General features: G+C 59.7%; 55 protein-coding genes, 4 tRNA genes and 1 pseudogene (2 of these 60 cut by a window edge). 27 read left to right on the top strand and 33 right to left on the bottom strand.

The window, feature by feature from the left end:
- Positions 1–1,091, bottom strand: partial view of an NADPH-dependent 2,4-dienoyl-CoA reductase gene (locus tag BLU71_RS04680; RefSeq protein ID WP_083352426.1) — the 5' portion only. Its footprint begins 949 nt before the window's first position; 1,091 of the gene's 2,040 nt are visible here — the first part of the coding sequence; it begins with the start codon at positions 1,089–1,091; its stop codon lies off the left edge, out of view.
- A 207-nt stretch (positions 1,092–1,298) separates the two neighbouring features.
- On the opposite strand from BLU71_RS04680, the gene BLU71_RS04675 reads away from it, so the two are divergent.
- Entirely contained in the window at positions 1,299–2,429 is a 1,131-nt protein-coding gene (locus BLU71_RS04675) for a nitrilase-related carbon-nitrogen hydrolase (RefSeq protein WP_064363664.1), read from the top strand.
- 3 nt (positions 2,430–2,432) lie between these two features.
- Positions 2,433–3,473 (top strand): AraC family transcriptional regulator, encoded by a 1,041-nt coding sequence (locus BLU71_RS04670; RefSeq protein ID WP_065615997.1) that lies wholly within the window; start codon positions 2,433–2,435, stop codon positions 3,471–3,473.
- Between the two features lie 382 nt (positions 3,474–3,855).
- Here BLU71_RS04670 and BLU71_RS04665 read toward each other — a convergent pair whose 3' ends face one another.
- The 11 genes from BLU71_RS04665 to BLU71_RS04615 all read right to left on the bottom strand — a co-directional run bounded on the left by BLU71_RS04665 (position 3,856) and on the right by BLU71_RS04615 (position 14,501).
- Positions 3,856–4,722 (bottom strand): DUF2242 domain-containing protein, encoded by an 867-nt coding sequence (locus tag BLU71_RS04665; protein WP_083352425.1) that lies wholly within the window; start codon positions 4,720–4,722, stop codon positions 3,856–3,858.
- 383 nt (positions 4,723–5,105) lie between these two features.
- Positions 5,106–6,977, bottom strand: coding sequence for a SurA N-terminal domain-containing protein (locus BLU71_RS04660; RefSeq protein ID WP_065615995.1), 1,872 nt, complete (start codon positions 6,975–6,977; stop codon positions 5,106–5,108).
- Between the two features lie 227 nt (positions 6,978–7,204).
- Positions 7,205–7,477: an HU family DNA-binding protein gene (locus tag BLU71_RS04655; protein WP_003183171.1), complete on the bottom strand. Its 273-nt coding sequence runs from the start codon at positions 7,475–7,477 to the stop codon at positions 7,205–7,207.
- 149 nt (positions 7,478–7,626) lie between these two features.
- Positions 7,627–10,023 (bottom strand): endopeptidase La, encoded by a 2,397-nt coding sequence (gene lon, locus BLU71_RS04650; RefSeq protein WP_016775334.1) that lies wholly within the window; start codon positions 10,021–10,023, stop codon positions 7,627–7,629.
- Between the two features lie 163 nt (positions 10,024–10,186).
- Positions 10,187–11,470: an ATP-dependent Clp protease ATP-binding subunit ClpX gene (gene clpX, locus BLU71_RS04645; RefSeq protein WP_007951558.1), complete on the bottom strand. Its 1,284-nt coding sequence runs from the start codon at positions 11,468–11,470 to the stop codon at positions 10,187–10,189.
- A gap of 112 nt (positions 11,471–11,582) precedes the next feature.
- Positions 11,583–12,218 (bottom strand): ATP-dependent Clp endopeptidase proteolytic subunit ClpP, encoded by a 636-nt coding sequence (gene clpP, locus BLU71_RS04640; protein ID WP_016775336.1) that lies wholly within the window; start codon positions 12,216–12,218, stop codon positions 11,583–11,585.
- Between the two features lie 92 nt (positions 12,219–12,310).
- Complete coding sequence (gene tig / locus BLU71_RS04635; protein WP_083352424.1) at positions 12,311–13,621, bottom strand: trigger factor; 1,311 nt, start codon at positions 13,619–13,621, stop codon at positions 12,311–12,313.
- Positions 13,622–14,021: 400 nt separating this feature from the next.
- Positions 14,022–14,097 (bottom strand) — tRNA-His (locus BLU71_RS04630).
- 77 nt (positions 14,098–14,174) lie between these two features.
- Positions 14,175–14,259, bottom strand: a tRNA-Leu gene (locus tag BLU71_RS04625).
- Between the two features lie 57 nt (positions 14,260–14,316).
- Positions 14,317–14,392, bottom strand: a tRNA-His gene (locus tag BLU71_RS04620).
- 32 nt (positions 14,393–14,424) lie between these two features.
- A tRNA-Arg gene (locus BLU71_RS04615) sits at positions 14,425–14,501 on the bottom strand.
- A 275-nt stretch (positions 14,502–14,776) separates the two neighbouring features.
- On the opposite strand from BLU71_RS04615, the gene folD reads away from it, so the two are divergent.
- Both folD and pbpG read left to right on the top strand, forming a co-directional pair.
- Positions 14,777–15,631, top strand: a complete 855-nt coding sequence (folD, locus tag BLU71_RS04610; protein WP_039763375.1) for a bifunctional methylenetetrahydrofolate dehydrogenase/methenyltetrahydrofolate cyclohydrolase FolD — start codon at positions 14,777–14,779, stop codon at positions 15,629–15,631.
- Between the two features lie 231 nt (positions 15,632–15,862).
- On the top strand, positions 15,863–16,801 hold the full coding sequence (pbpG, locus tag BLU71_RS04605) for a D-alanyl-D-alanine endopeptidase (RefSeq protein ID WP_064363669.1): 939 nt from the start codon (positions 15,863–15,865) through the stop codon (positions 16,799–16,801).
- Positions 16,802–16,859: 58 nt separating this feature from the next.
- Here pbpG and BLU71_RS04600 read toward each other — a convergent pair whose 3' ends face one another.
- The 3 genes from BLU71_RS04600 to BLU71_RS04590 form a co-directional block, all read right to left on the bottom strand.
- Positions 16,860–17,066: a hypothetical protein gene (locus tag BLU71_RS04600; protein ID WP_042609164.1), complete on the bottom strand. Its 207-nt coding sequence runs from the start codon at positions 17,064–17,066 to the stop codon at positions 16,860–16,862.
- A 12-nt stretch (positions 17,067–17,078) separates the two neighbouring features.
- Complete coding sequence (locus BLU71_RS04595) at positions 17,079–17,285, bottom strand: DUF6021 family protein (RefSeq protein WP_042609163.1); 207 nt, start codon at positions 17,283–17,285, stop codon at positions 17,079–17,081.
- Positions 17,286–17,375: 90 nt separating this feature from the next.
- Positions 17,376–18,047 (bottom strand): peptidase C39 family protein, encoded by a 672-nt coding sequence (locus BLU71_RS04590; RefSeq protein WP_083352423.1) that lies wholly within the window; start codon positions 18,045–18,047, stop codon positions 17,376–17,378.
- Positions 18,048–18,281: 234 nt separating this feature from the next.
- Here BLU71_RS04590 and BLU71_RS27445 point away from each other — a divergent pair, with 234 nt between their 5' ends.
- Entirely contained in the window at positions 18,282–18,449 is a 168-nt protein-coding gene (locus tag BLU71_RS27445) for a hypothetical protein (RefSeq protein ID WP_165839200.1), read from the top strand.
- 245 nt (positions 18,450–18,694) lie between these two features.
- Here BLU71_RS27445 and BLU71_RS04585 read toward each other — a convergent pair whose 3' ends face one another.
- Together BLU71_RS04585 and BLU71_RS04580 are read right to left on the bottom strand one after the other, a co-directional pair.
- Complete coding sequence (locus tag BLU71_RS04585; protein ID WP_042609161.1) at positions 18,695–19,444, bottom strand: TerC family protein; 750 nt, start codon at positions 19,442–19,444, stop codon at positions 18,695–18,697.
- 29 nt (positions 19,445–19,473) lie between these two features.
- The gene (locus tag BLU71_RS04580) at positions 19,474–19,716 is read right to left on the bottom strand and encodes a hypothetical protein (protein ID WP_064363671.1); all 243 of its coding nucleotides are present in this window, start codon (positions 19,714–19,716) and stop codon (positions 19,474–19,476) included.
- 133 nt (positions 19,717–19,849) lie between these two features.
- Between BLU71_RS04580 and nhaR the strand changes: the two genes are divergently transcribed.
- A complete protein-coding gene (gene nhaR / locus BLU71_RS04575) occupies positions 19,850–20,749 on the top strand; it encodes a transcriptional activator NhaR (RefSeq protein ID WP_042609159.1) in 900 nt (299 codons plus the stop codon).
- Here nhaR and BLU71_RS04570 read toward each other — a convergent pair.
- Positions 20,744–21,901, bottom strand: coding sequence for an MFS transporter (locus BLU71_RS04570; protein WP_042609158.1), 1,158 nt, complete (start codon positions 21,899–21,901; stop codon positions 20,744–20,746). The two genes, nhaR and BLU71_RS04570, sit on opposite strands and share 6 nt — an antisense overlap.
- Positions 21,902–22,207: 306 nt before the next feature.
- Between BLU71_RS04570 and sstT the strand changes: the two genes are divergently transcribed.
- Entirely contained in the window at positions 22,208–23,440 is a 1,233-nt protein-coding gene (sstT, locus tag BLU71_RS04565; protein WP_083352422.1) for a serine/threonine transporter SstT, read from the top strand.
- A 238-nt stretch (positions 23,441–23,678) separates the two neighbouring features.
- On the opposite strand, the gene BLU71_RS04560 is transcribed toward sstT, so the two are convergent.
- A complete protein-coding gene (locus BLU71_RS04560) occupies positions 23,679–24,188 on the bottom strand; it encodes a DUF1993 domain-containing protein (protein ID WP_016775348.1) in 510 nt (169 codons plus the stop codon).
- A 125-nt stretch (positions 24,189–24,313) separates the two neighbouring features.
- On the opposite strand from BLU71_RS04560, the gene BLU71_RS04555 reads away from it, so the two are divergent.
- On the top strand, positions 24,314–24,958 hold the full coding sequence (locus BLU71_RS04555; protein WP_042609156.1) for a YceH family protein: 645 nt from the start codon (positions 24,314–24,316) through the stop codon (positions 24,956–24,958).
- Positions 24,959–25,087: 129 nt separating this feature from the next.
- Here the strand turns inward: BLU71_RS04555 and BLU71_RS04550 are convergent, their stop codons facing one another.
- Positions 25,088–25,606, bottom strand: a complete 519-nt coding sequence (locus BLU71_RS04550) for a cupin domain-containing protein (protein WP_083352421.1) — start codon at positions 25,604–25,606, stop codon at positions 25,088–25,090.
- Between the two features lie 178 nt (positions 25,607–25,784).
- Complete coding sequence (locus BLU71_RS04545; RefSeq protein ID WP_083352420.1) at positions 25,785–26,603, bottom strand: shikimate 5-dehydrogenase; 819 nt, start codon at positions 26,601–26,603, stop codon at positions 25,785–25,787.
- A gap of 243 nt (positions 26,604–26,846) precedes the next feature.
- Here BLU71_RS04545 and BLU71_RS04540 point away from each other — a divergent pair, with 243 nt between their 5' ends.
- From BLU71_RS04540 to BLU71_RS04530, 3 genes are all read left to right on the top strand, one after another.
- A complete protein-coding gene (locus BLU71_RS04540; protein ID WP_024013471.1) occupies positions 26,847–27,227 on the top strand; it encodes a hypothetical protein in 381 nt (126 codons plus the stop codon).
- Between the two features lie 231 nt (positions 27,228–27,458).
- Positions 27,459–27,653, top strand: a complete 195-nt coding sequence (locus BLU71_RS04535) for a hypothetical protein (protein ID WP_016770691.1) — start codon at positions 27,459–27,461, stop codon at positions 27,651–27,653.
- Between the two features lie 103 nt (positions 27,654–27,756).
- Complete coding sequence (locus BLU71_RS04530; protein WP_042609153.1) at positions 27,757–27,939, top strand: hypothetical protein; 183 nt, start codon at positions 27,757–27,759, stop codon at positions 27,937–27,939.
- Here BLU71_RS04530 and BLU71_RS04525 read toward each other — a convergent pair.
- Complete coding sequence (locus BLU71_RS04525) at positions 27,936–28,997, bottom strand: AI-2E family transporter (protein ID WP_039763392.1); 1,062 nt, start codon at positions 28,995–28,997, stop codon at positions 27,936–27,938. The two genes, BLU71_RS04530 and BLU71_RS04525, sit on opposite strands and share 4 nt — an antisense overlap.
- A 230-nt stretch (positions 28,998–29,227) precedes the next feature.
- Between BLU71_RS04525 and BLU71_RS27675 the strand changes: the two are divergent.
- Positions 29,228–29,458: pseudogene (locus BLU71_RS27675) on the top strand (U32 family peptidase C-terminal domain-containing protein); the annotation flags it as partial.
- A gap of 116 nt (positions 29,459–29,574) precedes the next feature.
- On the opposite strand, the gene BLU71_RS04515 reads toward BLU71_RS27675, so the two are convergent.
- Both BLU71_RS04515 and BLU71_RS04510 read right to left on the bottom strand, forming a co-directional pair.
- Complete coding sequence (locus BLU71_RS04515; RefSeq protein WP_064363677.1) at positions 29,575–29,805, bottom strand: hypothetical protein; 231 nt, start codon at positions 29,803–29,805, stop codon at positions 29,575–29,577.
- 91 nt (positions 29,806–29,896) lie between these two features.
- Positions 29,897–30,610: a FadR/GntR family transcriptional regulator gene (locus tag BLU71_RS04510; protein WP_042609150.1), complete on the bottom strand. Its 714-nt coding sequence runs from the start codon at positions 30,608–30,610 to the stop codon at positions 29,897–29,899.
- A 355-nt stretch (positions 30,611–30,965) separates the two neighbouring features.
- On the opposite strand from BLU71_RS04510, the gene BLU71_RS04505 reads away from it, so the two are divergent.
- Positions 30,966–32,312, top strand: a complete 1,347-nt coding sequence (locus BLU71_RS04505) for an MFS transporter (RefSeq protein WP_065615983.1) — start codon at positions 30,966–30,968, stop codon at positions 32,310–32,312.
- Positions 32,313–32,337: 25 nt separating this feature from the next.
- Positions 32,338–33,681 (top strand): glucarate dehydratase, encoded by a 1,344-nt coding sequence (gene gudD / locus BLU71_RS04500; RefSeq protein ID WP_083352418.1) that lies wholly within the window; start codon positions 32,338–32,340, stop codon positions 33,679–33,681.
- Between the two features lie 128 nt (positions 33,682–33,809).
- On the opposite strand, the gene BLU71_RS04495 is transcribed toward gudD, so the two are convergent.
- Entirely contained in the window at positions 33,810–34,682 is an 873-nt protein-coding gene (locus BLU71_RS04495; RefSeq protein WP_083352417.1) for a LysR family transcriptional regulator, read from the bottom strand.
- 160 nt (positions 34,683–34,842) lie between these two features.
- On the opposite strand from BLU71_RS04495, the gene ampC reads away from it, so the two are divergent.
- Positions 34,843–36,009: a class C beta-lactamase gene (gene ampC / locus BLU71_RS04490; protein WP_083352416.1), complete on the top strand. Its 1,167-nt coding sequence runs from the start codon at positions 34,843–34,845 to the stop codon at positions 36,007–36,009.
- Positions 36,010–36,104: 95 nt separating this feature from the next.
- Here ampC and BLU71_RS04485 read toward each other — a convergent pair whose 3' ends face one another.
- Together BLU71_RS04485 and BLU71_RS04480 are read right to left on the bottom strand one after the other, a co-directional pair.
- A complete protein-coding gene (locus BLU71_RS04485) occupies positions 36,105–36,371 on the bottom strand; it encodes a hypothetical protein (protein WP_083352415.1) in 267 nt (88 codons plus the stop codon).
- 15 nt (positions 36,372–36,386) lie between these two features.
- Entirely contained in the window at positions 36,387–36,716 is a 330-nt protein-coding gene (locus tag BLU71_RS04480) for a DUF6124 family protein (protein ID WP_065615978.1), read from the bottom strand.
- A gap of 454 nt (positions 36,717–37,170) precedes the next feature.
- On the opposite strand from BLU71_RS04480, the gene BLU71_RS04475 reads away from it, so the two are divergent.
- Positions 37,171–38,292, top strand: a complete 1,122-nt coding sequence (locus tag BLU71_RS04475) for an AAA family ATPase (RefSeq protein WP_083352414.1) — start codon at positions 37,171–37,173, stop codon at positions 38,290–38,292.
- 233 nt (positions 38,293–38,525) lie between these two features.
- On the opposite strand, the gene BLU71_RS04470 is transcribed toward BLU71_RS04475, so the two are convergent.
- Entirely contained in the window at positions 38,526–39,089 is a 564-nt protein-coding gene (locus tag BLU71_RS04470; RefSeq protein ID WP_083352413.1) for a DUF4174 domain-containing protein, read from the bottom strand.
- Between the two features lie 208 nt (positions 39,090–39,297).
- Between BLU71_RS04470 and BLU71_RS04465 the strand changes: the two genes are divergently transcribed.
- Positions 39,298–39,531 (top strand): hypothetical protein, encoded by a 234-nt coding sequence (locus BLU71_RS04465; protein WP_083352412.1) that lies wholly within the window; start codon positions 39,298–39,300, stop codon positions 39,529–39,531.
- A 158-nt stretch (positions 39,532–39,689) separates the two neighbouring features.
- On the opposite strand, the gene BLU71_RS04460 is transcribed toward BLU71_RS04465, so the two are convergent.
- Both BLU71_RS04460 and BLU71_RS04455 read right to left on the bottom strand, forming a co-directional pair.
- Positions 39,690–40,475 (bottom strand): sulfite exporter TauE/SafE family protein, encoded by a 786-nt coding sequence (locus BLU71_RS04460; RefSeq protein WP_042609141.1) that lies wholly within the window; start codon positions 40,473–40,475, stop codon positions 39,690–39,692.
- 238 nt (positions 40,476–40,713) lie between these two features.
- Positions 40,714–41,463 (bottom strand): hypothetical protein, encoded by a 750-nt coding sequence (locus BLU71_RS04455; protein ID WP_042609140.1) that lies wholly within the window; start codon positions 41,461–41,463, stop codon positions 40,714–40,716.
- Positions 41,464–41,796: 333 nt separating this feature from the next.
- Between BLU71_RS04455 and BLU71_RS04450 the strand changes: the two genes are divergently transcribed.
- The 3 genes from BLU71_RS04450 (at position 41,797) to BLU71_RS04440 (ending at position 44,421) form a co-directional block, all read left to right on the top strand.
- Positions 41,797–42,945, top strand: a complete 1,149-nt coding sequence (locus BLU71_RS04450; protein WP_083352411.1) for an aldose epimerase family protein — start codon at positions 41,797–41,799, stop codon at positions 42,943–42,945.
- Between the two features lie 159 nt (positions 42,946–43,104).
- Complete coding sequence (locus tag BLU71_RS04445; protein WP_083352410.1) at positions 43,105–43,926, top strand: aldo/keto reductase; 822 nt, start codon at positions 43,105–43,107, stop codon at positions 43,924–43,926.
- Positions 43,927–43,950: 24 nt separating this feature from the next.
- Positions 43,951–44,421, top strand: coding sequence for a DUF1810 domain-containing protein (locus BLU71_RS04440; RefSeq protein WP_083352409.1), 471 nt, complete (start codon positions 43,951–43,953; stop codon positions 44,419–44,421).
- Here BLU71_RS04440 and BLU71_RS04435 read toward each other — a convergent pair.
- Entirely contained in the window at positions 44,386–46,746 is a 2,361-nt protein-coding gene (locus BLU71_RS04435; protein ID WP_162276422.1) for a DNA polymerase II, read from the bottom strand. The genes BLU71_RS04440 and BLU71_RS04435 overlap by 36 nt on opposite strands.
- Positions 46,747–46,944: 198 nt before the next feature.
- Between BLU71_RS04435 and BLU71_RS04430 the strand changes: the two genes are divergently transcribed.
- A complete protein-coding gene (locus tag BLU71_RS04430; RefSeq protein ID WP_016775372.1) occupies positions 46,945–47,385 on the top strand; it encodes a CBS domain-containing protein in 441 nt (146 codons plus the stop codon).
- 118 nt (positions 47,386–47,503) lie between these two features.
- On the opposite strand, the gene BLU71_RS04425 is transcribed toward BLU71_RS04430, so the two are convergent.
- Positions 47,504–48,133 (bottom strand): glutathione S-transferase N-terminal domain-containing protein, encoded by a 630-nt coding sequence (locus BLU71_RS04425; RefSeq protein WP_042609135.1) that lies wholly within the window; start codon positions 48,131–48,133, stop codon positions 47,504–47,506.
- A 289-nt stretch (positions 48,134–48,422) separates the two neighbouring features.
- On the opposite strand from BLU71_RS04425, the gene BLU71_RS04420 reads away from it, so the two are divergent.
- From BLU71_RS04420 to BLU71_RS04405, 4 genes are all read left to right on the top strand, one after another.
- Positions 48,423–48,944, top strand: a complete 522-nt coding sequence (locus BLU71_RS04420; RefSeq protein WP_065615973.1) for a DUF3455 domain-containing protein — start codon at positions 48,423–48,425, stop codon at positions 48,942–48,944.
- Between the two features lie 158 nt (positions 48,945–49,102).
- Positions 49,103–49,630: a sigma-70 family RNA polymerase sigma factor gene (locus tag BLU71_RS04415; protein ID WP_083352407.1), complete on the top strand. Its 528-nt coding sequence runs from the start codon at positions 49,103–49,105 to the stop codon at positions 49,628–49,630.
- On the top strand, positions 49,627–50,319 hold the full coding sequence (locus BLU71_RS04410; protein ID WP_083352406.1) for an anti-sigma factor: 693 nt from the start codon (positions 49,627–49,629) through the stop codon (positions 50,317–50,319). Before BLU71_RS04415 ends, BLU71_RS04410 begins: the two co-directional genes overlap by 4 nt.
- Positions 50,320–50,508: 189 nt before the next feature.
- On the top strand, positions 50,509–50,871 hold the full coding sequence (locus BLU71_RS04405) for a hypothetical protein (protein ID WP_083352405.1): 363 nt from the start codon (positions 50,509–50,511) through the stop codon (positions 50,869–50,871).
- A gap of 70 nt (positions 50,872–50,941) precedes the next feature.
- Here the strand turns inward: BLU71_RS04405 and BLU71_RS04400 are convergent, their stop codons facing one another.
- On the bottom strand, positions 50,942–52,033 hold the full coding sequence (locus BLU71_RS04400) for a DUF1615 domain-containing protein (protein WP_042609122.1): 1,092 nt from the start codon (positions 52,031–52,033) through the stop codon (positions 50,942–50,944).
- A gap of 332 nt (positions 52,034–52,365) precedes the next feature.
- Between BLU71_RS04400 and BLU71_RS04395 the strand changes: the two genes are divergently transcribed.
- On the top strand, positions 52,366–54,570 hold the full coding sequence (locus BLU71_RS04395) for a TonB-dependent receptor (RefSeq protein WP_065615970.1): 2,205 nt from the start codon (positions 52,366–52,368) through the stop codon (positions 54,568–54,570).
- A 291-nt stretch (positions 54,571–54,861) separates the two neighbouring features.
- Positions 54,862–55,727 carry the 5' portion of an FAD-dependent oxidoreductase gene (locus BLU71_RS04390; RefSeq protein ID WP_083352404.1) on the top strand. It continues 664 nt past the right edge of the window, so 866 of the gene's 1,530 nt are visible here — the first part of the coding sequence; the start codon lies at positions 54,862–54,864; its stop codon lies beyond the right edge, outside the window.

Genomic DNA, 55,727 nt, shown 5'->3' with positions numbered 1-55,727 from the left:
CAGGCGCGCGGGTTGACCAGGCAACTGGTGAGCTTGCCGCCAAAGGTGTGGTCCAGGCACGCCTGGTTGCAGCCGATGCAGGTGTTGATTTCGTCGGCGCGGCCTTCGGCAGCCTTGTTGACGAACTCCGGGTCGGCGAGGAACGGCCGCGCCATCGAGACCATATCGGCATCGCCTTCGGCAAGAATCTGCTCGGCGATTTCCGGGGTATTGATGCGGTTGGTGGTAATCAGCGGAATGCTCACCGAGCCGCGCAACTTGGCCGTGACTTTGCTGAATGCCGCGCGTGGGACTTTGGTGGCGATGGTCGGAATCCGCGCTTCGTGCCAGCCGATGCCAGTGTTGATGATGGTCGCACCGGCCTGCTCGATGGCTTTGGCCAAGGTGACGATCTCGTCCCAGGTGCTGCCGCCCTCGACCAGATCGAGCATCGACAGACGGAAAATAATGATGAAGTTCGGTCCCACCGCTTCGCGCACACGGCGGACGATTTCCACCGGCAGGCGCATGCGGTTTTCGTAGCTGCCACCCCAGCGGTCGGTGCGGTGGTTGGTGTGGGCGGCGAGGAACTGGTTAATGAAATAACCTTCCGACCCCATTATCTCGACGCCGTCGTATTCGGCGGACTGCGCCAGCACCGAACAGGTGACGAAATCGCTGATCTGCTTCTCGATGCCCTCCTCGTCCAGCTCTTTGGGCTTGAACGGGTTGATCGGCGCCTGGATCGCGCTCGGCGCTACCTGCTTCGGGCTGTAGGCATAACGGCCGGCGTGGAGAATCTGCATGCAGATCTTGCCGCCGGCCTCATGCACAGCGCGGGTGACGATGCGGTGCTTGAGCGCCTCTTCTTCGCTGGTCAGTTTCGCCGCGCCAGAGTACACGCCGCCTTCATCATTCGGGCCGATGCCGCCCGTGACCATCAGGCCGACGCCGCCCCGGGCACGTTCAGCGAAGTACACCGCCATGCGTTCGAAGCCACCCGGTTTTTCTTCCAGGCCAGTGTGCATCGAGCCCATCAGGGTGCGGTTGCGCAGCGTGGTGAATCCCAGGTCCAGCGGGGCCAGCAGATGCGGGTAATGAGCGGCGGTCATCGGTAACTCCACAACGAGCGATCACGGAAAGTTGCGGGAGCTCTGCGTCCCCCGTCAGTCATGTTCGACAGACTAAGAGGCGCACCGCTCTCACTCAATGACCGTAACTGACAAGTTATTGATCCAAATGCGCAGGGCCCCTTGGCAATCCGGGCCATGGGCCCTAACCTAGGCGCCACACTCTGTACCCGGCTGTTGTTGGTTTTCATGCGCAAACTTCTGTATCTGTTTTTCTCCATGGCCCTCGTTGCCGCTTTGACCACCTACGCCATGTGGGCGGCGGACCGGCCGGCGGGCCATTACCTGTCGGATCTGCGCATCAAGCTTGCTGTCGATCAGGGCACACCCGCCGATCGCGGCAACCTCCTGGGCATTCAGCCCGAACTGTTTCCCACCGATTATCAAAGCTCCGCACGCCTGCACCGCAAGCTCGCGGCTTATCTTCAGCAAGCCCGCGATCAAGGCTTGCTCAATGAGAAAACCGTGGTGGTCTTGCCCGAGCATGTCGGCACCTGGCTGATGATCAGCGGCGAGAAAGACGAGCTGTACCAGGCGCCGACCCTGGCTGAGGCGATGAACTGGCTGGCGGCGAGCAATCCGTTGCTGTTCGCCCGCGCCTGGCTGAGTGCAAAGGGCGAGCAACGTCTGGACGACGCGCACCTGCGGATGAAATCGAAGGCCATGGCCAAGGATTATCAGGCGCTGTTCGGGGGCCTGGCCAAGGAGTTTCAGGTCACACTGGTGGCCGGCTCCATCGTGCTGCCGGAGCCAAGCATTCGCGACGGTCAGCTCAAGCCCGGTAGCGGCGCCCTGTTCAACAGCAGCGTGGTCTTCGGCCGCGACGGCGTGCCGCTGGGCCAGCCGCAACGGCAGATGCACCCGATCTTCGATCAGCAAGGCGTGATCAAGGCCGAGGACAAACACGCCATCCAGGTCGTCGACACACCGGCCGGACGCTTGGGCATCCTGATCGGCAGTGACAGCTGGTATCCCGCCAACTACCGCACCCTCGATGAACAAGGCGCGCAACTGGTGGCCGTACCAGCGCAGGTCATTGGCCAGGGTGCCTGGGACAAACCGTGGCGGGGCTACAAAGGTTCGAGCACGCCAGGGTCGGTCAGCCTCAAGCCCGGCGACCTCAGTGAAGGCCAGGCCTGGCATCGACTGACCCTCACCGCACAACCGCCGAGCAGCCGCGCGATTGCCGGCGTCAGTGTGTTCATGCGCGGGCAGTTCTGGGACAAGCCGAGCACCGGCAGGAGCTTTCTCAGCAGCAACGGCCAGCAGTTCGCCGATGGCGAAACCCGTGGCGCGCGTTTGCTGAACGTCTGGCTGTAAATCATGAAGCCGCAGCCGATGCGTCTCGGGGATCTGTCGGTAGGCTTCGTGCACAGCCTGGCTGATGCCGTGCGCAGCCACGACGCCGACCCGCTGCCGTTATTGGAGCAATACGGCCTCGATGCTGCGCGACTGGCCGAGGCAGGAGCGCGTTTATCAATCCCGCGCTACATGCGCCTTGGCCATGCCGCCATCCAGCTGACGGGCGACCCGGCCCTGGGCCTGCGCATGGGCCGGATGATCCGCTTGAATCAGGCAGGTCTGGCCGGCATCACCGCTGCGCAGGCGCCCACCGTACGCGAAGCGGCCCGCTGCCTGACCCGCTTTGAACCGCTTTACGGTTCCAATTACCGCGGCCAATCCAGTTTCCATGAAGACGCCAATGGCGCCTGGCTGCGTTTCTACTCGATCAGCCCGTACAACGCCTATAACCGCTTCGTGGTCGATTCGATCCTCGCCGGCTGGCTGCACCAATTGTCGGGGCTTTGCGGCCAATCGTTGCGCGCCGAAAGGATCGAAATCGAGTTCGAAGCGCCGGACTACCGCGACGCGTACACCGCGCTCGGCGACTGCCCGATCCAGTTCAGCGCCGAACGCAATCAATTGCGCCTGAGCTTGAGCAGCCTCGCCCTGCGCAACCCCGAGCATTGTCCGAGCACCTGGCGACATCTACTGCAACTGTGTGAGCGGGAACTGGAGCAATTGACCCGCACCCGCAGCCTGCGCGAGCGCATCACCCAATTGCTCGGCCCGCTGCTCAATGGCGGCCGCGAACCGGACCTTGAAGAAGTCGCCGCACGCTTGAAACTGCCCACCTGGACCCTGCGCCGCAAGCTTACCGAAGAAGGCACGCAGTTCCGCGCAATCCTCAACGACACACGCCGCGACCTGGCGATGACCTATATCCGCGACACCGAACTGGCGTTCGGCGAAATCGCCTACCTGCTGGGCTTCGCCTCAGCAGAAGCTTTCCAGCGCGCATTCAAACGCTGGAGCGGCCAGACGCCCGGCGAATCCCGACGCAATTATCGCTCGGGAGCCTGAAGCTCAGAGCTCCGTCGCATCGTCAGCCGGCTCTGGTTGATCCAGTTCAAAGGCCTGGTATTCGAGCAGTTCTTCCTGATACTCATCCATCGTATAAATCCCCCAAACCGCTCGCTGTGAAATGGCTGATCAATCGACCTGTGCCCCGAGCATAAAGTGCCCGTGTGAAGGAAAAGTGAAACGCGACCTTCATGAATAAAACGTAGCAGGTGATTGGAGATTTATCGCGGCGATGGTGTGGCAGCTATGTAACGAGATCTTAAGCCACCCCAAAACAATGTAGGAGTGAGCCTGCTCGCGATAGCGGTGTATCAGTCATTGATGAAGTGACTGATAAACCGTCATCGCGAGCAGGCTCACTCCTACAGTTTGAAATGCGGGGTTATTGGCCCGACGCAGGCATCGCCGGGATCGGCTCGGACGGCGGTGGAATATCCGGGTTGGTCGGTGGCGTGATGGTTTCGCTGGCCGGCGCTGGCTCTTGCGCGGGCGCCGGTGCAGGCGTGATCGGCGTCGACTCAGCTGGCGGCACCACTGGCTCGGAGCTCACTGGCGCGGTTTCAACCGGGGCCGGAGCCGGTTCCGCAGCTGGCGCAGGCGCAGGCGCCGGTTCCGCTGCAGGTGCTGGCACCAATGGCGCAGCAGCGGGTGCAGGCGTCGCCTTGGGCTCTGGCACGCCGAGATCGGTTTTCGGTTTTTCTTCGATGTGCGCAGCCTTCTTCGCATCGGCGGGGAGGAACTGCTCCACCAGGGTGAAGAAACGCTCGTAGAACTTCTGCGCAGTGACCGTCTCGCTGGCGACCTTGACCATCGAGTCGTCTGAAGAACCGATCGGCATCGATACCGAGCCCAACACGCCAACACCGAGGCTGGCCGAGTTGTTGGTCTTCTTCAGCGCGTAACGGTCCTGCAGGGCGTTGGCGAACACCGTAGCGTGATGCCCGGCGCTGCCGTCTTCGGCACAGACCACGTTGAAGCTGATCTCCAGGTGCGTCTCGCCGGTCTGCTGGAAACTCTTGTGACCGCTGACCAGCTTCGGATCACTGCTGGTAATGATGTAGCCCTGACTGAGCAACGCACGCCGCGCCGCTTCGCAACTGGCGGTATCGGTCACCGGGTAATTGCGCGAAAAGGTGCCGGAGTCATCGAAGTTCTCATGCTCATAGATCGGCTTGTCCTTCGAACAACCGGCCACCGCAGTCAACAAAAGCGCCAGCCCGACAACACGCATGGGAGTGGAAATCAACATTGAACATCCTGAGGGAAAACAGTCCGGGGCGTATTGTGCAACAGATCGCCGCCCCATGGCGCATGGAATAGTGTCAAGAATCGGTTACAACTCTACCGGTCATGGCCGCAGGGAAAAAGCCGCGCCGACAAATGATCTGCCAGCGCGCGCAATCCGCCGTGGCCCGGCGACTCGACGGCCACACTACCCAGAACTGTCGCGCATGCCGGGGACAGTGTACATCTGAAGAAACAGGTCGACCGCCAAGCCGCCTTCGCGAGCAGGCTCGCTCCCACAGAACCAACCCCCCGAGCGCACGACCGGCCCAAAACCCGCCAGGCCCAAAAACGAAAAAGCCCCGACCAACCAGGTCGGGGCTTCCTCAATCCACCTCAGGCAAAAGATCAGAACCGCTCGATCTTCGCCTCAGCTTCCAACTGCTTGCGATAAGCCGCAAAGTCCTGCTGCCCCTCACGGGAAGCGAGGAAACGACGATATTGCGCCTTCTCCTCATCCGTCGGCGCAGCCGCTTCATTGACGCCATTCAGACGCACGATCATCAGACTACCGTCCGGCAACGTAACGCTGGTGAACGTCGGCTTGTCCTTGGCAGCCGGTTTCGGCATCCGGAACAACGCCTGCAGCACAGCCGGATCAACCCCTTCCTGACCACGGGTGGCCGCTTCAGTGGTTTTCCAGTTCTGACCGTCAACCGCCTTGTCCAGCGGCGCCTTGCCGTCACGCAGATCAGCAATCAGCTTCTCGGCACGGGTCTTGGCCTCGGCACTGGCGTGCTCCTTGGTCAACTGAGTGCGGATCGCCGCGCTCACGCTTTCCAGGGGCAATTGCGCAGGCTTCAGGTGTTCCTTGGCACGCAGCACGATCACCGTTTCCGGGTCCAGTTCGATGGCGGTGCTGTTGGCACCTTCATCAATCACTTCGGGGCTGAACGCGGCAGTGACCACGGCACGGTTGGCCGCAACACCTTCGCCACCTTCACGGCCAAACGGCTTGGAGGTGTGTACGGTCAGTTTCAGGTCCGCTGCTGGCTGGGCCAGGTCAGAGGCTTCGAACGCCGAGTCTTCCAGCTGCTTGGTCGCCTCAACGAAACGCTGCTCGACCTGAGCGGCTTTCAGCTCGCGGGTCAGCTTGTCTTTCAAGCTAGCGAGGGTCGGCACTTCAGGCGCTTCCACGCCCAGCAGCTTGATCAGGTGGAAACCGAAATCAGTACGGATCGGCTCCGACACCTGGTCTTTCGACAAGGAGTACAGGGCTTTTTCGAAAGCCGGGTCGTAAACGCCAGGACCGGCATAACCGAGGTCACCACCATTGTTGGCAGAACCCGGATCCTGCGAGAACTCCTTGGCCAGTGCTTCGAACTTCTCGCCCTTGGCCAGACGCGCCTGGACTTCCTCGATCTTCGCTTTGGCCTGCGCTTCGGTGGTCTTGTCGTTCACTTCAATGAGGATGTGAGCGGCACGACGCTGTTCCGAAAGGTTGGCGATTTCTTTCTGATACGCCGCCTCAAGGTCTTCATCCTTGACCGCGACCTGATCGAAGAACGACGACTTCTTCAGCTCGACGTAATCGATGATCACCTGATCCGGCGTCATGAATTCCTTGGCGTGCTCGTCGTAGTAAGCCTTGACCTCGTCGTCGGTCAGCTTGACCGCAGCCGGGTCGGCCTTGACGTTCAGAGTAGCGAAATCGCGGGTCTGTTTTTCCAGACGGGCGAATGCCAGCACTTCGGCGTCGGTGACGAAACCGCTGCCGGCAACGCCTGCGCGCAACTGGCCGATCAGCATTTCCTGAGCCAGCATCTGGCGGAACTGCATGCGGCTGTAACCCAGTTGGCGGATTACCTGGTCGAAACGCTCGGAGCTGAACTTGCCATCGACCTGGAATTCAGGCGTCTGCAGGATCACCTGATCCAGCGCGGCTTCGGAGAAAGAGAACTTCGCCTGTTCGGCGCCTTGCAGCAGCAGCTTGCGGTCGATCAGACCTTTGAGAGCCGATTCGCGCAGCATTTTTTCGTCGAGCAAGGAAGCATCGAAGTCCTTGCCCAGCTGTTGCATCAGCTGACGCCGTTGCATGTCAACGGCCTGGCTCAGCTCGTTCTGGCTGATTTCGTCACCGTTGACCTTGGCCGCCTCGTTCTTGTGAGTCGTGGCCTGGAAAATGGCGTCGAAACCGGTCAGGGCCATCAGTGCAACGATGACCCCGATAATGGTCTTGGCAATCCAGCCTTGTGAATTGTCCCTGATATTCTGCAGCATGCGTCCCCCAGAAACGGTTGAACTTCAATTTAGGCAACCGTGGAGCGTGGGTAGAATCCGGATAGAAGAAAGGCGCATCCGAGGATGCGCCTTCTCGTAACTGGCGGAGCGGACAGGGCTCGAACCCTCGATCCCGGCGTTACAGGTGCCTGTTCCAGCCACCTGCTCTACCGCTCCGCTGCCAAGTCAGGCTTGACCCCGACCCGGATGGGTAAAAACCTGAAAACTCAGTTAACAGCTTCTTTCAGTGCTTTACCGGCTTTGAAACCTGGCTTCTTGGCAGCCGGGATTTCCAGAGTCTTGCCGGTTTGCGGGTTGCGACCGGTACGAGCCGGACGGTCAGTCACGGAGAAAGTACCGAAACCAACCAGAACAACGGAGTCGCCAGCCTTCAGAGCGCCAGTGACGGATTCGATTACAGCGTCCAGCGCACGGCCAGCAGCAGCTTTCGGGATATCAGCGGATGCAGCGATAGCATCAATCAGTTCCGACTTGTTCACTCTAAGTCCCCTTATATCTATTTTGAGATGTTTCTAAGTTTTTTGGTGAAAGCAAAAACGAGTGCTGAATGGCCTACAGACACTTAAGAGCCGCTTTATAACAAGGGCTCTAAAAAGCTGTCAAGGAAAGCCCCCCAGGCTAAAACGTATTAATGCGTGCTAATTCTTTCCTTGGCATCAGACTCGCGTTTTTCGTCCTTGGCAACTATCTCTGGAGCCACATCCGGCAAGGGCTCCGGCGCGTATTGCAGCGCAATTTGCAGGACCTCGTCAATCCATTTAACCGGTTTGATCTGCAGATCCTGCTTGATATTGTCAGGAATCTCCTTCAGATCGCGGACGTTTTCTTCCGGAATAATCACAATCTTGATTCCGCCGCGATGCGCCGCCAGCAGTTTTTCTTTCAGGCCGCCAATCGCCAGCACCTGCCCACGCAAGGTGATCTCACCGGTCATGGCGACGTCGGCGCGCACCGGAATACCGGTCAATGCCGAGACCAGCGCCGTGCACATACCGACGCCAGCGCTAGGACCGTCTTTCGGCGTCGCCCCTTCCGGCATGTGAATGTGGGTGTCGCGCTTCTCGTGGAAGTCCAGTGGAATGCCCAAGCTCTTGGCGCGGCTGCGGACCACGGTCTGCGCGGCAGTGATCGATTCGACCATTACATCACCGAGCGAACCGGTCTTGATCAGCTGGCCTTTGCCCGGAATCACAGCGGCTTCGATCGTCAGCAATTCGCCGCCAACCTGAGTCCATGCCAGGCCAGTCACCTGCCCCACCTGATCCTGTTGCTCGGCCAAACCGTAGCGGAATTTACGCACGCCCAGGAAGTGCTCAAGCAGATCAGCTGTCACTTTTACCGAGAAACGTTTTTCCAGCGCATGCTCTTTGACCGCCTTGCGGCAGACCTTGGCAATCTGCCGCTCAAGGCCACGCACGCCCGCTTCACGAGTGTAGTAACGGATGATGTCGCGGATCGCTTCCTCGTCGAACTCCAGCTCGCCCTTCTTCAGACCATTGGCGGCGATCTGTTTTGGCGACAGGTATTTCACGGCGATGTTGATCTTCTCGTCTTCGGTGTAACCCGGCAGACGGATGACTTCCATCCGGTCCAGCAGCGCTGGCGGGATGTTCATCGAGTTCGAGGTGCACAGGAACATCACATCGGACAGGTCGTAGTCGACTTCCAGATAGTGATCGTTGAAGTTGTGGTTTTGCTCGGGATCAAGCACTTCCAGCAACGCAGACGCCGGGTCGCCACGCATGTCGCTGCCCATCTTGTCGATTTCATCGAGCAGGAACAGCGGGTTACGAACGCCCACTTTTGTCATTTTTTGAATCAATCTTCCCGGCATCGAACCGATGTAGGTCCGGCGATGGCCACGAATTTCCGCTTCATCACGCACACCGCCCAGGGCCATGCGCACGAATTTGCGATTGGTGGCGTGGGCAATCGACTCCGCCAGCGAGGTTTTACCCACACCTGGAGGACCGACCAGGCACAACACCGGGCCACGGATTTTCTTCACGCGCTTTTGCACGGCGAGGTATTCAAGGATGCGTTCCTTGACCTCTTCAAGACCGTAGTGATCGGCGTCGAGAATGTCTTCTGCACGGGCCAGATCGAGGCGTACCTTGCTCTGCGCCTTCCACGGCACCTGCACCAGCCAGTCGATGTACGAGCGCACCACGGTGGCTTCAGCCGACATCGGCGACATTTGCTTGAGCTTGTTCAGCTCGGCGGTGGCTTTGGCCAGTGCGTCTTTCGGCAGGCCGGCAGCATCGATGCGCTTTTTCAGCTCTTCGATTTCGTTGTGGCCTTCGTCACCATCGCCGAGCTCTTTCTGAATGGCCTTCATCTGCTCATTCAGGTAGTACTCGCGCTGGCTGCGCTCCATTTGCTTTTTGACGCGACCGCGAATGCGTTTCTCAACCTGCAGCAGGTCGATTTCGGCGTCCAGCAGCGCCAGCACGTGCTCGACACGGGCCGACAGATCGATGATCTCGAGGATTTCCTGCTTCTGCTCGATTTTCAGCGCCATGTGCGCGGCCATGGTGTCGACCAGGCGACCCGGCTCATCGATGCTGTTGAGGGATGACAGGACTTCAGCCGGGACCTTCTTGCCCAGCTGCACATATTGTTCGAACTGCGACAGCAACGTGCGCACGAAGACTTCCGACTCGCGCTCGGCGGCATCGACTTCTTCGATCAAAGAGACTTCGGCGCGGCAGTGGCCATCGACTTCGCTGAAGCGTTCGACGGTACCACGCTGCTCGCCTTCGACCAGAACCTTGACCGTGCCATCAGGCAGTTTCAGCAGCTGCAGAACGGTAGCAATCGTACCTACGCGATAGAGAGCGTCTTCACCGGGATCATCGTCAGCCGGGTTTCGCTGGGCCAGCAGCAGAATCTGCTTGTCACCCGTCATCGCGGCCTCGAGGGCTTCGATGGATTTCTCGCGCCCCACGAACAGCGGGATAACCATGTGCGGATAAACCACGACATCACGCAATGGCAGGAGAGGCAATTCGATGGTTGTCTTCATGATTTCGCCTCTACGGCGGCCATATGGCCGTAATCAGATGGAATTGAGCTTGAAACCAAGATGGGGGCTGCCTCGAAAAAAAACAAGCGTAAAGCGGAGGTAAAAAACGACTTAAAAAAAAAGAGGCCCGAAGGCCCCTTCTTTGTTGCGGCGCGGTGGACGCTTACGCGTCCGGCGCTGCCTTGGCCGCCGGCTCACTGTTTTCGTAGATATACAGTGGCTTGGACTTGCCTTCGATCACGCTTTCATCGATCACGACCTTGCTCACCTCGGACTGCGAGGGGATCTCATACATCGTGTCGAGCAGCACACCTTCGAGAATCGAACGCAGGCCACGAGCACCGGTTTTACGTTCCAGGGCACGCTTGGCGACCGATTTCAGCGCGTCGGAACGGAATTCCAGGTCCACGCCTTCCATCTCGAACAGCTTGGCATACTGTTTGGTCAGAGCATTTTTCGGCTCGGTGAGGATCTGCATCAGCGCAGCCTCGTCGAGCTCGTCCAGTGTCGCCAGGACAGGCAAACGACCGACGAATTCCGGGATCAGACCGAACTTGACCAGATCGTCAGGCTCGACTTCACGCAGGGATTCACCGACTTTCTTGCCTTCTTCCTTGCTGCGCACTTCGGCGTTAAAGCCGATGCCGCCTTTGGTGGAACGGTTCTGAATGACCTTTTCCAGGCCTGAGAACGCACCACCGCAGATGAACAGGATGTTACGGGTGTCGACCTGCAGGAACTCCTGCTGCGGATGCTTGCGGCCACCTTGCGGCGGTACCGAGGCGACCGTGCCTTCGATCAACTTGAGCAAGGCCTGCTGCACGCCTTCACCGGAAACATCACGGGTGATCGACGGGTTGTCGGACTTGCGGGAAATCTTGTCGATTTCGTCGATGTAGACAATACCCATCTGGGCTTTCTCTACGTCGTAATCGCACTTCTGCAGCAGCTTCTGAATGATGTTCTCGACATCTTCACCCACGTAACCGGCCTCGGTGAGGGTGGTTGCGTCGGCGATGGTGAACGGAACGTTCAGCAAGCGGGCCAGCGTTTCGGCCAGCAGGGTTTTACCAGAGCCTGTCGGGCCGATCAGCAGGATGTTGCTCTTGCCGAGTTCGACGTCGTCAGCCTTTTTGTCACGCTGGTTCAGGCGCTTGTAGTGGTTGTACACCGCTACGGCCAAAACCTTTTTCGCACGCTCCTGACCAATGACGTACTGGTCAAGGATGCCGCTGATTTCTTTAGGCGAAGGCAATTTATGCGCGCTGCTTTCGGCCTGTGCTTCCTGCACCTCCTCGCGGATGATGTCATTGCACAGGTCGACGCACTCGTCGCAGATAAAGACCGAGGGGCCGGCAATCAATTTGCGCACTTCATGCTGGCTTTTGCCACAGAAGGAGCAATAGAGCAGCTTGCCGTTGTCCTCGCCGTTGCGGGTGTCAGTCATTCGTTCGATCCAAATCCGATAGGCTTGCAACACAAGATGAAGGCTATTGCGGGCTTTTTCAAGCCCGCCGCTGATCGGACATGCCGATCAGGCCTGTTTTGCGCTGCTTATATTAAGCTGGACGCTGGTTGATCACTTCATCGATCAGGCCGTATTCCTTCGCAGCTTCGGCACTCATGAAGTTGTCGCGATTGGTGTCGCGCTCGATTTCTTCCAGAGTACGGCCGCTGTGCTTGGCCATCAGCATGTTCAGACGCTCGCGGATGAAGAGGATTTCCTTGGCGTGGATTTCGATGTCCGACGCCTGGCCCTGGAAACCACCCAGTGGCTGGTGAATCATCACGCGCGAGTTCGGCAGGCAGAAACGCTTGCCCGGAGCACCTGCGGTGAGCAGGAATGCGCCCATGCTGCAGGCCTGACCGATGCAGGTGGTCGATACGTTCGGCTTGATGAACTGCATGGTGTCGTAGATCGACATGCCTGCAGTCACCGAACCGCCCGGCGAGTTGATGTACAGATGGATGTCCTTGTCCGGGTTTTCCGCTTCAAGGAACAGCAGTTGCGCACAGATCAGGTTGGCCATGTAGTCCTCTACCGGGCCCACCAGAAAGATCACTCGCTCCTTGAGCAGGCGCGAGTAGATGTCGTAGGCGCGTTCGCCACGAGCGGACTGCTCGACAACCATCGGGACCAGGCCGCCGGCGGCCTGGATATCAGAGTTCTGCTGAATATAAGAATTACGGAACATGCTCTGCAGTCGCTCCCAAATAGTTATGTCTTGAATACGCATAAGCCAGCTCGAGAGCTGGCTTATGGTGTGCACTTCTAACGCAAAATCAATCAGTCGGCTGCTGGAGCTTCTACCGGCTTGACTGCTTCTTCGTAGGAGACCGATTTGTCGGTCACACTAGCTTTCTGCAGAACAGTATCCACAACTTGTTCTTCCAGCACAACCGAACGCACTTCGTTCAGTTGCTGCTCGTTTTTGTAGTACCACGACACGACCTGCTCTGGCTCCTGGTAAGCGGAAGCCATTTCCTGAATCATTTCGCGAACGCGAGCTTCGTCAGGCTTCAGATCGAACTGCTTGACCACTTCAGCGACGATCAGGCCCAGCACGACGCGACGCTTGGCTTGCTCTTCGAACAGCTCGGCCGGCAGTTGGTCTGGCTTGATGTTGCCACCGAACTGCTGAACAGCCTGCACGCGCAGACGGTCAACTTCGTTGGACAGCAGGGCCTTTGGCACTTCGATCGGGTTGGTGGCCAGCAGACCGTCCATGACCTGATTCTTGACCTTGGACTTGATCGCCTGACGCAGTTCACGCTCCATGTTCTTGCGAACTTCGGTGCGGAAACCGTCGATGCCGCTTTCCTTGATGCCGAATTGAGCGAAGAACTCTTCGTTCAGCTCAGGCAGCTTAGGCTCGGACACAGTGTTGACGGTCACGGTGAACTCGGCCGCTTTGCCAGCGAGGTCGAGGTTCTGATAGTCCTCAGGGAAGGCCAGATTCAGAACGCGCTCTTCACCAGCTTTAGCGCCGACCAGGCCTTCTTCGAAGCCCGGGATCATGCGGCCGGAACCCAGTACCAGCTGAGTGCCCTTGGCGGAACCGCCAGCGAACACTTCGCCGTCGACCTTGCCAACGAAATCGATGTTCAACTGATCTTCGTTCTGGGCGGCACGATCGGCCACTTCAAAACGGGTGTTCTGCTTGCGCAGGATGTCCAGCATCTTGTCCAGGTCAGCGTCAGCCACTTCAGCGCTCAGGCGCTCAACGGTGATGCCTTCGAAACCGGCAACGGTGAACTCAGGGAACACTTCGAATACGGCCACGTATTCCAGGTCCTTGCCCGCTTCGAGGGATTTTGGCTCGATCGAAGGCGAACCGGCTGGGTTCAGCTTCTGCTCGACCACAGCTTCGTAGAACGAAGACTGGATCACGTCGCCTACCGCTTCCTGGCGCGCGTCAGCACCGAAACGGCGCTTGATTTCGCTCATTGGCACTTTGCCTGGACGGAAGCCAGCAATTTTGGCCTTTTGGGCAGTCTGCTGCAGACGCTTGTTGACCTGAGTCTCGATGCGCTCTGCCGGCACGGTGACGCTCATGCGGCGCTCGAGAGCAGTAGTATTTTCAACAGAAACTTGCATGGATATTCCTCGTTGCACAGACGTTAGCCGGCCGTTTCCGACCCCAGAATCAAGGGCATGCATTCTAGTGGGTCAAACTCAAGAAGTCACCCTACTGGAAACGGGTAAAAAAACAGCAGGCAATTTATAGGGAGCGCCGCACGAATGCCGCGCACTCCACAGGCGAATACAAGCGATCACTTCAGGGCTCTGCATCAACCCTTCTATATATAGAAGGACAATCAATTGGCCCTGACAGCTATACCGGCAATGACCGGAACAGCGAGCAGCTCAGCCCCATCGGAACCTGTAAATTCGATGAAGTGCCCTGCCCTGCGACCTGAATCCGGCCATAACCGGATTTCAGAACCACTAAAACAAAAAAGGCGCCAGACTGTTAAATCTGGCGCCTTTCGAAATATGGGGTGGACGATGGGGATCGAACCCACGACAACGGGAGTCACAATCCCGTGCTCTACCAACTGAGCTACGCCCACCATATTGCGTAACAAAAAAGCCAAACAACTTCTTTGTCGAAACCTCATCAGGCCCGAAGCACAAATGAAGCTTTATTTGGTGCGGATGAAGAGACTCGAACTCTTACGCCTCGCGGCGCTGGAACCTAAATCCAGTGTGTCTACCAATTCCACCACATCCGCGGATGAAGCTTTTAAAGCAAAGGCGCCAGACCGTTAAATCTGGCGCCTTTCGAAATATGGGGTGGACGATGGGGATCGAACCCACGACAACGGGAGTCACAATCCCGTGCTCTACCAACTGAGCTACGCCCACCATATCGCGTTACTTGTGCCAAAGCTGCCTAATGGCGCACCCGGCAGGACTCGAACCTGCGACCATCCGCTTAGAAGGCGGATGCTCTATCCAGCTGAGCTACGGGCGCCTTGTTAATCTGTACTCTTAAAGGACTACAAACTAAGTGCTTTCCAGTGTCGCAGAACCTTGATTCCGCTTCACCTTCTTAACCAGTGCTAGGCTGTGCCCGACAAGTGCGACGAATAGTATAGAGGGCTCCAAAGGTCGTCAAATCCTTTTTGAAAAAAATTCATTTAATTAAAGGAGTTAGAGGAATTTGCTGACCAAGCGCCTTTGCCCTCACCGCTCGACATGCGAGAATGCGTTCTCATTTTTTCCCCTCTCGATGGTTAATCACGCGCAATGACTGCACAACTAATCGACGGCAAATCGATCGCCGCCAGCCTGCGCCAGCAGATCGCCCAACGAGTTGCCGAGCGTCGCCAGCAAGGCCTGCGCACCCCCGGCCTCGCGGTGATCCTGGTCGGCAGCGATCCTGCCTCTCAGGTTTATGTCTCGCACAAGCGTAAAGACTGTGAAGAGGTTGGCTTCCTCTCTCAAGCCTACGACCTGCCCTCCGACACCACTCAGGACGCCCTGACCGATCTGATCGATCGTCTCAATGACGACCCGGCCATCGACGGCGTTCTCTTGCAACTGCCTCTGCCCGAGCACCTCGATGCGTCCAAATTGCTGGAGCGCATCCGCCCGGACAAAGACGTCGACGGTTTCCACCCCTACAACGTCGGTCGTCTGGCCCAGCGCATTCCGCTGCTGCGCCCGTGCACCCCGAAAGGCATCATGACCCTGCTCGAAAGCACCGGTGCTGACCTTTATGGGATGGACGCCGTGGTCGTCGGCGCCTCCAATATTGTCGGTCGCCCGATGGCCATGGAACTGCTGCTGGCCGGCTGCACCGTCACCGTGACCCATCGCTTCACCAAGGATCTGGCCGGTCACGTCGGCCGAGCCGATCTGGTGGTCGTTGCCGCCGGCAAGCCGGGCCTGGTCAAGGGCGAGTGGATCAAGGAAGGCGCGATCGTCATCGACGTCGGCATCAACCGTCAGGACGACGGCAAGCTGGTCGGTGACGTCGTCTACGAAACCGCCCTGCCCCGCGCCGGCTGGATCACCCCGGTACCGGGTGGCGTCGGCCCGATGACTCGCGCCTGCCTGCTGGAAAACACCCTGTACGCGGCAGAAACCCTGCACGCCTGACCGGTTTTTTTCCACCGTATCGGAACCCCGCCTTGTGCGGGGTTTTTCATGCCTGAGAAAAAACTTCAACCGTTCGCCGGAAACCGCTCTTTTTACAGGCCTTTTCACGAGATTTTCAGGTCTCTCAAACAACCATCGACAGTTCTTCAGCCATACTCCTAAAATGCGCCGGTTTTAAGAAATAACCCGTTACAAACTAACGGAATATCCAACCCTTATGAGTTCGCCCGCGTGAAAATTCGTCTCTCGATTCTGAGCCTGTTTTTTGCTTTCACAGGCACATTCATCACGCCAACGATCAACGCTGCGGAAACCACCGCTGTCCCGCGCGACGCCTCGACCCTGAAGATCGCGTCCGGCAGCGCCCTGCTCATGGATATGCAGACCAATAAAGTCATTTATTCCAGCAACCCTGACGTGATCGTGCCGATCGCCTCTGTCAGCAAGCTGATGACTGGCCTGGTGGTGGTAGAAGCTCGACAGAACATGGACGAATGGATCGATGTCGATATCAGGAACACGCCGGAAATGAAGGGTGTGTTCTCCCGGGTCAAACTCAAGAGTGAGCTGCCGCGCCGCGAGATGCTGCTGATCGCTTTGATGTCTTCGGAAAACCGTGCTGCCGCCAGCCTTGCGCATCACTACCCGGGCGGCTATGCAGCTTTTATTGCGGCGATGAACGCCAAGGCCAAGGCGCTGGGCATGACCAGCACACACTTCGTCGAGCCGACCGGCCTGTCGGAACGCAACGTTTCCACTGCCCGCGACCTGAGCAAATTGCTGGTGGCTGCGCACAAGCAGCCGTTACTCGTGCAGTTGACCACCACCAAGGAAAAAACCGTGGCGTTCCGCAAGCCCAACTACACCCTGGGCTTTCGCAATACCGATCATCTGGTCAACAAGGCCGATTGGGACATCAAGATCACCAAGACCGGCTTCACCAATCCGGCCGGCCATTGCCTGGTGCTGGTGACGAAGATGGGCAATCGCCCGGTCGCCCTGGTGATTCTCGATGCGTTTGGCAAGTACACGCATTTTGCCGATGCCAGCCGTATCCGCAGCTGGGTGGAAACCGGGCGCAGCGCGAATGTTCCTGCGGTAGCCCAGCAATACAAGGCCGACAAAAACCTAAAGAGTCGTCAGAGTGGCGTGGTCGAAGCGGCAAAGTAGATCCCGCGAACATGAAAAAGCCCCGAGTCTTCGGGGCTTTTTTTCGCCTGCTGCTTTTTCAGTCGTTGGGCAGCGGCATCTTGTCGTCATCGGGGATGCCATCGCCCGAGCTCGGCTCTGGCGAAACGTCGGGCGTCAGCACATTGGGCCGCGCCAGTGGATCGCGCATCGGACTGCCCGGATCCAGCACCGGATCAACGTCTGGCTCTGGCGTGGTCGGGACGCTGTCAGGTTTGTGATCGTCGAAGCTTGAATCGGTACTCATACGCACCTCGCATCAAGGTTTCAGATCGGCCATCGGATCGTAGGGCTTGGCCGGTTTCTTCGGATCTTCACCAGGCTCGACATCCAGCGGCGCCTTGGCCGGACCGACCGGATCGACTTGCGGATCGTCAAGGTCCGGCGAATCCGGATCGAATCCCAGATCATCACCCGAGGAGTGATCGGACGAATGCGGGCCTTTCGGGGTTGAGGAATCTGCCATGTTGCCTCCTTGATTCACCCGCGAAGCACGGGTACTGATCTTCAGAGGCCTGCCGGGCGCAGTCGTGCCCGGCAGATGACGAACGGAGCCTTACTGCGCCGCCAGAGCTTTTCTCGCTTGCGCCGCGGCGTTTTCTTCACCAGCCTGCGCCAGCTCATCGGCGGCTTTCAACCAACGGGCACGGTCTACAGCGGCGGGGATCTGCGACGGCTTCTGGATCAGAATCGCCCAGCCACCGGATTTGTCGAACGCCGACTCGAAGCTGTCAAAATCCATCAATTGCCGACGATTCATGCCAGCGCGCAACAGCACCTTCTGCTTATTGCGGTCGTAGCCGGAGAGGATCGCGTAACGCGGTTCAGCCCAAAAGGCCGAACCCTCGCTGAAGCGCACCATCACCGGATAACCTGCCGCAACCTGAGTCAACAAGGCTGGCAGCTTGCTGTCTAGCGGATAGACCACCAGGCCATATTCGCGGGCGAGGTTCTGCATGTTTTGCTGCAGCTTGTCTTCAGCGCCCGGCAAGCTCAGCGGTTTTTCCAGAAGTCCCGGAGTGATCACGATGCCTTGTTGCGACAGCAGACTGGCCAGCACCTGTGGTCCGCTCTGATTGGCTTCGCCGCGATAAAAAGTGCCGCTGAGCTCAACCCGCTCGGGCAAGCGCTTGACTTCCGGCACCACATTGCCTGCGCATCCGCTCAGCGCCGCCACGCAGGCGCCGATCAGCAACGCCCCACGCATTCGAGAAAATACCTGCACCATCTTCACTCTCTTCACAGACGCCGGCGTCGTGTTCCGGCAACGCCAGCGATCATAGAGCCGCACCTGTTCGCGGTATAGCCTTAAACCGCAGACACCGCGATTACATAGAGCAAAGTGATTGGTCACTAACGACCTTTGGTCAATAGCTTGAAACACCCCATTGACTAGACTGTCACTGAAGTAGAGCGAATTGCGAAAAGCGAGCGCCCGACGCAGGGCGAAGAGGAGGCACCAATGAGCCTGACCATGACCATCGTGATGTTGATAGCCGGCTGGCTGGCCGTGGCGACTGCCATGTTGTGGGGCGTGTTGCGGATTTCCCGGCGGCATCATCACCCGGTGCAGACGCCAACGGTTGAGAAGACAGAGAAGCATTCCGTACGGCACGTTGCTGCGCACTGAAGATCAAGAGCCCCTCACCCTAGCCCTCTCCCGGAGGGAGAGGGAACTGACCGGGTTGTTCTTTTAAATTACGCCGACCTGAATCATCGAGCCGAACACAGGATTTGAAGAGCCCCTCACCCCAGCCCTCTCCCTCGGGAGAGGGCTGGGGTGAGGGGGCTCGCTCTCAAACACAACGCCAATATCAAAGCGAAAAAAAACCGCCTGGACTCAACCAGCCCAAGCGGTTTTTGTGTTGTCAGCCATTACGCCTGCTGAGCAACCTTCTTCTGCTTCGCCCGGCGCGACATCATGTTCAACACCTCGATACCGGCCGAGAACGCCATGGCCGCATACACATAACCTTTCGGTACATGGGCGCCGAAGCCTTCGGCGATCAGCGTCATGCCGATCATGATCAGGAAGCCCAGCGCCAGCATGACCACGGTCGGGTTGTCGTTGATGAACTTGGCCAGAGGATCAGCCGCGAGCAGCATCACCAGTACCGACACCACCACCGCGATGATCATGATCGGCAAGTGTTCGGTCATGCCGACAGCGGTAATGATGCTGTCGATCGAGAACACCATATCCAGCATGAGGATCTGGCCGATGGCCGCGGCGAAGCCCAGGGTCACGGTCGACGTCGCGGTCTTTGGATCTTCCGGCGCCGGGTCCATGCTGTGATGGATCTCGGTCGTGGCTTTCCAGACCAGGAACAGGCCACCGGCGATGAGGATCATGTCCTTCCAGGAGAACGCATGGCCGAGGATTTCGATCACCGGCTCGGTCAACTGAACGATGAAGGCGATGGTGCTCAACAGTGCCAGACGCAGGATCAGGGCCATGCCGATACCGATACGGCGCGCCTTTTGCCGGTGCTGCTCGGGCAATTTGTTGGTGAGGATCGAGATAAAGATCAGGTTATCGATGCCGAGCACGATTTCCATCACCACCAATGTGGCCAAAGCAACCCAGGCGGTCGGGCTGGCGGCGAGTTCTAACAGATATTCCATGGGTCAGTCCTGACTCTGTGTAAGACGGTTCAGATGGTCTTGGAGGAAGATTCGGATTCTTCCGTTTGTTTTTCCGGCGTTTCTTTTTTCTGGATCAAGCCACCGGTGGCATCGCTGAGCGCTTGCTCGGCGGCCTTGTGGGTATCGTCGATCGCTTGCTTGGCGGTCTCGGCCGCAGCGCCCATCAATTGCTGCGCGCTTTTTTCCGCCTGATCACAACCGGCCAGAACCAGTAAAGACGCAAACATCACTGCGGGAAATGTGTATTTCATAAGGTTTCCTTCGAATGAACAGACAGGCGCACACACCGGCCGTCGATGGCTGGGCATTCTAGGGAGATGAACAGTTCAGGAAAATTCGTATTTTTAGCGGCTATACTTCGGTTTTCACGAAGTGGCGATCGATATGCTCAACTACCGACAACTGCATTACTTCTGGGTCGTGGCTAAAACCGGCAGCATCGTCCGCGCCTGCGAGCAGCTCAATCTGACGCCGCAGACCATCAGCGGGCAGATTTCCCTGCTCGAACAAACCTATAACGTGGAACTGTTTCGTCGCGTTGGCCGGCAGCTGGAGCTCACCGAAGCCGGGCGCCAGGCCCTGCCCTACGCCGAGCAGATGTTTCAGTTGGGCGGCGAGCTGGAGCTGATGCTGCGCGCGCAACCCAACGAGCAGCAGATCCTGTTCCGGGTTGGCGTCGCCGATGTGGTGCCAAAATCCATTGTCTATCGCCTGATCGCACCGACCATGGAGCTGAGCGAGCCGCTGCGCATCACCTGTCGCGAGGACAAACTCGAACGCCTGCTCGCGGATCTGGCCATTCAACGTCTGGATCTGGTGATTTCCGACAGCCCGATGCCCTCGCATCTGGACATCAAGGGCTACAGCCAGAAGCTCGGTGAATGCGGTATCAGTTTTTTCGCCACCGCCGAACTCGCCGCACAGTATGGCCAGGACTTCCCGCGCAGCCTGCACGGCGCGCCGCTGTTGATTCCCGGAGCCGAAACCGTGGTGCGCAGCCGCTTGCAGCGCTGGTTCGCCGAACAGCAGATCCAGCCGCAGATAGTCGGCGAGTTCGATGACAGTGCTTTGATGCAGGCCTTCGGCCAATCCGGCAGCGGGATCTTTATCGGCCCGAGCGTTATTGCCGAGGAAGTGAAGCGTCAGTACGGCGTCGAACTGATTGGCCAGACCGATGCGGTGAGCGAGTCGTTCTACGCCATTTCGGTGGAGCGCAAGGTCAAGCACCCTGGCATCGTTGCGATTACCGAGGGTGCCCGACGCGAGCTGTTTACCGGATTATGAAGCGCAGGCTTCACGCGGCTTCAGCGTCATCAGCACCATGGCGAGGAACACCGACAGCAGGATGAAGCCGGCAGCGGCAAAGCCGAGAAAGCCCAGACCGGCACTGTCGATCACCCGACCGCCGACCATCGCGCCCAGGCCGATACCGAGATTGGCCCCGGCGATGTTCAGCGATGCGGCAAACGCAGGCGCTTGCGGCGCGGCTTTCATCAGGCGCACATGGCTGACCAGGAACAGCGCCGCCTGGGTTACGCCCCAGATGCCCATCGCCACTGCCAGGCCAACGGGCGAATGAATGTTCGGCACCAGCGAGACCATGCCAGCGATCATGAACGCGCAGAACAACACCGACGCTCCCAGCGGATGCCGATCCACCGCACGTCCACCGAGCGAGTTACCAATCAGCCCCACCGCGCCAAAGGCCATCAGGCACCAGCCGACTACGGTGCCGTTGAACCCGGCAAGGCGCTCGAGGATGTCGGCGAGGTAGGTGTAGGCGGTAAACATGCCGCTGAACACCAGAATCGACAACACGATATGGCCGATCATCAACGGACTGCGCAGGATCTTGAATTGCGAACGGAAGCTGACCTGATGCTGGTGCAGACTGGTTTTCGGCAGGTAGACAAACAGCAGCAAGGCTTTGGCAAACGCGATCAGCGCGAGAATGCCGAATGCGCTGCGCCAGCCGAACGCGTCGGAAATCAGCGTGCCGACCGGAATGCCGAACACCGTGGCGCAGACAATACCGAAGCCGATCTTGGCAATCGCCCGACCGGCGAAATCCGGGCCGACGATGTCCACCGCCGTCTCGCTGGCCAGCGCCCAGAACACCGGCAAGCCCAGCGCCGGAATCAAGCGCGCGATGGCCATCACCCAGATGTTCGGCGCCAAAGCTGCAACTGTGTTGGCCAGGCCGAACATGATCAGGATGCTGATGAACAGTCTGCGCCGTTCGAAACGGGCGAAATAAGCGGTCAGGAACGGGCCGAACAGCGCCACGGTAAAGGCGAACAACGTCACCAACAGCCCGGCTTGCGGGATGGTGACTTCGAGGTCTCGGGCTATCGCCGGCAGCAGGCCGACAATGACGAATTCCGTGGTCAGCACCGTGAACCCGGCGGCGGACAACAGAAGAATAGGCAACAGCATGCGCAACTCCAGCAAAACGACGACGCCAGCGATGACCCGGAGGCCCGCTGGCAGAACTAGAAAATGAGGATGGCGAATCTTAACAGACTGTGTCTGCACTGAGTTGCCCAAAACTGCCGATCTGCCCGGTTGATGCGGTGGCAGATCGTCACAGGCTGAAGGTTGGCGCCTGCGCTGTGATAAAGTCCGCGCCCTGAAAATCGTACAGCTGATCAACGTGCCGTTTGGCGGCGTTGATGTCACTTCGACAGGCGTTTCGTGACTGCCCACGACGCTTCGCACCCTATAAAAAACAGAGATGCCGTCATGACCGCTTCATCCCCTTCTCTTTTGCAACGCCTGAAAAACCTCAGTCTGGTCAGCCAGATCGTCATCGGCCTGATCGCCGGCATCGCCCTGGCTCTGTTCGCCCCGGAAGCGGCGAAGTCCACCGTGTTCATTGGCAAAGTGTTTGTCTCGGCGTTGAAAGCCGTGGCGCCGATTCTGGTGTTCGTGCTGGTGATGGCTTCGATCGCCAACCACAAGCATGGCCAGGAAACACACATCCGGCCGATCCTGTTCCTCTACCTGCTGGGCACGTTCGCCGCGGCGGTGGTGGCCGTTGTTGTCAGCATGAGCTTCCCGTCGACCCTGGTACTGTCCACGGACAACGTTACGGTCACCGCGCCTGGCGGCATCACCGAGGTCCTGCAAAGCCTGTTGCTGAGTGTTGTCGACAACCCGGTCAGCGCGCTGATGAATGCCAACTTCATCGGCATTCTCGCCTGGGCGATCGGCATGGGCATCGCCATTCGCCACGCCGGCGATACCACCCGCGAAGTGCTCGATGATCTGTCCAACGGCGTGACCCTGATCGTGCGCGTAGTGATTCGCTTCGCGCCCCTGGGCATCTTTGGCCTGGTGGCGTCGACGCTGGCCACTTCCGGTTTCGGCGCGCTGCTCGGCTATGCGCATCTGCTGGCCGTGCTGCTGGGCTGCATGCTGTTCGTTGCGCTGGTGATGAACCCGCTGATCGTGTTCTGGAAGCTGCGCCGCAACCCGTACCCGTTGACCCTGATGTGCCTGCGCGAAAGCGGCATCACCGCATTTTTCACCCGCAGCTCGGCGGCGAACATTCCGGTCAATCTGGAGTTGAGCAAGCGCCTGGGCCTGCACGAAGACACCTACTCGGTATCGATCCCGCTTGGCGCCACCATCAACATGGCGGGCGCGGCAATCACCATCACCGTGCTGACCCTGGCGGCCGTGCACACCTTGGGCATCACCGTGGACATCCCGACCGCGATCCTGCTCAGCGTCGTCGCAGCGATCTGCGCCTGTGGCGCTTCGGGCGTGGCCGGTGGTTCGCTGCTGCTGATTCCGCTGGCGTGCAGCCTGTTCGGCATCCCGAGCGAGATCGCCATGCAGGTCGTGGCGGTAGGCTTCATTATTGGCGTGCTGCAGGATTCGGCGGAAACCGCGCTCAACTCGTCGACCGATGTGCTGTTTACCGCAGCGGCTTGCCTCGGTGAGGAAGAGAAGGCTCAGCGCACGGCGTAATTTCTCGCGCAACGAAAAGCCCGCCTTGGTGTGAACCTTGGCGGGCTTTTTTGTGGCTGGAATCTACCCCCTCACCCCAACCCTCTCCCCCAAGGGGGCGAGGGGGAAAGGGAGCCGATCTGTGTCGTTTTCATACCTGAGTTCGGCTTGATAGCTCACGTCAGCTTATCTCGGGCAAACACCACGGTCAGTCCCCTCTCCCTCCGGGAGAGGGTTAGGGTGAGGGGCTCTTGCAGGCTTAGAACGCGCCCATGTAGTCGCGCTTGCCCACTTCAACGCCGTTATGACGCAGCAGCGCATAAGTGGTGGTGACGTGGAAGAAGAACTGCGGCAAGCCGTAAGTCAGCAGATACGCCTGACCACTGAAGCGCTTCTCTTTCGGCGTGCCCGGACGGGTCACGATTTCGATGCCTTCCTTGCCGTCGATCTGCTCTGGCTTGATCTCGCCGATGAAGGCCAGAACCTTGGCAATCAGCGCTTGCAGCTCGGCGAAGGTGGTTTCGGTGTCGTCGTACTTCGGCAATTCGACCTCAGCCAGACGCGCCGACACGCCTTTGGCGAAATCCACAGCGATCTGCACCTGACGCACCAGCGGGAACATGTCCGGGTACAACCGCGCTTGCAGGAAGACGCTCTGGTCGATGTTTTTCGCGCTGGCGTGGGCTTCAGCCTTTTTCAGCACATCGCTCAGGGCGTTGAGCATTTGTTGAAAAACCGGGACGGATGCGGCGTACAGTGAAATGGTCATGGCAATCTCATGTGATGGCTGGGTAATACGTGGTGGCGATTATAGCCATGCTTGATGACCGCACGGCTTGCCTTTTGTTTGGCAAGGATTAGGCTAGGCGGCTTCGACTGCAGAGGGAACGCGCGATGAGCAACGAACAAGAATCCACCGCCGAACAGCCACGGCTCAATGCCACGGAAATCCGCATCCTCGGTGCGCTGATCGAAAAGCAGGCCACCAGCCCGGAAACCTATCCGCTGACCCTCAACGCGCTGGTGCTGGCCTGCAATCAGAAAACCAGCCGCGAACCGGTGATGAACCTCAATCAGGGTCAGGTTGGCCAGAGCCTGCGGGCGCTGGAAGGTCGCGGCTTCACCAGACTGGTCATGGGCAGCCGCGCCGACCGCTGGGAGCACAAGGTCGACAAGGCGCTGGAACTGGTGCCGGCACAGGTGATTCTGACGGGTTTGATGTTTCTGCGCGGCCCGCAGACCGTCAATGAATTGCTGACCCGCAGCGGGCGCATGCATGAGTTCGAAGATAGCGAACAGGTCGTGCATCAGCTTGAGCGATTGATCGCTCGTGGACTGGCGGTGTTGATTCCGCGTCAGTCCGGGCAGCGCGAGGATCGCTACACCCATGCGCTGGGCGATCCGGCGGATATCGAGGCGATATTGGCGGCGCGGCACAATCCCGGGGAGCGATCGAGCGGTGGCGTTTCGCTGGAGCGCATCGAAGAACTGGAAGCGCGGATTGCAGCGCTGGAAGAACGCCTGGCCCGTCTCGAATAACCCTGGGATCCCCGTGTAGGAGTGAGCCTGCTCGCGATAGCGGTGTGTCAGTCACAGCGGATTTGACCGACACACCGCTATCGCGAGCAGGCTCACTCCTACAAGGGACATCAGCGCATTTCAGATTTTTTATTCGCCATCCCAATAATCCACCCCATCCGCCTGCCGCGCGACAGCGACAAACCCCGAGGCATTGCCCTCGGCATCCACCGCGAAGTTATCCATCACCGCATACTTGTTCGAATCCGGATACTCGCAAATCTCAGGCTGCTGCTGAGTGCTCACCGCCAGATAACGCAGTTCGCCCGCGCCGGTATTGATGATCTGATGGGCGTTCTCCGGCCCGCCCGCTGGGCAGGCGATCACATCACCGGCGCGGATCGGAAAACGCTCGCCTCCCAACCGCACCTCGCCCTCCCCGGCCACCACGTAGAACATTTCCTCATTGACCCGATGGCTGTGGAACGGACTGCCGCGCATGCCCGGCGGCAGCGCATACAGGCGATAACCGAGTTTCTGCGCACCCAGTTGCTGACCGATGCGCGCGATGCGCTGCTGATAACGCCCGGCGGTTTCGCCTTCGGGGGCGAGGGCTTCGGGCAGGGGCTCGAGTTCGACCTCGTTGAGGTTGAGGATGGGCGGATGCATGGGTGGCCTCGGTTATGGTTTTTGTGGTGGGCGAGTGTTGTTTCTGAAGTGTAGGGGTCTCATGTGAATCCGTGGCGAGGCTATCGCGAGCAGGCTCACTCCTACAGATTGAACGCATTCCAATTGTAGGAGTGAGCCTGCTCGCGATGAGGCCAGACCAGCCCACTACAAAAATCACTCAGCTACGGGCAAATTCCACCGCCGCCGCAAACTGCGCCTCATTCGGCCGCACCCCGGTGTACAGCACGAACTGCTCCAGCGCCTGGATCGCAATCACTTCCAGCCCGGTGATCACCCGCTTGCCTTCGGCCCGCGCCCGCACGATCAGCGGCGTTTCCGAAGGGATCGCCACTACATCGAACACGGTCTCGGCCGCCTGGATCACCTCAGGCTCGAACGCCAGTTGCCCCGCCTCCGGTCCGCCATCCATGCCCACCGGCGTGACGTTGATCAGCATCTGCGGGCGCTCGTCGCCCAACTCGGCCTGCCAGCGATAACCCAGCGAATCTGCCAAGGCACGTCCGGCCCGCTCGTTGCGGGCGACGATCAAACCGTTCCTGTAGCCGCCATCGCGCAGGGCGCTGGCCACCGCTTTGGCCATACCGCCGCTGCCACGCAGGGCGAAGGTCGAATCTTTCGGCACCGCGTGGCTTTCCAGCAACTGCGCGACGGCGATGTAATCGGTGTTATAGGCCTTGAGGTGGCCGTTGGTGTTGACGATGGTATTGATCGACTGGATCGCCGCTGCCGAGGCATCCAGCTCATCGACCAGAGCAATGCAGGCTTCCTTGAACGGCATCGACACGCCGCAGCCACGAATGCCCAGAGCGCGGATGCCACCGACTGCGCCGGTCAGGTCCTGGCTGCTGAATGCCTTGTAGTAGAAATTCAGGCCCAACTGTTCATACAAATGGTTGTGAAAACGCAGACCGAAATTCCCCGGCCGCCCGGACAGGGACATGCACAATTGGGTGTCTTTGTTCGGGTTCATCTGCATGAAACTTCTCCTTCAAACGCACTTTCGGATGGACGGGATTAGCCAGCCCACCGGGTTCTGAATCATCATTGCGGCTTGTTCGAGGCGCCGCGCTGCCGAGTAAAAAAGCCGCTACAGACCTTACACAAAATTTACCCAGCGGCTGTGCTGAATTTCGCAAATTTGCTGTCTTAGCTGTATCCCCGCGACAACTGTGGGCCTGGTTCAGGCCCAGCCGCCGGGTCGAAGAACCGAGGACTTATCATGATTCGTAAACTTCCCATCATGGCTTTGTTGATTGGCGCACTCGCCGTCACCGGTCAGGCTGAAGCGGGTGGTGGCCATGGCTGGCAGGGCCCTGCAGTGTTTGGCGCGATCGTCGGCTCGGCCATCATCGGCTCGGCACTGATCAACCAGGATCGGCCGGTGTACGTGCAGCAACAGCCGGTTTATGTTCAGCCGCAACCGGTCTACGTGCAGCAACCGCCGCCACCGGTCTACTACCAACCGGCACCGGTGTATGTGCAGCAACCGGTTTACGTGCAGCCGGCCCCTGTTTACTACGGCCCGCCTCGCGGTTATTACGGTCGGCCCCATGGCTACTATGGCGGCCCGCATGGTTACTACGGCGGTCCACGCTGGTAAGCGCAACACAGAGCCCCGCTTTCGAGCGGGGCTGTTTCATGACCGCTGGTCGGCGAAGGTCCGAAAAAATCTCGCCGAGGTCGTTGTGAGGACAGTTCGAGCAGCTAAAGTCGGCATGATGGAGTCGACCGCTGGCTGTTTTTTTCATCAAACGGTCACCGTTTTGTCATGACGGAACCGCAATCTGAATCCGTCCGTAAACAACAGATCGATAACAACAAGGACGACTGTATGCCCACACAAAATCCGCACCGCATCGTCGGTTTGTGCACCTCGAGCAAGGTCTACAGCGCGCTCACCGAGCTCAAGCATCTGGAAGGCCATCGGTGCGCCAAGCTGCTGTCCCTGCTCGCCGAAAACCTTGTGCACAAGGGCCTGCTCAATGAACGCGAAGTCATGCACATGCTCGATCAGGTGGTCGAATGACGCCAGACCTCACTGGCATCAATGACCACTATCGAAAGCGTTGATTGTCCGCAGCGCCAACAAATCCCTAAGGTAGCCCCATCAGTTTGATGGAGGTTTTCCCATGGCTCAGGTTCAAATCATGTCGGTGATCGGCAGCGCAGTTCCCGCTTCGCTGCGCGCGTCGGGCTTGCTCGCCTGCTGGTATCTGGTGCGCGATGGCGAGCCAATCAGCGGCCCGCTCACCTCTTTGCCGGCGGCGCAGGCCTTGTCGCAACAGGTCACCAGCACCGCGTTGCATGCCTAAGGCAGTTGCACTTTGGGCTTGGTCTCGACGAACAGCGCCCAGCTCGACAGGAATAGCGCGGCGATCAGCGGGCCGATCACGAAGCCGTTGAGGCCGAACACCGCAAGCCCGCCAAGGGTGGAAACCAGAATCAGGTAGTCGGGCATTTTCGTGTCCTTGCCCACCAGAATCGGGCGCAGCACGTTGTCCACCAGGCCGATCACGAAGACGCCGAACAAGCCCAGCACCACGCCCTGCCAGATCATGCCGCTGAGCAGGAAGTACACCGCCACCGGCGCCCAGACAATCCCCGCGCCCACCGCAGGCAACAGCGAGAGAAACGCCATCAGCACCGCCCAGAGCAACGCGCTGGGAATGTCGAGAAACCAGAAAATCAGCCCGCCCAGCGCACCCTGGGTCACGGCCACGACCACGTTGCCCTTGACTGTCGCACGCACCACGCGGTTGAACTTCAGTTGCAGGCGGCGCTTGTGGTTTTCCTCCAGCGGCACCGCCGTGCGCATCTTGCGCGCCAGCTCGGGGCCGTCACGCAGAAAGAAAAACAGCAGATACAGCATGATGAAAAAGCTCACCACGAATTCAAAGGTGCCCTGGCCGAAACTGAACGCCTGGGTCGCCAGCACCTGACTGCCCTGCATGGCCGTCTTGACGATTTTCTCCCGCAGGCTGTCGAGTTCGCCCATGCCAAAGCGATCGAGCAAATGCTGAAAGTACGGCGGCAAGCTGTGCTTGAACTGCGCCAGATACGCGGCGATGTCCAGCTCACCGCTTTCGATGTTCTTGTAGACCGTCGCCCCTTCCTGCACCAGCAAGATGCTGACGATGATCACTGGCAGAATCGCGATCACCAGACACAGGCTCAACGTGCACAGCGAGGTCACGTTGCGTGGCCAGCCGAATTTCAGCTGCACCTTGCGCTGCACTGGCGCAAACAGAATGCCGAGGATGACAGCCCAGAACACCGCGCCGTAAAACGGCAGCAGAATCCAGATAAAAGCTACCGTGACCAGCACTAGCAGCACTGTCAGGGATTTGAATTGCAGACTCTTTTCGTTCATATCCGGTCCATGTCAGTCAGGCGTCACGCACGCCCGCCCCACTTAGTCAGCCGCCGCGCGCGCGAGTGCCATGTTTATTCATGGAGCATAGATCCAGATCAATAAACCCTCGCGACAGCTGCCCTACCCTGCGCGGCTTTTGCGACCGACACCCAAATGCCGACTCTCATCGCTCCCGAGCTGCTTGCCCCCGCTGGCACCCTGAAAAACATGCGCTACGCCTTCGCCTACGGCGCCGATGCTTGGCCGAGGTGAAGGTGGAGAATCGGTTTGTCATGGGCGATCATCTGGAACTGATGACGCCCAAGGGCAATTTTGATTTTGATCTGCATGATATGCGCAGCGTCAGCGGGGAAGCGATTGAGGTGGCGTCGGGGGATGGGCATGCGGTGTATGTGCCGGTACCGGATGGAGCGGATTTGCGCTTTGGGTTGTTGATGCGGGATTTGGTCCCGGTTTAATTCCGAGGCACGCCTGCCGAAGGCTGCGATCTTTTGATTGTGATCGCTCCCACCCTCCAGCGTGGGAGCGAGCCTGCTCGCGAAGCGGCCGACACATTCAACGAAAAATCCAGGCTTCAGCGCATATCATCCGACAACGGCGTCGGCTCATCCGCAGGCGGCACATCCTCGTCATCTGGCGGATCCTTCCAGTCATCCGGCCGGTCGCCATCGCTCAGTGGATCGCGCCCCGGATGCATGCCCGGCGGTGCGTCGTGATCGCTCAGGGTCGGCTCGTCGGTGCCGGATACGGGGCGGGTCTGGTCGGTGGGCGCCATGCCACCGGGAACAAGCGAGTCATCAGCCATGCTGCACCTCACAATACTGGCCCGGATTATCCGGGGCGTATAAGTTGGAAGCGCGGCCATCGACGGCGTGCGATAGATCAGACCAGCGGCATCAATCCTGGGCAATAAAGCGATCACGACTGTTGGTCAAGTGCAGCCACATGGCGGCACGGGCGGCATCGGCGTCCTGACGCTTGATCGCATTCAGAATCGCCTCGTGCTCCAGATTCGCCAAATGCCCGAGCTTGCTCAGATCCGCCGCGCCGCGTTCGGCGGCATTCAGACGATTGCGCGGGATCATCGCGCTGCCCAGGTGCTGCATGATCTCGCTGAAGCAGGCGTTGCCGGTGGCCTCGGCGATCAACAGATGAAAACGCCGATCGGCCTCCACGCAACTGTCGTTGTTGGCCAGCAGCCGCTGATAGTCATCCAGCGCCTGACGCATCTGCAGCAACTGCTGCTCACTGCGTCGCTGCGCCGCCAGCGCTGCGGCTTGCGTTTCAAGGCCCATGCGCAATTCGAGAATGCTGCGCACACCCAGCGCCGTGTCGACATTCAGGCGCAGGCCCTGCTCCGCCGCGCGCTCGATCACGAACGTGCCGATGCCGTGGCGCGTCTCGACCAGGCCGGAGGCCTGCAACTTGGAAATCGCCTCGCGCACCACCGTGCGGCTGACGCCGTGCTCCTGGACGATGGAATTCTCCGACGGCAGTTTGTCACCGGGCGACATCTGTCCGAGCAGGATGCTCTGGGTGAGTTTTTCCACCAGGTCATGAGCGAGGTTGTGCGTGCGTTTGCGCGCAGGCGCGTCGAGGTCTTCTTGCATGGTCGGTTCCGGTGATCGGGGCTTGCCGATCGTAGCACCGCGGGATGACGGTTGAGATGGATTCTAGCGCTGTATGCCACTACTACTTGTATGACAACATCAGAGACGTCGAAATTCGCTGTGTTGATCCTAAGGTGTTACCGATATGCCTGAAGCAAGCAAGCCACTACGCACATCTCGCTATAACCCCCGAAGATATTGGGCTTAACCCGATTTTTTCATAAGAAACTCTATGTTCAGACGAATTTAATCACCCCTCCCCACTTGTAGGACAAAAAAACACAGTTGTATGATGTCTATCAACAACGCAACACCAGTCCTACCCGCATAAAAATAATCAGTGGGAGAAAAACAAGTGAAAACCTCCGTCTCGGGGATGCAGGAAAGCGTTGATCCAACGCTCGCCTCGGCCATCTCGAAAGTCAAACGCCACGTCCTGCCGCTCTTCGTGATCATGTTCATCGTCAATTACATTGACCGGGTGAACATCGGTTTCGTCCGCACCCACATGGAAACCGATCTGGGCATTGGCGCTGCCGCCTACGGCTTCGGCGCCGGGCTGTTCTTCATCGGCTACGCTCTATTCGAAGTGCCGTCCAACATGCTCCTGCAAAAAGTCGGCGCGCGCATCTGGCTGACCCGCATCATGTTCACCTGGGGCATCGTCGCGGCCTGCATGGCCTTCATCCAGAACGAAACCCACTTCTATATCCTGCGTTTCCTGCTCGGTGTCGCCGAGGCCGGGTTCTTTCCCGGGGTGATTTATTACTTCACCCGTTGGCTGCCAGGCGTCGAGCGCGGCAAGGCGATCGCGATCTTCCTCAGCGGCTCGGCGGTGGCCTCGCTTATCTCCGGTCCGCTGTCCGGTCTGCTTCTGCAAATCAACGGGCTGGGCATGCACGGCTGGCAGTGGATGTACTTCATCGAGGGGATGTTCTCGGTGTGCCTGTGCGTTTTCGTCTGGTTCTGGCTGGATGCCAAACCCCACGATGCGAAATGGCTGAGCCGCGCCGAACAGGATGCGCTGGTCAGCGCCATCGACGACGAGCAAAAGGCCCGCGAAGCCGCGACGCCGATTCGGCCCTCGCTGGGCAAACTGCTCAAGGACCGGCAGATCATTCTGTTCTGCCTGATCTACTTCTTCATTCAGTTGACCATTTATGCGGCGACCTTCTGGCTGCCAAGCATCATCAAGAAGATGGGCGAACTCAGCGACGTGCAGGTCGGCCTGTTCAACTCGATTCCATGGTTGCTGTCGATCGTCGGCATGTACGCCTTTGCCTCGCTGTCGGCGAAGTGGAAACACCAGCAAGCGTGGGTGGCTACGGCGCTGCTGATCGCCGCAGCGGGGATGTTCATGTCCACCACTGGCGGGCCGATCTTTGCCTTCGTCGCGATCTGCTTTGCGGCGCTGGGCTTCAAATCCGCCTCGTCGCTGTTCTGGCCGATTCCCCAGGCCTACCTGGACGCACGCATCGCGGCGGCGGTGATCGCACTGATCAACTCGGTGGGCAACCTCGGCGGTTTCGTCGCGCCGACCACCTTCGGCCTGCTGGAACAACACACCGGCTCGATTCAGGGCGGCCTCTATGGTCTGGCCGCGACCTCGATTATCGCCGCAATCATCGTCTTCGCTGCGCGCACCACGCCCAAACCCGCTGCTGAAAAAGCCGTGGCCGACGCCGCGCCGAAACACGCCTGACTTCGTCTCGACAAGGAAAACAATAATGACTGTTCACGACACCGCCAAAGCTCCGATCATCACCGACATGCAAGTGATTCCGGTGGCCGGTCACGACGGCATGCTGCTCAATCTGAGCGGCGCCCACGGGCCGTTTTTCACCCGCAACATCGTCATCCTCAAGGATAACGCCGGCCACACTGGCGTCGGCGAAGTGCCCGGTGGCGAGCGCATTCGCCAGACCCTGGAAGACGCGCGCAATCTGGTGGTCGGCAGCCCGATCGGCACCTACCAGAAAATCCTCAACCAGGTGCGCAAGACTTTCGCCGACCGCGATGCCGGCGGCCGTGGCCTGCAGACGTTCGACCTGCGCATCACCATTCACGCGGTCACCGGCCTGGAAGCCGCCCTCCTCGACCTGCTCGGCCAACATCTGGATGTGCCGGTGGCGGCGCTGCTCGGCGAAGGTCAGCAACGCGATGAAGTGAAGATGCTCGGTTATCTGTTCTACGTCGGCGATCAGCACGAAACCGATCTGGCCTATCGCACCGAACCGGGCGCCGACAACGACTGGTTCCGTGTGCGTCACGAAAAAGCCATGAGCGCCGAAGCGGTGGTGCGTCTGGCCGAGGCGGCGCACGCCAGGTACGGTTTCAAGGATTTCAAACTCAAGGGCGGCGTGCTCAGTGGCGATGCCGAGATCGAAGCGGTGACGGCACTGGCCGAGCGCTTCCCCGATGCGCGGATTACCCTCGACCCGAACGGCGCCTGGTCGCTGAAAGAAGCGATTCGTCTGTGCCGCGATCAGCATCACGTACTCGCCTACGCCGAAGACCCGTGCGGTGCGGAAAACGGTTATTCCGGTCGCGAAGTCATGGCCGAATTCCGCCGCGCCACCGGGCTGAAAACCGCGACCAACATGATCGCCACCGACTGGCGCGAAATGGGTCATGCGATTCAGTTGCAGTCGGTGGACATTCCGCTGGCCGACCCACACTTCTGGACCATGCAGGGTTCGGTTCGTGTGGCGCAGATGTGCCACGAATGGGGCCTGACCTGGGGCTCGCATTCCAACAACCACTTCGATATTTCCCTGGCGATGTTCACTCACGTCGCCGCCGCTGCACCGGGCGACATCACCGCCATCGACACTCACTGGATCTGGCAGGACGGCCAGCGCCTGACCAAGGCACCGCTGCAGATTGTCGATGGTCTCGTGCAGGTGCCGCAGAAACCGGGACTGGGCGTGGAACTGGACATGGATCAAGTGGCCAAGGCTCACGAACTGTACAAAGGCATGGGCCTCGGCGCGCGGGATGACAGCGTCGCGATGCAGTTTCTGATTCCGGGGTGGAAGTTCGATAACAAGCGGCCGTGTCTGGTGCGGTAAACCTGATCTCCCATCCACCACAGTCCCTGTAGGAGTGAGCCTGCTCGCGATAGCGGCGTGTCAGTCAAAATTGATATCAACTGACACACCGCTATCGCGAGCAGGCTCACTCCTACAAGGGATTTGCATTAACCAGAGATTTGCAGCAACCACGCCTTGAACGCTTTCATCGCCGCTGTCTCGGGTCGCGACTGCAACCGCGTCAGCCAATAACTGCCGGTGGTGATCTCGATCGCAAACGGCTGGCAGATCGCATCCGCCGCCAGTTGCCGGGCGAACATCAGCGGAGGTGCCAACGCCACCCCGCCGCCCTGCAATGCCGCCTCCATCATGGCCAGCGACGAATCGAACACGATGCTTTGCGGTGGCGCTGCTTGCGTCGCCAGACCCGCCGCGTGAAACCACTCCGGCCATTCATCGGTGCGGTAGGAACGCAGCAGCGTCTGCTGCAACAGGTCAGCGGGCGCATGCAACTGCCGAGCGATTTCCGGCACGCACAACACCGATAACGCTGCATCGAGCAAACGTGTCGCCTCGATGCCATGCCACGCGCCGGCGCCGAAACGAATCGCGTAATCCAGCCCCTCCGCCGCCACATCGACCCGGTTGTTATTGGTCGACAAGCGTAAATCTATCAGCGGATATTTCGCCCGAAAGTCCGCCAGCCTCGGCAGCAGCCAGCCCACGGCAAAGGTGCCCACCGCACCGACCGTCAACATGTCGCGATACTGGCCACCGGCCAAACGCTCAAGCATCTGCGCAATATGATCGAATGAGGTAGTGAGCACCGGCAGCAAGGTCTCGCCTTCACTGGTCAGCATCAGCCCACGGGGCAGGCGTTTGAACAGGGTCAGATTGAGTTGCGATTCCAGGCTTTTGACTTGATGGCTTACGGCAGCTTGCGTCACGCAGAGTTCGACGGCGGCGCGGGTGAAGCTCAGATGCCGTGCCGAGACTTCAAACGCGCGTAGAGCGTTAAGTGGCAGTTGCGGTCGAATCATGCCCTATCCCGAATTTTTCTAATGGCTCGTGCGAGTTTTCATCGTTTGTCGAGGGTCGGCGAAGTGCCTAAATTAGCCGCGCTGATCAGCCACCCGATGAAAAAATCACCCGCAGTGTAGCGGGATACAACAAACGACACTCATGGAGAGTGATTCACTCATGTGTTCCTTCAAACCGAGCAAGGTCTTTTCCCACAGCGCTTTCGCATTGTTATTCGGCAGCGTTGCCTGCCATGCCGCGACGCCGACCGATGGGCAATTGCAGGCACTGGTCAGCCAAGCCGTCACCCCGGTGATGCAACAAAACAACATCCCCGGGCTGACCGTGGCGATCACCCTGAACGACCAGGTTCATTACTTTAATTACGGAGTCGCTGCCAAAGACACCGGGCAAAAAGTCAGTGAAAACACCCTGTTCGAAGTCGGCTCGGTGAGCAAAACCTTCACCGCCACCCTCGCCGGCTACGCCCAGGCCACAGGCAAACTCGACCTGTCGAGCAAGGCCAGCCAGCTCTGGCCTGAGCTCAAGGGCAGTGCCTTCGACAATGTCAGCGTGCTGCAACTGGGCACCTACAGTGCTGGCGGTCTGCCGTTGCAATTTCCTGCTGAGGCGGATTCTTCCGACAAGATGCTCGGCTATTACCAACAGTGGAAACCGCAATTTCCCGCCGGCAGCCATCGCCTGTATTCCAACCCGAGCCTGGGCCTGTTCGGCTACCTGACGGCGAAAAGCCTCGGCCAGCCGTTCGACCAGGCAATGACGCAAACCCTGCTGCCGAAACTCGGTTTGCAGCACACCTTCCTCAGCGTGCCGTCAGCGCAGTCAAAGCTTTACGCCCAAGGCTACGACAACGCCGACCAACCGGTGCGCGTCAGCCCCGGCGCACTCGACGCCGAAGCCTACGGCATCAAAACCAGCGCCGCCGACCTGCTGCGCTATGTCCAGGCACAGCTGAAACCGGCCAGCCTCGCGCCCGATCTGCACAAAGCCATCGCCAACACACACCTCGGTTATTACCGCGTCGGCGACATGACCCAAGGCCTCGGCTGGGAGCGCTACGCCTACCCGATCAGCCTGGAAAAACTGCAAAACGGCAACTCGACGCCCATGGCCATGGAGCCGCACACAGTCGAGTGGCTGAACCCCCCGCAAGCTGAACCGGCCAACGTGCTGTTCAACAAGACCGGTTCGACGCGGGGCTTTGGCGCGTACGTGGCGTTCGTGCCGTCGCGGGATATGGGTATCGTGATTCTGGCCAACAAGAATTACCCGAATGCCGAACGGGTGAAGATTGCGCATACGGTTTTCGCGGCGCTGGCGGATTAAGAGCAAAAGAACGCAGCCTGCGGCAGCTCCTACGGGATCGGGTTTTCACACGGTCGATGGAGCTGTCGCAGGCTGCGATCTTTTCGTTTCAGCGCTTAAAGCTGCGCCTGCAACTTCCAGCCGATGACATCCATCAGGTCGCAACTGTCACGCAGCACGGTCGCCGAGACCCGGGCCAGATCCTGCAGCAACAAGGCGTCGTGACCCTTGCCGTCACCCAACGCCAGGGTTTCCAGCAATTGCGTTACACAGCGCAAGCGATACGCGGCAGTGCCGTGCAGGACATCCAGTGGAGCTTCGCTGTCGATCAGCAGACAGGGGATTTTGCAGTCGATCCCGGTGATCGGTATGTAGCGCGCCATGTAGAACCTCCCTGTTCAATGTTGAGTCGCCGTTGCGGGTGAATCGAGATTGTCCAGCGCGCGGTTGACCAACAGTTCACCGAGCACGGCCAATTGCTGGATCGACAATGTCAGGCTGCGCTGCGCACCGCTCAATTCGCAGGCCAGATCAGTGGTCAACACGTTCAGTGAGGCCAGGGTTTCGCAGGCGTGACTCAAGAGTGTTGCTGTGTCGATGTCGGGGAGAATGGTGAAGACGTGGCTGATGGGATCGGGGTTGCCGGGATGGCGGAGACGCGGGTTATTGGAGTCGAAGGAGCTTGAATCGAGGAGCGGCTCGGGAGGGTTGGGACTGTGTTTTTTCATGTGTTTATTACCGTTGTGGATTGTAGGAAACACTACCTGTCTCACTTCCACATGAGGGTGGCAGCTGTACGCAGGTGTGGAAGACCAGGCCAATCCACCAATACCCGGCGCACTCGAAAGTGCTCCTGCGCACAGCCGCCAAAACGCGGCGATGTTGACATAAAACCCGTCGACATGCGCTTTTGAGACATTGATGGATGTAACCGAACAACCAGACTTCCACATCCGACCACTGTTTTTCTCAGCGGCCAAAAGAGGTTATCCCTCTGCGCCACAACGCACCAGTTCACCCCAGCCGCCGCGTCTTGCAGGAAAAATCCACCGGGTTTGAAGGGTGTTTGTGTCGGACATTTCGGCGGGCACATGCTGCAACGAGTTTTGATTAGCGGATGAATTCGTTGTATCTACACTCCACATTTTCCTGCAATCCGAGTACCGCTCAAAAGGCGCATCCATGGAAATCCAAAGCTTCAAACTCTCGAACGTCGGACATTTTGGCGATCTGGATATCGAGTTTGCACCGACCCGGACACATTCATCGAATATCACGGTACTGGTGGGCAACAACGGCACGGGCAAAACCACTGTGCTGAAATCCGTTAACACCTGCCTGACCTGGTTGATCGCGCGAATCTGTTCCGATAAAGGCAAGGGCAGACAGCTTGCCGACGAAGAAATCAGGAACGACGCCCCGGCAGCCGTCGTTTCGATTGGCCTCGCGGACCGTTCTCACCCACGGGCTGCTGTCTGCAATGCCGATGACGAAAACCATCTGTTCGTATGGGGCAGCGCTCGCACTCGAGGAGAACCTGCGGTCTCTGACCGTGGCTTTCTGAGAGACGTCAGAGAGCTTGCCGATCACTACCGTACGCGACTCACCGCCGATGCCAGCGCCTCACTCCCGCTGATCGCCTACTACCCAGCCGAACGGTGTGTGAACGATATCTCGCTGAAACCCAGCGGCAGACAGGCCTTCGATCAGCTCGATGCCTACGACAGCAGTTTTAGCGATGGCGCCGATTTTCGCGGCTTTTTCGCATGGTTTCGTGAGCGCGAGGACAGCGAAAACGAGGATGGGTTATCTGCGTCGGCACTGGCAGCAATCTCGGAAAGATTCGGTACCGACAGCGACGTCTGGAAAGAACTTGCCACAATAAAGGCCTCAGCGCGCGACAGCCAGTTGACTGCTGTTCGCTCGGCTATCGCGGCATTCATGCCGGAGTCTACGAATCTGCGCGTGCAGCGCCGACCGCGCCTGTTTATGACCATCGACCGGCAGGGCATATCGCTGGATGTGAGCCGACTCTCTCAAGGCGAAAAATCAATGATCGCGCTGGCTGGCGATATCGCCAGACGGCTGGCACTGCTTAATCCATCACTGGCTGATCCGTTGCAAGGCGACGGCATCGTGCTGATCGACGATGTCGACTTGCACCTCGATCAACGCAGGCAACTCGGTCTGATCGAGCAATTGAGCGCAACCTTTCCCAACTGCCAATTCGTATTGACCACCCGCTCGCCTATGATCATTGAGCGTGCACAAGGTGCATTGGTGTACATGCTTGATGACCAGTGATATGCCGACCTGCACATTTTTTTGCAGGCAGCGCCGGTCAAACTGTAGGAGTGAGCCTGCCCGCGATCGCGGTTTGTCAGGCAACATATTCGCGGGCTGAGCCGCCGCCATCGCGAGCAGGCTCACTCCTACAAGGGATTTGTGACTGCCTCGGGTTTGTGTTCTGACAAAAAAATGTGGGAGCTGGTTTGCCAGCTCCCACAGGGATTTTGCTTCATTCAGTCAACGCGCGATCAATCATCCGGCATCTGCGGCGGTTTGCTCGGTTTCGCCGGTTTGCTGCCCTTCGCGCCTTTGGCCGGTTCCGGCTCGGTGGCGGCGGGTGTTTGCGCAGCGGCGGCGGCAGCGGCGGCTTCTTTTTCGGCCATGGGCATGGCGTCGATGGTTTCGAAGATTTTCGCCAGGCTCAGTGCCTTGGCTTCGTCACCTGAGGCGGAGAGCTTGGTTTCGCCGTCCTTGCCCACCAGGAACACTTTCGGATACGCCCCGGCACCCAGCTTCAGCGAACGCAGCAGCGCCATGGTGTCTTGCTGGCCCATGTCCTTGCCGTCGAGTTGGCCGGACATGCTGAGGATGGTGTAGACCTTGATGTTGCGGTCAGTGACGCCCTTTTTGTTGGCAGGGTCTTCCAGCGACTTTTTCAGGCTCAGCCATACCGGGTCGACAGTGCTTTGCGCAATCACGATCAGCGGGCGGGCGCGGCCCACGTCCCCGGCCAGGGGTGAATCGCTGTCGGCGGCGAACAAGGGGCCGGCGATCGCCAGCAAGAATGTCAGGGTCAGGGACCTGATGAGCATGCGCATCTCCTTTTGATATCCACGCACTACTGATTGCGCATCGTAGCGATTGTTCCGGCGGCGTCTGGCAAAAAGGCATTGCCCTGTCAGAAGCTTAGGTCAGGGCGCGCTTTGCGCAACATGGCAGACGTGATCACTCTGTCGATTTGCTTACCGGCCAACGGCGCACTACGGTGGCTGCTCTGCCAATGAAATGGAGTTCACCCGCATGCACATCGACTATCTGTGCAATCACCCCGAATTTATCGAAGAACTGGCCACACTCAACTTCAAGGAATGGGGTGATTTCGCGCCTGGCGACAGCCTGGAGGCCCGCATCGAGTTGATGCGCTCTGCGTGTGGCAAGGGCGAGATCCCCAGCGTGATGGTGGCTTTGGAAGGCGCGGAGCTGGTTTACGAAGAACTGCCGGTAACGGTGATGAAGTTCGTCATCCAACGCTGACCCCTGTGGCGAGGGAGCTTGCTCCCGCTCGGCTGCGCAGCAGTCGTAAACACGGCAATGTCGATTTTTCTGCGAGTTCGTCAACCGGGATCGGGGCTGCTTCGCAGCCCAGCGGGAGCAAGCTCCCTCGCCACAGCTTTGTAGGGCGCTCAGCAGGATCAAAACGCCAACTTATAACCAATCAACACCAGCATCGTTGCCAGGCACGGGCGCAGGACTTCGTCGGAGATGCGGCCGGTCAGGTGGCTGCCGAGCCAGATGCCCGGCAGTGAGCCCATCAGCAGAAAACCCAGCACGCCCCAGTCCATGTTGCCCATGCTGGCGTGGCCGAGGCCGGCGACGAGGGTCAGGGGTACGGCGTGGGCAATTTCGGTGCCGACCAGGCGGCGGGTTGGCAGCAACGGGTAGAGGATGAAGAGCGCGACGGTGCCCAGTGCGCCGGCGCCGATCGAGGTCAGGGCAACCATGGTGCCGAGGATCAGCCCGGTGATCACGGTCATCACGTTGAGCCGCGAACCGCTAGGGTTGTAGTTGCCACCCGCGCGTTTGTGGGCGAATTCGAGCAAGCGTTTCTTGAAAAAGATTGCCAGCGCCGTGGCGAAGAGGACGAAGCCCAGCGCCTGTTTGATGATGGCGTTCATCGCTTCCGGCGCGGTGTGCAGAGTGCTGAGGAACCACAGGGTCATGGCCACGGCGGGCACACTGCCCAGGGTCAGCCAGCCGGTGATGGCCCAATCGATGTTGTTGTTTTTCCTGTGAACGAGGACGCCGCTGGATTTGGTGATCGCCGCATACAACAGGTCGGTGCCCACCGCGGTTGCCGGGTTGATGCCGAACCACAGGAGAATCGGCGTCATCAACGAACCGCCGCCGACACCGGTCATGCCGACGATAAACCCCACCACCAACCCGGCAATCACCAGGCCGAAATTTGCCAATTCCATTCAAACGTCCAGAAAACGACAGGAAAAATCTGGCCCGCAGCATAGCGATTTTTCATATAACCACATATATCGATGCGGTCTATGGTTATGCCATATCGAATTTACCCGGGATTAAAATTGTAGGAGTGAGCCTGCTCGCGATAGCGGAGTGCCTGTCGGCTCATCAAAATCTGAAAGACGGCTATCGCGAGCAGGCTCACTCCTACAGGGATCTCTGCACTAGCCGAAACCGTGGGGCTCACTGCACCGGCAGGAAATTCAGAAACAACAGACTCTGCGCGTAATTCAAACCAATCCTGCGATAGCGCTCATCGAGCATCTGCGTGAGCAGGTCCAGGCGCGCGACGATTTTGCTGAATTCGGTGGCGAAGCTGAGGTTGCTGCCCTCCTCCGAAATTTCATTGGAGAACAGCAACGGCTGGCCTTCCTTGTTCTGCCGTTGCGAGAGGATCCACATGGCTTTTTCGATATTACGTGCAGCGTTGTGGACGAAGGTCGGGTTGATCGCGTCGGTCATGTAGAACTCGGTGCGATTGCCGTGGGCGGTGACCAGCATGCTGCCGATCGCATAAATGAACGCGCCGACGCGATCGCCGAGGAATTCCGGGCTCATCGCATAGCTCAGCGCTGCCAGGTCTTTACGCCCACCGAGCACGGGCAACGGCTGCTGTTGCTCAACGGCGAGGCGCACCTGTTTCACGGCGGTGTTGATGTTGAGGAAGCCGGATTTGCGCAACTCTTCCGGGTTGCGCAGGTAGAGCTTGCCCATCAGCCGATAGAGGCTGTCGAGGTTGTCGCGCATCGCCAGGGTGGCCATACGGTCGACGCTGGTCTGCAGGAATTCCTGCGGCTGCCCTTCACGCATCTGGTTGAAGAACCCGTTGCCGTTCTGGTGGCTGCAGCCGCTGAGCAACAGCGAGACCAGGCAGGCCAGCAGCAGGCATGGGCGGCGGTGAGCGGCGGTGATCAGGGCAAAAACACTCGGCATGAAATCTCGGACAGGCACATTCCTGTGCGGCGGGAGTCACCGCATCCTGGCCATGCATAGAGCCGCCGATTGCGAAAAAGTGCAGTGCCTGGGCGTTTAGCCGACCTTCGGCGCTTTGCGACCTGTCAATTAGTCGGACTTTATATTTGCCAATAAGCGTAAATCCGCTATAAATCTCCTCTCCCCACCCAAATAGAATGACTAGTCACATGTAGGAGCTGCCGAAGGCTGCGATCTTTTGATCTTGCTTTTAAAAAATCAAAATCAAAAGATCGCAGCCTTCGGCAGCTCCTACGGTCAATACGAAAACAACAACAAAAAGGAAGGTCAACCATGCTTCAATCCCGTCACCTGCTCTCCGGCCTCGGACTGTCCCTGATGATCGCTACCCTTTCCGCCAACGCGGCGGGCCTGACCGCCGAACACAAAGCCTTCGGCAAGACCAATGACGGCACGCCCGTTGAACAGTACATCCTGCGCAACAGCCACGGCATGCAAGCCACTGTCATCACTTACGGCGCGACCCTGCAAGCACTGAAAGTTGCCGACAAGCACGGCAAGTTCGACGACGTGGTGCTGGGTTTCGATGATGTGCAGGGCTACCAGAAAGGCACCGCGTACTTCGGCGCGACCATCGGCCGCTTCGGCAATCGCCTCGCCGAGGGTGCTTTCGAACTCGACGGCAAACGCTATCAAGTGCCGCAGAACGACAAGTCCAATGCCTTGCATGGCGGCCCCGAAGGTTTCGACAAGAAAGTCTGGAAGGCCAAAGAGACCAAGGACAAGGATTCGGTTGGCGTGACCCTGACCTACCTGTCGGCCGACGGTGAAATGGGCTTCCCTGGCAACCTGACCACCGAAGTCACCTATCGCCTGACCGACAACAACGAGCTGCGCATCGACTACAAGGCCAGCACCGACAAGCCAACCGTGCTCAACCTGACCAACCACAGCTACTTCAACCTGGCCGGCGCTGGCAATGGCGACATTCTCAAGCAGGTCGCGACCATCCATTCCAGCCATTACACGCCGGTCACCGCGAAACTGATCCCCACCGGGGAACTGGCGCCAGTCGCCGGTACGCCGATGGACTTCAGCAAACCGACGGCGATCGGCACGCATATCAAGGCTGATCATCCGCAACTGAAATTCGCCGAGCCGAAACAGGGTGGTTTCGATTTCAACTGGGCGCTGGACACCAAGGGCGATGTCAGCAAAGTCGCCACCGAAGTCAGCGATCCGCAATCCGGGCGTGTCCTGCAACTGTTCACTACCGAGCCGGGGGTGCAGTTCTACACCAGCAACTTCCTCGACGGCACGGTCAAGGGCAAGGGCGGCAAGGTCTATCCGCACTGGGGGGCGTTTACCCTCGAGACCCAGCACTACCCGGATTCGCCGAACCAGCCGGACTTCCCGAGCACACGGCTTGATCCGGGGCAGACCTATGCCCACAGCGTGGTCCTGAAATTCACCGCCAAGTAAAAGCTGGAAGATCAAAAGATCGCAGCGTTCCGCAGCTCCTACAGAAAAACACATCCCCCTGTAGGAGCTGCGGAACGCTGCGATCTTTTTTGCTTGTGGAACCCCGACGCTATTCTGCTGCCCACTAAAGATATCGACTCTTTAAGCCAGGAGGTTTGAATGCGTACCCTTGAGTTGGCCGGCGTACAGGTTCCCGTGATTGGCCAGGGCACTTGGCGCATGGGCGAGGATCGCTCGGCGCACACCCGTGAAGTCGCGGCGCTGCGCACCGGCATCGAGCTGGGCATGACCCTGATCGACACTGCAGAGATGTACGCCGAGGGCGGTGCCGAAACCGTCGTCGGCGAGGCCATTGCCGGTCAGCGCGACAAGATTTTCCTGGTCAGCAAGGTCTATCCGCACAACGCCAGCCGCCAAGGCATCCCGCAAGCCTGCGAGCGCAGCCTGCGTCGGCTCGGCACCGACTACATCGATCTGTATCTGCTGCACTGGCGCGGTCAATACCCGTTGGAGGAAACCGTCGAAGCCTTCGAACGTTTGCGCGAGGAAGGCAAGATCGGCCGTTGGGGCGTGTCGAATTTCGATGTCGACGATCTCGAAGAACTGTCCAGTTCGGCCTGCGCCACCAATCAAGTGCTGTACAACCTCGAAGAGCGCGGCGTCGAATTCGATCTGCTGCCGTGGTGCCAGCACCAGCGCCTGCCGCTGATGGCTTACTGTCCGATCGGCCAGGGCGGCGCGATGCTCGCCGAGCCGGTTCTGCAAGACATTGCCAGTCGTCACAACGCCACCCCGGCGCAGGTTTCGCTGGCATGGATTCTGCGCCAGGATGGCGTGATTGCGATTCCCAAGGCTGTGCGCCCGGAACATGTGCAACTCAATGCCGAAGCGGCGCAGCTGCAATTGGACGCCGGGGATCTGGCGGCGCTGGACAAGGTGTTCCCGGCGCCACAACGCAAGCAGCGGCTGGCCATGGTCTGAGCCGCCGACTGCGAGGGCTTGGCGATGAGAAGCACAGATCTGCACGACCCGTTTGATCTGCAACGTTTTGTCCAGGCACAGGACCCGGTGTTCGAACGCGTTCAACGCGAACTCGAAGAGGGCCGCAAGCGCAGCCACTGGATGTGGTTTGTCTTCCCGCAATTCGCCGGGTTGGGCGGCAGCGAAATGGCCCGACGCTTTGCCATTGGTTCAGCCGATGAGGCCCAGGCTTATCTGGCCCACGAACTGCTTGGCGCGCGATTGCGCACCTGCACGCAACGGGTGTTGAATGTGCCGCAGCGCTCGATTGCAGAGATTTTCGGCCACCCCGATGACCTGAAATTTCATTCGTCGATGACCCTGTTCGCTCAGTTCAGCGCCGAGGGCAGCCTGTTCCATCAGGCGCTGGAGCGTTACTTCCATGGCATTCTCGATGAATGGACGCTGCAACTGCTCGACTCAAAACAGGCCCAGTTGCCCACCGATCAGGGTTGAGAAGTCGTCGTCGACAAACGGCAGGATTGCATCCGCCACCGGTTGCAGCTGACGGGTGATGTAGTGGTCGTAATCGATGGCGGCGCGGCGTACCTCCAACGGCTCCGGGCCGGCCAGCGTGATGACGTAGCTGATCCAGCCGCCGTTTTGATACTGCCGGGGCCGACCCTGCTCGGCGTTGTAGTCGTCGGCCAGCCGTGCCGCACGGACATGCGGCGGCACGTTGCGTTCGTAATCGTCGAGGGTGCGGCGCAGACGCTTGCGATACACCAGCCGATCATCGAACTCCCCGGCGAGGGTCTTGCGCACGTAGTCGCGCACGTAATCCCGATACGGCTTGCGCTGGAAAATCCGCTCATACAGTTCCTGCTGAAATTGTCGGGCCAGCAGTGACCAGTCGGTGCGCACGGTCTCCAGGCCCTTGTAGACCATTTCCTCGCTGCCATCGGTGCGGGTGACCAGACCGGCGTAGCGCTTCTTGCTGCCCTCCTCCGCGCCGCGAATCGTCGGCATCAGGAAACGCTTGTAGTGAATCTCGAACTGCAATTCCAGCGCGCTTTCCAGCCCGTATTCGTCGCGCACATGGGCGCGCCACCAATCGTTGACGTGCCTGACCAGCGCATGACCGATCTGTGCTGCTTCTTCCTGGCCATGCAGCCGGCGCAACCAGACGAAGGTGGAATCGGTATCGCCGTATATCACCGCGTGGCCTTGTTCCTCGATCAACTGGCGAGTGCGCAGCATGATTTCGTGGCCGCGCAAGGTGATCGACGAGGCCAGGCGGGTATCGAAAAAACGGCAGCCGCTGGAGCCAAGCACGCCGTAGAAGGCGTTCATGATGATCTTCAACGCCTGGGACAGCGGCGCGTTGTGCTCGCGCTTGGCGGTCTCACGCCCTTCAGCCACCCGCGCCACGATGGCCGGCAGGCAATGCCGGGTACGTGAGAAACGGGCGCCACGGAAACCCGGCACCGAGTCAGCGTCGTCGGGATGTTGCAGTCCCTCGATCAAGCCCACCGGGTCGATCAGAAACGTGCGAATGATCGACGGGTACAGGCTTTTGTAATCGAGCACCAGCACCGACTCGTACAACCCCGGCCGCGAATCCATGACAAACCCGCCGGGGCTGGCCTGCGGCGGGTTGGTGCCGAGGTTCGGCGCAACAAAGCCCTGGCGATGCATCAACGGCATGTACAAATGGGTGAACGCGGCGACCGAACCGCCGCTGCGGTCGGCCGGCAAACCGGTGACGCTGGCCCGTTCGAGCAAAAACGTCAGCAGTTCGGTCTTGGCGAAGATCCGCGTGACCAGTTCGCAGTCCTTGAGGTTGTATTTGGCCAGCGCCGGTTTGTCTTCGGCGAACATGCGGTTGATCTCGTCCATGCGCTGGTACGGATTGTTGATTGCCTTGCCTTCGCCGAGCAGGGTTTGCGCAACATTTTCCAGGCTGAACGACGGAAAGCTCCAGGTCGCCGACCGCAACGACTCGATGCCATCAATGATCAGCCGCCCCGCTGCCGAGGCGAAGTAGTGATTGCGGCTGCCGTGCTCGCGCCACTGCATTTCTTCGCCGCCACGGCCGATTTTCAGCGGCACGCCGAGACGCCGGGCGTGTTCGTGAAGGATGCGCAGATCGAACTGCACAACGTTCCAGCCTATGATTGCGTCGGGGTCGTGGCGGGCGAACCAGTCGTTGAGTTTTTTCAGGATCACCGCGCGCGAGTCGCAGTACTCCAGATCGAAATCGACAATGCTGGCGTCGCCGTTCGGCGCGCCGAGCATGTACACCTGGCGCTCGCCGCAGCCTTCCAGGGCAATCGAATACAGCTCGCCGTTTTCCGTGGTTTCGATGTCGAGCGAGACCAGGCGCAGTTTCGGCCGGTAATCGGGGTCGGCTTTCATCTGGGCGTTGAGCAGCACACCCTCTGCATCCGGGGTGCCGCCGAACCGCACTGGCGCGGTGATAAAGCGCTCCATCAGATAGCGTTCCGGCGGGCGCACGTCGGCTTCAAAAACATCGACGCCGGCGCGGTTCAGCGCGGTTTCCAGGCGCATCAACTGGCCGTGTTGCTGGCAATACAGACCGAGTACCGGACGATGCTGAAAATCCTGCAGGGCGAGCGGGCGCAGTTCGACATTGTTTTCATCGTGCAGCAGACGCTCGGCCGCTTCACGCTGGGCGGCGGGAATGAATGCTACCGACGGCTGATGCGCCAGGCGCACACGGCGTGGCCCGGCGTCGGTCGCCAGCCAGAACTCGACTTCGGTGCCGGCCGGCGTATCGCGCCAATGCCGGGTCAGGACGAAGCCCTGCTGTAAATCCACCACTGCGACCTCGAAAAATCAGACTGACCGGCATTCTACGCGGCATTGCCACGCCTGGCCCTGGCAAAAAATACCGCGGATCTGCGGAAAAACCCGGCGAATGGCGTTTTTTGCACGCTAACTGCCGCTTTGCCACCTTGCTCTGCGCGGCTGCGTCTACGATGCTTGATGAACAACGACAACACCTGAGTAACCGCCATGAAGACCGTCGCCCAACTGCTCAAGCTCAAAGATCAGAAAAATCAGGAAGTGCACCAGATCAAACCCGATCACATGGTGCTCGAAGCGCTGATGAAGATGGCCGAGAAAAACGTCGGCGCCTTGCTGGTGGTCGAAGACGACAAAGTGGTCGGCATCATCAGCGAGCGCGACTATGCACGCAAACTGGTGCTGCACGGCCGCTCCTCGGTGGGCACGCCGGTGCGCGACATCATGGTCAAGGACGTGATCACCGTGGACACCCGGCAAACCGTCGATACCTGCCTGGGCATCATGTCGGACAAACGCCTGCGCCACCTGCCGGTGGTCGAGGACGGCCAGTTGATTGGTCTGCTGTCGATCGGCGACCTGGTGAAGGAAGCGATTGCCGAACAGGCTGAATTGATCAAACAGCTCGAGCAATACATTCGCGGCGAATGAGCCCACCGCCGTGCCGTTGTGGGAGCGAGCCTGCTCGCGAATGCGCTGGGTCAGTCGAAACATCTTTGGCTGACACACCGCTTTCGCGAGCAGGCTCGCTCCCACAAGGGGCTATTTGTCAGCCTTGAGAGGGCCAATGCCGTTCGAACACCGGTGCCAGCACCGGGTGTCGGTCAATCCTTTGCAACCACGCATAAAACCCCGGGCGGGTCTGGCGCAGATGTTCGCGGCTGCCGGCCCAGCGGCTCACCACTGCCGCCAGCACATCCAGTGCCCCGGGGGTTTCGTCATCCAGATACAGCTCGCCGGAAAACTGATCGGCAAATATCTCCCAACTGAAGTGCAGGCGCTGGCGCGTGCCAGCGATCAGGTTCTGCCGTGCGCTCTCGTCGGGCGTGATCAACCAGCGCTCGGGGTAATCGATGATGCCGACCGCCGCGTAGCAATTGCCGACGATATAGGCCAGGCCGCGAATCGCCTGATCGCGATCAGCCGCCTCGCTCGGCAGCAGGCCGGACTTGGGAAACGTCAGGCCCAGGTGGATCAGGATCGCCGCACTTTCAGTCATGGCGCTGCCGTCCGGCAGTTGCAGGGTCGGGATCTGCTTCAGCGGATTGAGTTTGCCCAGCGCTTCGGCGGCTTCGGCGCTGGCTTCGGTATCAATGAATCGATAGGCGATCTGGCACAACTCCAGTGCTGCCTCGATGGCGGCCGCGCCGGAATTCTTGTGCCCGTAGAGCTGGTACATGTCCGTTTCCCCCGATAAGGCCTTTGCACAGGGTAGATGGCTGTGGCTCGGGTGTAAAAGTCTCCGACGTAACCCCCTGTAGGAGTGAGCCTGCTCGCGATGGCGTCGTGTCAGCAAAACTTATATAGCAGGCATACCGCTATCGCGAGCAGGCTCACTCCTACAGGGTTGTGGCGAGTCATCAAAAATATTCTCCCGGCACTGCATCCAATCGCCTCCGCCACGGGTAGTCCTTGTAACAGCGCACTTTTGTGCTGTCAGTGCTCTACCCTTTTCGGAGAATCATCGGATGAACATCACCCAGCTGATTGGCTTCACCGGTTTGCTCGCTTTCACCACCAGCACGTTTGCCCAGAGCAGTTATCCCGACGCGATCAAAGTGCCGGACGGGCACAGGATTGCCCTGGAAACCACCGGGGTTGGCGAGATCACCTACGAATGCCGCGACAAGCCCAATATGGCCGGGCAGACCGAGTGGACTTTTGTCGGGCCGAAAGCGGTGCTCAATGATCGCAGCGGCAAACAGGTCGGCACCTACTTCGGCCCACCGGCGACCTGGCAAGCGAAAGACGGATCGAAAGTCACCGGCACGCAACTGGCCGTGGCACCGTCGAGCCCGGGCAACCTGCCCTATCAACTGGTCAAGGCCAATCCGGCCGAGGGCAAAGGCGCGATGACCGGGGTCAGCTACATCCAGCGTGTTGCGCTCAAGGGCGGCGTAGCGCCGGGCAGTGAGTGCACCATGGCGAACAAGGGCAAGCAGGAAATGGTGAAGTACCAGGCGGATTATATTTTCTGGGCGGCGAACTGATATCTCGATCCCAGCACAAATCCCTGTAGGAGTGAGCCTGCTCGCGATAGCGGTATGTCAGTGAACGATCTGCCGGCTGACACAGCGCTATCGCGAGCAGGCTCACTCCTACAAGTGGGACTGTGTGATTCTGGAGAATGTGAGCTAGATTGCACGCCATGCCTTTAGCCGAATCCGTTTTCGATTACGAAGCCCGCCTCGCTGCCTGTGCCCGGGGCGAGCGGGCGGCCTTGCGCGATTTGTATGTGCAGGAAGGCCCGCGCCTGCTCGGCGTAGCCAAGCGGCTGGTGCGCGATACGGCGCTGGCAGAGGACGTCGTGCATGAGGCGTTCATCAAGATCTGGAATGGTGCTTCCGGGTTCGACCCGGCGCGCGGTTCGGCGCGGGGCTGGATGTTCAGCGTGACCCGGCATCTGGCCTTGAATCAGCTGCGCAGGCAAAGTCGGGAAACGCCCTTCAGCGAAGAACATGAGGCAACGGCGCCTGATGAGCTGGCCGATGTTCACTCGGCGCGCATCCATCGCTGCCTCGAGCAACTGGAACCGCAGCGGCGCAGCTGTATCCTCCACGCCTACGTCGACGGTTACAGCCATGCGCAGATTTCCGCACGCCTCGACACGCCGCTGGGCACGGTCAAAGCGTGGATCAAGCGCAGCCTCAATGCTTTGCGGGAGTGCATGGGATGACCGGCGAATCAGCGCAGGACCGGGATGAACTGGCCGGCGAATACGTGCTCGGCACGCTGTCGTTCGAGCAGCGCATCGAGGTGCAACGGCGTTTGCCCGACGAACCCGAATTGCGGGCAGCCGTGGATGCCTGGGAACGCCGGCTGCTGGAGCTGACCGATCTGGCCGAGCCACAGCAACCCTCGGCGCAGCTGTGGCCTCGCATCGAACGCAGTCTCGAACGACTGACGGTGAGCAAACCGCTGACTTCGTGGTGGAACCTGCTGCCGCTGTGGCGCGGTCTGAGCGCCGCCGGTCTGGCGGCGACATTGATCCTCGGCACGCTTCTGCTGACCCAGACTGCGCCGAAACCGAGTTATCTGGTGGTGCTGGTGGCGCCGCAGGACAAGGCGCCGGGTTGGGTGATTCAGGCGAGCGATTCCCGGGAGATCCAGTTGATTCCGCTGGGCGTGGTCGAGGTGCCGGCGGACAAGGCGCTGGAGTTCTGGACCAAGGCTGACGGCTGGTCGGGGCCGGTTTCCCTGGGCCTGGTCAAACCGGGGCAGGCTTTGTCGGTGCCGCTGGACAAATTGCCGCCACTGCAGCCCAACCAACTGTTCGAGCTGACGCTGGAACGCGCGAGCGGCTCGCCGATCGGCAAACCGACGGGGCCGATTCAGGCGATCGGGCGTGCGGTCAAAGTCTTGTAGTGTGCCCTGTAGGAGCTGCCGAAGGCTGCGATCTTTGTTTTCAAGATCAAAAGATCGCAGCCTTCGGCAGCTCCTACATCAATCATCATCGACGTCGATGTTCACCATCACGGCAATGAAGTTCTCATAAAAAATTCCGGGCGTAACATCGGCTCCATACCAACCAACAACACCCCGGAGCACACCATCATGAAACGCCAGACTCTTCTCAGCATCGCTTTCTCGGTTTTCGCAGTTAACGCTTTTGCCGCCACCCCGGCGCACACCATGATCGCCGAAGGCGGCTCGGACAAACTGATCGAAAGCCGTCTGGCCGAAGGCGGTTCGGATCGCCTGATCGAACGCCGCGTTGCCGAAGGTGGTTCGGATCGTCTGATCGAACGTCGCGTTGCTGAAGGTGGCGCTGATCGCCTGATCGAACGTCGTGTTGCTGAAGGAGGCTCGGATCGTCTGATCGAACGCCGTGTTGCCGAAGGTGGTGCTGATCGTCTGATCGAACGCCGTGTTGCCGAAGGTGGTGCTGATCGTCTGATCGAACGCCGTGTTGCCTGATGCATGACTGCAAGCGCAACACCGCAGAGAAACCCGGCTCCCGCAGCCGGGTTTTTTATGTCTGCCTGTTTTATCCGGCCTTGGCCATGCAGCGTTTGTAGCGCTCGTCCACGCGTTTGGCGAACCAGGCTGTGGTGAGTTTGCGGGTGATCTTCGGGCTCTGCAGCACGATCCCCGGCAATAGCGCACGCGGTAATGCCTTGCCTTCGGCTCGCTCCGCCAGTTCGAACACGCGCTGATAGAGTTTGGTCTCTTCGAATTCCAGGGTTTTGCCCTTCTCCAGTTGATCGCGAATCGTCGGGTTGCGCATGCCCAGCGACTTGCCAAGGGTGCGTACCGCCAGTTCGGTGCTGCCGGGCATGATCGAATCGTAGCGGATCAGGTCGCCGTCCAGGGTCAGCGGAATGCCGGACGCGCGACTGACCGCGTTCTGAAACGCAGCATTGCGGCTGGCGTACCAGCCGGCGTTGAAATCGGCGAAACGATACAGCGGCTCGCGGTAATTCACCGGATAGCCGAGCAAATGGGCGATGCCGAAATACATGCCGCCGCGCCGGCTGAACACTTCACGGCGAATCGTGCCGTCCACCGGATACGGGTAATCCTTGGCGTGCTCTTCAGCGAATTCAATGCTGACCTGCATTGGCCCGCCGGTGTGCACCGGGTTGAAGCCGCCGAACAGGGTGCGCCCCATCGGTACCATGCCGATGAAGTCATCGAAAATCGCGCTCAGCTCCTTTTCACTGCGCGCTGCATTCAGGCGTTCGCTGTAGGTCTTGCCGTTGGGCGAGCGCACTTGCAGAGCGCCGCTGACCAACAAGCTGGGGATGTGCACCTTGGCGGCGCGGCGATCGATCTCGTCGCGGGCAATCTTGCCCAGACCGGGCACCGTCGGGTCGGCCTGGAAAGTGGATTCCTGTTCCGCCACGGCCAGTACCGAACAGAGATTTTGCGTGGTGGTATTGATGCCCTGCGCGGCGAACGCGGCGTAGATGTCCGTGGCCCAGCCTTGGCGATCAGCGGTTTTCGCCGGCAGCAAGCGGACGATTTCCGCTTTCACTTCGGCCGGCGGGCGCGGTGCCGGTTCGTTGCTGCGCTGGCTGGCGCAACCGGCGAGCAGCAGCAAGGCGCCGAGTGTGGCGAGTAATCTTGAGGTGTGCATCGTTGCTCCTTCCAGTCCGGTGTGCCGCGTTCCCCCTGCAAGCCCACAAATCCTGTGGCGAGGGAGCTTGCTCCCGCTGGGCTGCGGAGCGGCCCCGAATCCTGCCATCCGCGTCAACCAGAAACAACCGGGAGTCCAGGATTGCGACGGCTGCGCCGCCGAGCGGGAGCAAGCTCCCTCGCCACAATGTGCAGCTCTTACGGGGCTGATGACAAACTGATTGCAAAACGTTACTGCGAAACCCTATCATTTGCGCCTGGAGTCGCATTAGCGCAAGGAGTTCCGCGCCGCCCTTATTTTATTCATTGGCCGCTCGCCTCCAGGTATCCGACATGCCCGCTTCAGCTCGACTCGGCGCTCCGTTCCGCCCGACTTTGCTTGCCCTGCTATGTTCCCTGACCGTTACCGCCCACGCCGCTGAAGACAACAGCAAAGAGCTCGTGCTCGACGACGTCAACATCAACGCCCAGGCCCCAACCCCCAACGCCCTGCCCCCGGTCTACGCTGGCGGTCAGGTTGCACGCGGCGGCCAATTGGGCGTGCTGGGCAATCAGGACATGATGGACGTGCCGTTCAGCGCGGCGTCCTACACCGAGCAACTGATCCAGGATCAGCAGGCGGAAAACGTCGCCGATGTGCTGCTCAACGATTCCTCGGTGCGCCAGGCCTCGGGCTTCTCCAACCAGGCGCAGGTCTTCATGATTCGCGGCCTGCCGCTCAATGGCGATGATATTTCCTATAACGGCCTGTACGGCGTCTTGCCCCGGCAGATCATTTCCACCGATGCACTGGAACGCGTGGAAGTGTTCAAAGGCCCCAATGCCTTCATCAACGGCGTGACCCCGACCGGTTCCGGCATCGGCGGCGGCGTCAACCTGCAACCAAAACGCGCCGGCGATGTGCCGCTGCGCCGTTACACTACCGACATCAACAGCGAAGGCCGCATCGGTCATCACTTCGACATCGGCCAGCGCTTCGGTGAAGACAATCGCTTCGGCGCGCGGGTCAACCTGTCGCAGCGCGAAGGCGACACCGGCATCGATCACGAGAACCAGCGCTCGAAACTGTTCGCCATCGGTCTGGATTATCGCGGCGATGCGCTGCGGCTTTCCGGCGACTTTGCCTATCAGAAAGAACGCGTCAACGGTGGCCGCAGCTCGGTCAACCTCGGTACCGCCACGCACCTGCCGGACGCGCCATCGGCCGATACCAACTACGCGCCGAAGTGGGGCTACACCGATATCGAAGACACTTTCGGCATGCTCCGCGCCGAGTACGACCTCAACGACAACTGGACCGCCTACGCCGCCGGTGGCGCCAAGCACACCCGTGAAGTCGGCCGCTACAACTCGACCACCCTGGTCGGCAACAGCGGCGCGTCGTTTACCACCGGCTCGTTCGTGCCCCATGACGAGGACAACACCAGCGTCATGGCCGGCCTCAACGGCAAATTCAACACCGGCCCGGTCAGCCACAAGCTGAATTTCGGCCTGACCGGGATCTGGGCTGAGCAGCGCAGTGCCTATGACTTCGACCTGACGCGCTACTCGAACAACATCTATCACCCGATCACGCCGCCGGCACCGGTCGGCAACTTCGCTGGCGGCGATCTCAACGATCCCGGCATCGTCGGCAAGACCTTCAACCGCAGCGTAGCGATCTCCGACACCCTCGGTTTCTTCGACGATCGCCTGCTGGTCACCGCTGGCCTGCGTCGCCAGCAACTGGTGGTGCAGGGTTACAGCTACGCCAGCTACGGCAGCGGCCCGCGCTCGTCGAGCTACGACGAATCGATCACCACGCCGGTGTACGGCATCGTGTTCAAGCCGTGGGAGCATGTGTCGATCTACGCCAACCACATCGAGGGCCTGGCGCAGGGTCCGACCTCGCCGACCAGCTCCGGCGGTTTCCGCGTGACCAACGGCAACGAAGTCTACGCACCGAAACGCTCCAAGCAGACCGAGGTGGGCGTGAAAGTCGACATGGGCACCTACGGCGCAAGTCTGGGTGTTTACCGCATCGAACAGCCAAGCGATGGCTACTGCGAAATCAACGGTCCGACCACTTGCACCTACGTCCGTGAAGGCGAACAGATCAACAAAGGCGTGGAAATGAACGTGTTCGGCGAGCCGATCGATGGCCTGCGCCTGATCAGCGGCCTGACCCTGATGGACACCGAACTGAAAAACACCCTCAACGGTGCCAACGACGGCAACCACGCCATCGGCGTGCCGACCTTCCAGTTCAACGCTGGCGTGGATTGGGACGTGCCGGGTCTGCAAGGCGTCGCGCTGAATGCGCGGATGCTGCGCACCGGCGGGCAATACGCCGACGCAGCGAACAACCTCAGCTTGCCAACGTGGAACCGCTTCGACGCAGGTGCGCGCTATGCGTTCAAGGTGTCGGAGAAAGACGTGACGCTGCGTTTCGGCGTTGAGAACGTGGCGAACAAGAAGTACTGGGAATCGGCTCAGGGCGGGTACCTGACCCAGGGTGAACCGCGGGTGGCGAAGCTGTCCGGGACGATTGATTTCTAAGCACTAAAAAGATCAAAAGCCCCTCACCCTAACCCTCTCCCAGAGGGAGAGGGGACTGACCGAGATGTTCTCTCGAACTACGCCGACCTGAAATATCCAGTCGAACTCAGGACTTGAAAAGCCCCCGATCGGCTCCCTCTCCCTCGGGAGAGGGCTGGGGTGAGGGGTTGCAGCCGTGCAGCCCATTCCCAGGTATGCACAAAACAGCCGCCCTGTCCCGTCCGGCCGACCACACTGGCCACCCTCTCCCGCTGATCCATACTTGCTGCACAGCCACAGGAGGACAGCCCCATGAACCGCAGCGACGTGCTGATCATCGGCGCCGGCCCGACCGGTCTGGTCCTGGCGCTGTGGCTGAGCAGACTCGGCGTGCGCGTGCGCATCATCGACAAGACTACGGCGCCCGGCACTACTTCCCGCGCCTTGGCCGTGCAAGCGAGAACCCTCGAGCTGTATCGCCAACTCGACCTGGCCGACACCATCGTGCGTCGTGGCCATCAGGTCGCGGCGGCGAACTTCTGGGTCAACGGCAAACCGGTCGCGCAGTTGCCACTCAAGCGCATCGGCGAAGGCCTCACTCCCTACGCCTTCGTCGAAATTTTCCCGCAGGACGAGCACGAACGGCTGCTGCTCGAGCGCCTTGAAGATTACGGCGTCAGCGTCGAGCGCAATACCGCGCTGGACAGCTTCGAGGACACCGGCGACACCATCACCGCGCATCTGCGCCTGCCCGATGGCCAGCAGGAAGTCTGTCAAGCCTGCTATCTGGCCGGTTGCGACGGCGCCCGTTCGGTGGTGCGCAAAACCCTCGACACCGACTTTCCCGGCGGCACCTATCAGCAGATTTTCTACGTCGCCGATGTCACGGCCAGCGGCCCGGCGCTCAATGGCGAGCTGCATTTGGATCTGGACGAAGCGGACTTTCTCGCGGTGTTCCCACTGGCCGGCGAAGGCCGCGCGCGACTGATCGGCACGGTGCGTGACGAACGCGCCGAGCGTGCCGAAACCCTGCAGTTTTCCGATGTCAGCAGCCGCGCCATCGAGCATCTGAAAGTGCATATCGAAGACCTGCACTGGTTCTCCACCTACCGCGTGCATCACCGGGTGGCCGAACACTTCCGTGATGGCCGGGCATTTCTGCTCGGCGATGCCGCCCA

The organism is Pseudomonas moraviensis, from assembly GCF_900105805.1.
GTDB classification, from domain to species: Bacteria; Pseudomonadota; Gammaproteobacteria; order Pseudomonadales; family Pseudomonadaceae; genus Aquipseudomonas; species Aquipseudomonas moraviensis_A.
Note: the sequence above shows the minus strand (reverse complement) of the source record. Positions and strands in the feature narration are given on the sequence as shown.

Excerpts from the sequence above, each read along its gene's own strand:
- BLU71_RS04455 (WP_042609140.1), bottom strand. The coding sequence starts at position 41,463 with ATGCCGAGTGTTTTTGCCCTGATCACCGCCGCTCACCGCCGCCCATGC.
- folD (WP_039763375.1), top strand. The coding sequence starts at position 14,777 with ATGACTGCACAACTAATCGACGGCAAATCGATCGCCGCCAGCCTGCGC.
- BLU71_RS04445 (WP_083352410.1), top strand. The coding sequence starts at position 43,105 with ATGCGTACCCTTGAGTTGGCCGGCGTACAGGTTCCCGTGATTGGCCAG.
- BLU71_RS04400 (WP_042609122.1), bottom strand. The coding sequence starts at position 52,033 with ATGCACACCTCAAGATTACTCGCCACACTCGGCGCCTTGCTGCTGCTC.
- BLU71_RS04510 (WP_042609150.1), bottom strand. The coding sequence starts at position 30,610 with ATGCAAGAAGACCTCGACGCGCCTGCGCGCAAACGCACGCACAACCTC.
- BLU71_RS04590 (WP_083352423.1), bottom strand. The coding sequence starts at position 18,047 with ATGGTGCAGGTATTTTCTCGAATGCGTGGGGCGTTGCTGATCGGCGCC.
- BLU71_RS27445 (WP_165839200.1), top strand. The coding sequence starts at position 18,282 with ATGAGCCTGACCATGACCATCGTGATGTTGATAGCCGGCTGGCTGGCC.
- BLU71_RS04480 (WP_065615978.1), bottom strand. The coding sequence starts at position 36,716 with ATGAAAAAACACAGTCCCAACCCTCCCGAGCCGCTCCTCGATTCAAGC.
- BLU71_RS04545 (WP_083352420.1), bottom strand. The coding sequence starts at position 26,603 with ATGCAGATGAACCCGAACAAAGACACCCAATTGTGCATGTCCCTGTCC.
- gudD (WP_083352418.1), top strand. The coding sequence starts at position 32,338 with ATGACTGTTCACGACACCGCCAAAGCTCCGATCATCACCGACATGCAA.
- BLU71_RS04405 (WP_083352405.1), top strand. The coding sequence starts at position 50,509 with ATGAAACGCCAGACTCTTCTCAGCATCGCTTTCTCGGTTTTCGCAGTT.
- BLU71_RS04465 (WP_083352412.1), top strand. The coding sequence starts at position 39,298 with ATGCACATCGACTATCTGTGCAATCACCCCGAATTTATCGAAGAACTG.
- BLU71_RS04675 (WP_064363664.1), top strand. The coding sequence starts at position 1,299 with ATGCGCAAACTTCTGTATCTGTTTTTCTCCATGGCCCTCGTTGCCGCT.
- BLU71_RS04440 (WP_083352409.1), top strand. The coding sequence starts at position 43,951 with ATGAGAAGCACAGATCTGCACGACCCGTTTGATCTGCAACGTTTTGTC.
- BLU71_RS04660 (WP_065615995.1), bottom strand. The coding sequence starts at position 6,977 with ATGCTGCAGAATATCAGGGACAATTCACAAGGCTGGATTGCCAAGACC.
- BLU71_RS04425 (WP_042609135.1), bottom strand. The coding sequence starts at position 48,133 with ATGTACCAGCTCTACGGGCACAAGAATTCCGGCGCGGCCGCCATCGAG.
- clpP (WP_016775336.1), bottom strand. The coding sequence starts at position 12,218 with ATGTTCCGTAATTCTTATATTCAGCAGAACTCTGATATCCAGGCCGCC.
- BLU71_RS04450 (WP_083352411.1), top strand. The coding sequence starts at position 41,797 with ATGCTTCAATCCCGTCACCTGCTCTCCGGCCTCGGACTGTCCCTGATG.
- tig (WP_083352424.1), bottom strand. The coding sequence starts at position 13,621 with ATGCAAGTTTCTGTTGAAAATACTACTGCTCTCGAGCGCCGCATGAGC.
- lon (WP_016775334.1), bottom strand. The coding sequence starts at position 10,023 with ATGAAGACAACCATCGAATTGCCTCTCCTGCCATTGCGTGATGTCGTG.
- BLU71_RS04600 (WP_042609164.1), bottom strand. The coding sequence starts at position 17,066 with ATGAGTACCGATTCAAGCTTCGACGATCACAAACCTGACAGCGTCCCG.
- BLU71_RS04580 (WP_064363671.1), bottom strand. The coding sequence starts at position 19,716 with ATGAAATACACATTTCCCGCAGTGATGTTTGCGTCTTTACTGGTTCTG.
- BLU71_RS04535 (WP_016770691.1), top strand. The coding sequence starts at position 27,459 with ATGCCCACACAAAATCCGCACCGCATCGTCGGTTTGTGCACCTCGAGC.
- BLU71_RS04420 (WP_065615973.1), top strand. The coding sequence starts at position 48,423 with ATGAACATCACCCAGCTGATTGGCTTCACCGGTTTGCTCGCTTTCACC.
- BLU71_RS04515 (WP_064363677.1), bottom strand. The coding sequence starts at position 29,805 with ATGGCTGATGACTCGCTTGTTCCCGGTGGCATGGCGCCCACCGACCAG.
- BLU71_RS04560 (WP_016775348.1), bottom strand. The coding sequence starts at position 24,188 with ATGACCATTTCACTGTACGCCGCATCCGTCCCGGTTTTTCAACAAATG.
- BLU71_RS04495 (WP_083352417.1), bottom strand. The coding sequence starts at position 34,682 with ATGATTCGACCGCAACTGCCACTTAACGCTCTACGCGCGTTTGAAGTC.
- BLU71_RS04485 (WP_083352415.1), bottom strand. The coding sequence starts at position 36,371 with ATGGCGCGCTACATACCGATCACCGGGATCGACTGCAAAATCCCCTGT.
- BLU71_RS04585 (WP_042609161.1), bottom strand. The coding sequence starts at position 19,444 with ATGGAATATCTGTTAGAACTCGCCGCCAGCCCGACCGCCTGGGTTGCT.
- ampC (WP_083352416.1), top strand. The coding sequence starts at position 34,843 with ATGTGTTCCTTCAAACCGAGCAAGGTCTTTTCCCACAGCGCTTTCGCA.
- BLU71_RS04470 (WP_083352413.1), bottom strand. The coding sequence starts at position 39,089 with ATGCTCATCAGGTCCCTGACCCTGACATTCTTGCTGGCGATCGCCGGC.
- BLU71_RS04550 (WP_083352421.1), bottom strand. The coding sequence starts at position 25,606 with ATGCATCCGCCCATCCTCAACCTCAACGAGGTCGAACTCGAGCCCCTG.
- BLU71_RS04475 (WP_083352414.1), top strand. The coding sequence starts at position 37,171 with ATGGAAATCCAAAGCTTCAAACTCTCGAACGTCGGACATTTTGGCGAT.
- BLU71_RS04670 (WP_065615997.1), top strand. The coding sequence starts at position 2,433 with ATGAAGCCGCAGCCGATGCGTCTCGGGGATCTGTCGGTAGGCTTCGTG.
- BLU71_RS04525 (WP_039763392.1), bottom strand. The coding sequence starts at position 28,997 with ATGAACGAAAAGAGTCTGCAATTCAAATCCCTGACAGTGCTGCTAGTG.
- BLU71_RS04460 (WP_042609141.1), bottom strand. The coding sequence starts at position 40,475 with ATGGAATTGGCAAATTTCGGCCTGGTGATTGCCGGGTTGGTGGTGGGG.
- BLU71_RS04570 (WP_042609158.1), bottom strand. The coding sequence starts at position 21,901 with ATGCTGTTGCCTATTCTTCTGTTGTCCGCCGCCGGGTTCACGGTGCTG.
- BLU71_RS04410 (WP_083352406.1), top strand. The coding sequence starts at position 49,627 with ATGACCGGCGAATCAGCGCAGGACCGGGATGAACTGGCCGGCGAATAC.
- nhaR (WP_042609159.1), top strand. The coding sequence starts at position 19,850 with ATGCTCAACTACCGACAACTGCATTACTTCTGGGTCGTGGCTAAAACC.
- BLU71_RS04595 (WP_042609163.1), bottom strand. The coding sequence starts at position 17,285 with ATGGCAGATTCCTCAACCCCGAAAGGCCCGCATTCGTCCGATCACTCC.
- BLU71_RS04430 (WP_016775372.1), top strand. The coding sequence starts at position 46,945 with ATGAAGACCGTCGCCCAACTGCTCAAGCTCAAAGATCAGAAAAATCAG.
- BLU71_RS04530 (WP_042609153.1), top strand. The coding sequence starts at position 27,757 with ATGGCTCAGGTTCAAATCATGTCGGTGATCGGCAGCGCAGTTCCCGCT.
- BLU71_RS04555 (WP_042609156.1), top strand. The coding sequence starts at position 24,314 with ATGAGCAACGAACAAGAATCCACCGCCGAACAGCCACGGCTCAATGCC.
- BLU71_RS04540 (WP_024013471.1), top strand. The coding sequence starts at position 26,847 with ATGATTCGTAAACTTCCCATCATGGCTTTGTTGATTGGCGCACTCGCC.
- BLU71_RS04665 (WP_083352425.1), bottom strand. The coding sequence starts at position 4,722 with ATGTTGATTTCCACTCCCATGCGTGTTGTCGGGCTGGCGCTTTTGTTG.
- sstT (WP_083352422.1), top strand. The coding sequence starts at position 22,208 with ATGACCGCTTCATCCCCTTCTCTTTTGCAACGCCTGAAAAACCTCAGT.
- clpX (WP_007951558.1), bottom strand. The coding sequence starts at position 11,470 with ATGACTGACACCCGCAACGGCGAGGACAACGGCAAGCTGCTCTATTGC.
- BLU71_RS04415 (WP_083352407.1), top strand. The coding sequence starts at position 49,103 with ATGCCTTTAGCCGAATCCGTTTTCGATTACGAAGCCCGCCTCGCTGCC.
- BLU71_RS04395 (WP_065615970.1), top strand. The coding sequence starts at position 52,366 with ATGCCCGCTTCAGCTCGACTCGGCGCTCCGTTCCGCCCGACTTTGCTT.